This is a genomic window from Shimia sp., assembly GCF_965227725.1.
GTDB lineage: Bacteria > Pseudomonadota > Alphaproteobacteria > Rhodobacterales > Rhodobacteraceae > Shimia.
This window is the reverse complement of record NZ_CBDDGH010000005.1, coordinates 227,915-283,101: the sequence shown is the minus strand read 5'-3', so window position 1 is coordinate 283,101 and position 55,187 is coordinate 227,915. Positions and strand designations below refer to the sequence as shown.

59 protein-coding genes, 1 tRNA gene and 1 pseudogene (1 of these 61 cut by a window edge) are annotated in these 55,187 nt (G+C 59.6%); 19 read left to right on the top strand and 42 right to left on the bottom strand.

Going from position 1 to position 55,187, the window contains the following annotated elements; all coding sequences use genetic code 11:
• Positions 1–25: 25 nt before the first annotated feature.
• From ACO07T_RS11675 to ACO07T_RS11660, 4 genes are all read right to left on the bottom strand, one after another.
• On the bottom strand, positions 26–346 hold the full coding sequence (locus ACO07T_RS11675; RefSeq protein ID WP_209060677.1) for a hypothetical protein: 321 nt from the start codon (positions 344–346) through the stop codon (positions 26–28).
• A gap of 24 nt (positions 347–370) precedes the next feature.
• Positions 371–832, bottom strand: coding sequence for a hypothetical protein (locus tag ACO07T_RS11670; protein ID WP_422049559.1), 462 nt, complete (start codon positions 830–832; stop codon positions 371–373).
• Positions 833–935: 103 nt separating this feature from the next.
• Positions 936–1,421, bottom strand: coding sequence for a flavodoxin family protein (locus ACO07T_RS11665; RefSeq protein WP_422050501.1), 486 nt, complete (start codon positions 1,419–1,421; stop codon positions 936–938).
• Between the two features lie 7 nt (positions 1,422–1,428).
• Positions 1,429–1,698: a DksA/TraR family C4-type zinc finger protein gene (locus ACO07T_RS11660; RefSeq protein ID WP_209060680.1), complete on the bottom strand. Its 270-nt coding sequence runs from the start codon at positions 1,696–1,698 to the stop codon at positions 1,429–1,431.
• A 138-nt stretch (positions 1,699–1,836) separates the two neighbouring features.
• On the opposite strand from ACO07T_RS11660, the gene ACO07T_RS11655 reads away from it, so the two are divergent.
• Positions 1,837–3,024: a dipeptidase gene (locus tag ACO07T_RS11655; protein ID WP_422049558.1), complete on the top strand. Its 1,188-nt coding sequence runs from the start codon at positions 1,837–1,839 to the stop codon at positions 3,022–3,024.
• 76 nt (positions 3,025–3,100) lie between these two features.
• On the opposite strand, the gene ACO07T_RS11650 is transcribed toward ACO07T_RS11655, so the two are convergent.
• Together ACO07T_RS11650 and mazG are read right to left on the bottom strand one after the other, a co-directional pair.
• Positions 3,101–4,114, bottom strand: a complete 1,014-nt coding sequence (locus ACO07T_RS11650) for a Fe(3+) ABC transporter substrate-binding protein (RefSeq protein ID WP_422049557.1) — start codon at positions 4,112–4,114, stop codon at positions 3,101–3,103.
• 182 nt (positions 4,115–4,296) lie between these two features.
• Complete coding sequence (mazG, locus tag ACO07T_RS11645; protein WP_422049556.1) at positions 4,297–5,127, bottom strand: nucleoside triphosphate pyrophosphohydrolase; 831 nt, start codon at positions 5,125–5,127, stop codon at positions 4,297–4,299.
• 63 nt (positions 5,128–5,190) lie between these two features.
• Between mazG and ACO07T_RS11640 the strand changes: the two genes are divergently transcribed.
• From ACO07T_RS11640 to ACO07T_RS11630, 3 genes are all read left to right on the top strand, one after another.
• Complete coding sequence (locus ACO07T_RS11640; protein WP_422049555.1) at positions 5,191–6,351, top strand: M20 aminoacylase family protein; 1,161 nt, start codon at positions 5,191–5,193, stop codon at positions 6,349–6,351.
• A 114-nt stretch (positions 6,352–6,465) separates the two neighbouring features.
• Entirely contained in the window at positions 6,466–7,431 is a 966-nt protein-coding gene (speB, locus tag ACO07T_RS11635) for an agmatinase (protein ID WP_422049554.1), read from the top strand.
• A gap of 115 nt (positions 7,432–7,546) precedes the next feature.
• Complete coding sequence (locus tag ACO07T_RS11630) at positions 7,547–7,954, top strand: DUF1499 domain-containing protein (RefSeq protein WP_422049553.1); 408 nt, start codon at positions 7,547–7,549, stop codon at positions 7,952–7,954.
• Here ACO07T_RS11630 and ACO07T_RS11625 read toward each other — a convergent pair.
• Complete coding sequence (locus ACO07T_RS11625; RefSeq protein ID WP_209078100.1) at positions 7,874–8,185, bottom strand: hypothetical protein; 312 nt, start codon at positions 8,183–8,185, stop codon at positions 7,874–7,876. The genes ACO07T_RS11630 and ACO07T_RS11625 overlap by 81 nt on opposite strands.
• A gap of 62 nt (positions 8,186–8,247) precedes the next feature.
• Between ACO07T_RS11625 and prfA the strand changes: the two genes are divergently transcribed.
• From prfA to ACO07T_RS11610, 3 genes are all read left to right on the top strand, one after another.
• Positions 8,248–9,297 (top strand): peptide chain release factor 1, encoded by a 1,050-nt coding sequence (gene prfA, locus ACO07T_RS11620; protein ID WP_422049552.1) that lies wholly within the window; start codon positions 8,248–8,250, stop codon positions 9,295–9,297.
• Positions 9,294–10,133: a peptide chain release factor N(5)-glutamine methyltransferase gene (prmC, locus tag ACO07T_RS11615; protein WP_422049551.1), complete on the top strand. Its 840-nt coding sequence runs from the start codon at positions 9,294–9,296 to the stop codon at positions 10,131–10,133. The genes prfA and prmC overlap by 4 nt, the downstream gene beginning before the upstream one ends.
• Positions 10,134–10,324: 191 nt before the next feature.
• Positions 10,325–10,972: a DUF4167 domain-containing protein gene (locus tag ACO07T_RS11610; protein WP_422049550.1), complete on the top strand. Its 648-nt coding sequence runs from the start codon at positions 10,325–10,327 to the stop codon at positions 10,970–10,972.
• Positions 10,973–11,054: 82 nt separating this feature from the next.
• Here ACO07T_RS11610 and ACO07T_RS11605 read toward each other — a convergent pair.
• The 3 genes and pseudogenes from ACO07T_RS11605 to ACO07T_RS11595 all read right to left on the bottom strand — a co-directional run bounded on the left by ACO07T_RS11605 (position 11,055) and on the right by ACO07T_RS11595 (position 14,088).
• Positions 11,055–12,022 (bottom strand): annotated as a pseudogene (locus tag ACO07T_RS11605) (Gfo/Idh/MocA family protein).
• Between the two features lie 166 nt (positions 12,023–12,188).
• A complete protein-coding gene (gene rpoH, locus ACO07T_RS11600; protein WP_422049549.1) occupies positions 12,189–13,085 on the bottom strand; it encodes an RNA polymerase sigma factor RpoH in 897 nt (298 codons plus the stop codon).
• Positions 13,086–13,266: 181 nt separating this feature from the next.
• Positions 13,267–14,088 (bottom strand): LysR family transcriptional regulator, encoded by an 822-nt coding sequence (locus ACO07T_RS11595; RefSeq protein WP_422049548.1) that lies wholly within the window; start codon positions 14,086–14,088, stop codon positions 13,267–13,269.
• Positions 14,089–14,182: 94 nt separating this feature from the next.
• On the opposite strand from ACO07T_RS11595, the gene ACO07T_RS11590 reads away from it, so the two are divergent.
• On the top strand, positions 14,183–14,584 hold the full coding sequence (locus ACO07T_RS11590) for a hypothetical protein (protein WP_422049547.1): 402 nt from the start codon (positions 14,183–14,185) through the stop codon (positions 14,582–14,584).
• 100 nt (positions 14,585–14,684) lie between these two features.
• Here ACO07T_RS11590 and ACO07T_RS11585 read toward each other — a convergent pair whose 3' ends face one another.
• Positions 14,685–15,713 (bottom strand): RluA family pseudouridine synthase, encoded by a 1,029-nt coding sequence (locus ACO07T_RS11585; protein WP_422049546.1) that lies wholly within the window; start codon positions 15,711–15,713, stop codon positions 14,685–14,687.
• Between ACO07T_RS11585 and ACO07T_RS11580 the strand changes: the two genes are divergently transcribed.
• Complete coding sequence (locus tag ACO07T_RS11580) at positions 15,712–16,038, top strand: DUF6476 family protein (RefSeq protein WP_422049545.1); 327 nt, start codon at positions 15,712–15,714, stop codon at positions 16,036–16,038. The two genes, ACO07T_RS11585 and ACO07T_RS11580, sit on opposite strands and share 2 nt — an antisense overlap.
• 91 nt (positions 16,039–16,129) lie before the next feature.
• On the opposite strand, the gene ACO07T_RS11575 is transcribed toward ACO07T_RS11580, so the two are convergent.
• A tRNA-His gene (locus ACO07T_RS11575) sits at positions 16,130–16,206 on the bottom strand.
• A 45-nt stretch (positions 16,207–16,251) separates the two neighbouring features.
• Entirely contained in the window at positions 16,252–16,740 is a 489-nt protein-coding gene (locus ACO07T_RS11570) for a GNAT family N-acetyltransferase (protein WP_422049544.1), read from the bottom strand.
• A gap of 162 nt (positions 16,741–16,902) precedes the next feature.
• Here ACO07T_RS11570 and ACO07T_RS11565 point away from each other — a divergent pair, with 162 nt between their 5' ends.
• Entirely contained in the window at positions 16,903–17,088 is a 186-nt protein-coding gene (locus tag ACO07T_RS11565) for a DUF6324 family protein (protein ID WP_209060708.1), read from the top strand.
• A 182-nt stretch (positions 17,089–17,270) separates the two neighbouring features.
• Here ACO07T_RS11565 and ACO07T_RS11560 read toward each other — a convergent pair whose 3' ends face one another.
• Together ACO07T_RS11560 and ACO07T_RS11555 are read right to left on the bottom strand one after the other, a co-directional pair.
• On the bottom strand, positions 17,271–17,735 hold the full coding sequence (locus ACO07T_RS11560) for an MmcB family DNA repair protein (protein WP_422049543.1): 465 nt from the start codon (positions 17,733–17,735) through the stop codon (positions 17,271–17,273).
• Between the two features lie 271 nt (positions 17,736–18,006).
• A complete protein-coding gene (locus tag ACO07T_RS11555; protein WP_422049542.1) occupies positions 18,007–18,795 on the bottom strand; it encodes an ATP-grasp domain-containing protein in 789 nt (262 codons plus the stop codon).
• A 151-nt stretch (positions 18,796–18,946) separates the two neighbouring features.
• Here ACO07T_RS11555 and ACO07T_RS11550 point away from each other — a divergent pair, with 151 nt between their 5' ends.
• Together ACO07T_RS11550 and ACO07T_RS11545 are read left to right on the top strand one after the other, a co-directional pair.
• Positions 18,947–19,303: an ArsR/SmtB family transcription factor gene (locus ACO07T_RS11550; protein WP_422049541.1), complete on the top strand. Its 357-nt coding sequence runs from the start codon at positions 18,947–18,949 to the stop codon at positions 19,301–19,303.
• Positions 19,278–19,715, top strand: a complete 438-nt coding sequence (locus ACO07T_RS11545) for an SRPBCC family protein (protein ID WP_422049540.1) — start codon at positions 19,278–19,280, stop codon at positions 19,713–19,715. Before ACO07T_RS11550 ends, ACO07T_RS11545 begins: the two co-directional genes overlap by 26 nt.
• A gap of 58 nt (positions 19,716–19,773) precedes the next feature.
• On the opposite strand, the gene ACO07T_RS11540 is transcribed toward ACO07T_RS11545, so the two are convergent.
• The 4 genes from ACO07T_RS11540 to ribB form a co-directional block, all read right to left on the bottom strand.
• Positions 19,774–20,103: a hypothetical protein gene (locus ACO07T_RS11540; protein WP_209083670.1), complete on the bottom strand. Its 330-nt coding sequence runs from the start codon at positions 20,101–20,103 to the stop codon at positions 19,774–19,776.
• A gap of 176 nt (positions 20,104–20,279) precedes the next feature.
• Positions 20,280–20,750, bottom strand: a complete 471-nt coding sequence (nusB, locus tag ACO07T_RS11535) for a transcription antitermination factor NusB (protein WP_422049539.1) — start codon at positions 20,748–20,750, stop codon at positions 20,280–20,282.
• Entirely contained in the window at positions 20,747–21,298 is a 552-nt protein-coding gene (locus ACO07T_RS11530; protein WP_209060723.1) for a 6,7-dimethyl-8-ribityllumazine synthase, read from the bottom strand. Before ACO07T_RS11530 ends, nusB begins: the two co-directional genes overlap by 4 nt.
• A 4-nt stretch (positions 21,299–21,302) precedes the next feature.
• Positions 21,303–22,424: a 3,4-dihydroxy-2-butanone-4-phosphate synthase gene (gene ribB / locus ACO07T_RS11525; protein WP_422049538.1), complete on the bottom strand. Its 1,122-nt coding sequence runs from the start codon at positions 22,422–22,424 to the stop codon at positions 21,303–21,305.
• A gap of 238 nt (positions 22,425–22,662) precedes the next feature.
• Here ribB and ACO07T_RS11520 point away from each other — a divergent pair, with 238 nt between their 5' ends.
• Positions 22,663–23,715, top strand: coding sequence for a proline racemase family protein (locus ACO07T_RS11520; RefSeq protein WP_422049537.1), 1,053 nt, complete (start codon positions 22,663–22,665; stop codon positions 23,713–23,715).
• A 128-nt stretch (positions 23,716–23,843) separates the two neighbouring features.
• On the opposite strand, the gene ACO07T_RS11515 is transcribed toward ACO07T_RS11520, so the two are convergent.
• Positions 23,844–24,434 carry a riboflavin synthase gene (locus tag ACO07T_RS11515; RefSeq protein WP_422049536.1) on the bottom strand — a complete coding sequence of 197 codons (591 nt, stop codon included), beginning with the start codon at positions 24,432–24,434 and terminating at the stop codon, positions 23,844–23,846.
• A 179-nt stretch (positions 24,435–24,613) separates the two neighbouring features.
• Here ACO07T_RS11515 and ACO07T_RS11510 point away from each other — a divergent pair, with 179 nt between their 5' ends.
• The 3 genes from ACO07T_RS11510 to ACO07T_RS11500 all read left to right on the top strand — a co-directional run bounded on the left by ACO07T_RS11510 (position 24,614) and on the right by ACO07T_RS11500 (position 29,160).
• Positions 24,614–25,909, top strand: a complete 1,296-nt coding sequence (locus ACO07T_RS11510) for a capsule biosynthesis protein (protein WP_422049535.1) — start codon at positions 24,614–24,616, stop codon at positions 25,907–25,909.
• Positions 25,910–26,041: 132 nt separating this feature from the next.
• The gene (locus tag ACO07T_RS11505) at positions 26,042–27,145 is read left to right on the top strand and encodes a polysaccharide biosynthesis/export family protein (RefSeq protein ID WP_209062011.1); all 1,104 of its coding nucleotides are present in this window, start codon (positions 26,042–26,044) and stop codon (positions 27,143–27,145) included.
• A 2-nt stretch (positions 27,146–27,147) separates the two neighbouring features.
• Positions 27,148–29,160 (top strand): capsular polysaccharide biosynthesis protein, encoded by a 2,013-nt coding sequence (locus tag ACO07T_RS11500; protein ID WP_422049534.1) that lies wholly within the window; start codon positions 27,148–27,150, stop codon positions 29,158–29,160.
• Between the two features lie 13 nt (positions 29,161–29,173).
• On the opposite strand, the gene ribD is transcribed toward ACO07T_RS11500, so the two are convergent.
• The 18 genes from ribD to ACO07T_RS11410 all read right to left on the bottom strand — a co-directional run bounded on the left by ribD (position 29,174) and on the right by ACO07T_RS11410 (position 46,650).
• The gene (gene ribD, locus ACO07T_RS11495; protein WP_422050500.1) at positions 29,174–30,298 is read right to left on the bottom strand and encodes a bifunctional diaminohydroxyphosphoribosylaminopyrimidine deaminase/5-amino-6-(5-phosphoribosylamino)uracil reductase RibD; all 1,125 of its coding nucleotides are present in this window, start codon (positions 30,296–30,298) and stop codon (positions 29,174–29,176) included.
• Entirely contained in the window at positions 30,295–30,762 is a 468-nt protein-coding gene (gene nrdR / locus ACO07T_RS11490) for a transcriptional regulator NrdR (protein ID WP_058240424.1), read from the bottom strand. Before nrdR ends, ribD begins: the two co-directional genes overlap by 4 nt.
• 228 nt (positions 30,763–30,990) lie before the next feature.
• Positions 30,991–31,419 (bottom strand): secondary thiamine-phosphate synthase enzyme YjbQ, encoded by a 429-nt coding sequence (locus ACO07T_RS11485; RefSeq protein WP_422049533.1) that lies wholly within the window; start codon positions 31,417–31,419, stop codon positions 30,991–30,993.
• Positions 31,420–31,474: 55 nt separating this feature from the next.
• Positions 31,475–31,885 (bottom strand): hypothetical protein, encoded by a 411-nt coding sequence (locus ACO07T_RS11480; protein WP_422049532.1) that lies wholly within the window; start codon positions 31,883–31,885, stop codon positions 31,475–31,477.
• 49 nt (positions 31,886–31,934) lie between these two features.
• Positions 31,935–32,345, bottom strand: coding sequence for a hypothetical protein (locus ACO07T_RS11475; protein ID WP_422049531.1), 411 nt, complete (start codon positions 32,343–32,345; stop codon positions 31,935–31,937).
• A gap of 115 nt (positions 32,346–32,460) precedes the next feature.
• Positions 32,461–32,880, bottom strand: coding sequence for a hypothetical protein (locus ACO07T_RS11470; protein WP_422049530.1), 420 nt, complete (start codon positions 32,878–32,880; stop codon positions 32,461–32,463).
• A gap of 154 nt (positions 32,881–33,034) precedes the next feature.
• On the bottom strand, positions 33,035–33,313 hold the full coding sequence (locus ACO07T_RS11465; protein WP_209060742.1) for an HlyU family transcriptional regulator: 279 nt from the start codon (positions 33,311–33,313) through the stop codon (positions 33,035–33,037).
• Positions 33,314–33,316: 3 nt separating this feature from the next.
• Positions 33,317–35,305 (bottom strand): RNA polymerase sigma factor RpoD, encoded by a 1,989-nt coding sequence (gene rpoD, locus ACO07T_RS11460; protein WP_422049529.1) that lies wholly within the window; start codon positions 35,303–35,305, stop codon positions 33,317–33,319.
• 141 nt (positions 35,306–35,446) lie between these two features.
• On the bottom strand, positions 35,447–37,420 hold the full coding sequence (gene dnaG / locus ACO07T_RS11455) for a DNA primase (RefSeq protein ID WP_422049528.1): 1,974 nt from the start codon (positions 37,418–37,420) through the stop codon (positions 35,447–35,449).
• 25 nt (positions 37,421–37,445) lie between these two features.
• Positions 37,446–37,793 carry a hypothetical protein gene (locus tag ACO07T_RS11450; protein ID WP_422049527.1) on the bottom strand — a complete coding sequence of 116 codons (348 nt, stop codon included), beginning with the start codon at positions 37,791–37,793 and terminating at the stop codon, positions 37,446–37,448.
• 35 nt (positions 37,794–37,828) lie between these two features.
• A complete protein-coding gene (locus ACO07T_RS11445; RefSeq protein WP_422049526.1) occupies positions 37,829–38,374 on the bottom strand; it encodes a sarcosine oxidase subunit gamma in 546 nt (181 codons plus the stop codon).
• A complete protein-coding gene (locus ACO07T_RS11440) occupies positions 38,367–41,294 on the bottom strand; it encodes a sarcosine oxidase subunit alpha family protein (RefSeq protein WP_422049525.1) in 2,928 nt (975 codons plus the stop codon). Before ACO07T_RS11440 ends, ACO07T_RS11445 begins: the two co-directional genes overlap by 8 nt.
• On the bottom strand, positions 41,291–41,578 hold the full coding sequence (locus ACO07T_RS11435; protein WP_422049524.1) for a sarcosine oxidase subunit delta: 288 nt from the start codon (positions 41,576–41,578) through the stop codon (positions 41,291–41,293). The genes ACO07T_RS11440 and ACO07T_RS11435 overlap by 4 nt, the downstream gene beginning before the upstream one ends.
• A complete protein-coding gene (locus tag ACO07T_RS11430; protein WP_422049523.1) occupies positions 41,575–42,120 on the bottom strand; it encodes a hypothetical protein in 546 nt (181 codons plus the stop codon). Before ACO07T_RS11430 ends, ACO07T_RS11435 begins: the two co-directional genes overlap by 4 nt.
• A 38-nt stretch (positions 42,121–42,158) precedes the next feature.
• The gene (locus ACO07T_RS11425; RefSeq protein WP_422049522.1) at positions 42,159–43,415 is read right to left on the bottom strand and encodes a sarcosine oxidase subunit beta family protein; all 1,257 of its coding nucleotides are present in this window, start codon (positions 43,413–43,415) and stop codon (positions 42,159–42,161) included.
• Between the two features lie 153 nt (positions 43,416–43,568).
• Positions 43,569–44,462 carry a hypothetical protein gene (locus ACO07T_RS11420; RefSeq protein WP_422049521.1) on the bottom strand — a complete coding sequence of 298 codons (894 nt, stop codon included), beginning with the start codon at positions 44,460–44,462 and terminating at the stop codon, positions 43,569–43,571.
• Positions 44,463–44,618: 156 nt separating this feature from the next.
• Positions 44,619–45,215 carry a DUF6151 family protein gene (locus ACO07T_RS11415; RefSeq protein WP_422049520.1) on the bottom strand — a complete coding sequence of 199 codons (597 nt, stop codon included), beginning with the start codon at positions 45,213–45,215 and terminating at the stop codon, positions 44,619–44,621.
• A gap of 4 nt (positions 45,216–45,219) precedes the next feature.
• Positions 45,220–46,650 (bottom strand): Glu/Leu/Phe/Val family dehydrogenase, encoded by a 1,431-nt coding sequence (locus ACO07T_RS11410; RefSeq protein ID WP_422049519.1) that lies wholly within the window; start codon positions 46,648–46,650, stop codon positions 45,220–45,222.
• 327 nt (positions 46,651–46,977) lie between these two features.
• Here ACO07T_RS11410 and ACO07T_RS11405 point away from each other — a divergent pair, with 327 nt between their 5' ends.
• Genes ACO07T_RS11405 through ACO07T_RS11395 form a run of 3 tightly spaced genes read left to right on the top strand, consistent with a single transcriptional unit; the run spans position 46,978 to position 49,934 of the window.
• Positions 46,978–48,825, top strand: coding sequence for a pilus assembly protein TadG-related protein (locus ACO07T_RS11405; protein WP_422049518.1), 1,848 nt, complete (start codon positions 46,978–46,980; stop codon positions 48,823–48,825).
• The gene (locus ACO07T_RS11400; protein ID WP_209060773.1) at positions 48,822–49,358 is read left to right on the top strand and encodes a TadE/TadG family type IV pilus assembly protein; all 537 of its coding nucleotides are present in this window, start codon (positions 48,822–48,824) and stop codon (positions 49,356–49,358) included. Before ACO07T_RS11405 ends, ACO07T_RS11400 begins: the two co-directional genes overlap by 4 nt.
• A 3-nt stretch (positions 49,359–49,361) precedes the next feature.
• A complete protein-coding gene (locus ACO07T_RS11395) occupies positions 49,362–49,934 on the top strand; it encodes a TadE/TadG family type IV pilus assembly protein (RefSeq protein WP_422049517.1) in 573 nt (190 codons plus the stop codon).
• A gap of 38 nt (positions 49,935–49,972) precedes the next feature.
• On the opposite strand, the gene ACO07T_RS11390 is transcribed toward ACO07T_RS11395, so the two are convergent.
• The 4 genes from ACO07T_RS11390 to speB (ACO07T_RS11375) all read right to left on the bottom strand — a co-directional run.
• The gene (locus tag ACO07T_RS11390) at positions 49,973–50,470 is read right to left on the bottom strand and encodes a hypothetical protein (RefSeq protein ID WP_422049516.1); all 498 of its coding nucleotides are present in this window, start codon (positions 50,468–50,470) and stop codon (positions 49,973–49,975) included.
• Between the two features lie 75 nt (positions 50,471–50,545).
• Entirely contained in the window at positions 50,546–51,589 is a 1,044-nt protein-coding gene (locus tag ACO07T_RS11385; RefSeq protein WP_422049515.1) for an aldo/keto reductase, read from the bottom strand.
• Between the two features lie 163 nt (positions 51,590–51,752).
• The gene (locus tag ACO07T_RS11380) at positions 51,753–54,128 is read right to left on the bottom strand and encodes a PAS domain S-box protein (protein WP_422049514.1); all 2,376 of its coding nucleotides are present in this window, start codon (positions 54,126–54,128) and stop codon (positions 51,753–51,755) included.
• 273 nt (positions 54,129–54,401) lie between these two features.
• Positions 54,402–55,187 carry the 3' portion of an agmatinase gene (gene speB / locus ACO07T_RS11375; protein WP_422049513.1) on the bottom strand. It continues 174 nt past the right edge of the window, so the window shows 786 of its 960 coding nt (coding positions 175–960); the start codon falls outside the window, past its right edge; it ends in the stop codon at positions 54,402–54,404.

Genomic DNA, 55,187 nt, shown 5'->3' with positions numbered 1-55,187 from the left:
GCCCCTGCTCCGGTTTTTTTTCGTTTCAGACCGCCGCCAAAATCGTGCTGACAATCAGGTCTTTCATGCTGTTCATCAGGTGTTTGACCCGCGCGCGCGCGATGCCCTTGGCGGATATAGCCAAGAGTTCTGCGTTGTCGGCTTTCATCTTCATCAGGAACTTCAGCTCAAACTCGGAGAGCTTCCCTTCCGCAAAGAGCTTTGCATAGCGGCGGATGTCTTCCTCGGACTCTTTCACAAAGGCTTTCAAATCCCGTTCCGCCTCATTGGCAAAGGTCTTGGCGGCGTTTTTGACCAGGTCCGCCAATCCGTCCTGGATCGCGTCTAATATCGCGTCTGTGTCCATGATCTCTCTCCTTGCCCGCGGGCGTTACTGTTCGATGTCGGCGCAAGCGGTGGCTTGGCCTTTGTTCGCTTCCAAACAGATCAGGCGGTCAAAGCTGAAGGTGATGTTCTTTTTGAACTCAGTGATGAATGCACTGTCTGCACTCACGCCGCCGGGGAACTCTGTGCGCCAAGCGGTGAGAAAACCGCCCACCAGATTGCCATCGGGATCGCGCAATTTATCCCAGATATCAGCGGCTTCTTCGTTGTTCTCAATGCCGTTGGCAAACTCATAAGCCACGTCCATATCCAGCAACAACGCCTCAGCGGCCGCCCGATTGGCGCTGTAGCTGCCGTTGGCTTTGCTCACCAGTTTGAGCGTTTTGGCCTTGGCCTCGGTGGCGTAGGTGTAGGCTTGCAGCGAATAATCAGCGTAATTGGTGCAAGCGGCGAGAAGTAAGGCAAGCGCAAAAAGCGCGGCCTTTTTGGGGAAATAAAACAGAAACATACCCAAAATCCCATAAACAAATAAGGGACATGGTACACTGCCGCGCGCGTTTCACCAAATCTGCATCAGCAAAGCGATGCCGAGCCGCAAGCGGTCGCGTGCCTCAGAACACCCCAAGCGCCAGTCCGGCAGAAAGCGCGGCGCCAAGGTCAGCGCAGGGGGCCAGCTCCGCCTCGGAAAGAGTTTTCTCAGCCAGGATCGCCTCCGGCGTCTGCGCATGGGTGCAGACAATCAGCGCGGGCTGCACCTCCTTGAGCCGCCAGCCCGTGGCAATGCGTGCCAGTTGCCGCGCGGCACCTGCGCCGTCTGATCCGGCACAAATCATCTGCGCATAAGGCCGCCCCTCGATCTGCCCCAGAACTGGGTAGTAGCACCGATCAAAGAACTCCTTCATTGCGCCCGAGAGCGTTGCGAGGTTTTCCGGCGCGCAAAAGAGATAGCCCGTGGCGGCCAACAGATCTTCCGGCTGGGCGTCTTCTGCCCGCAGCAAATGCGCTGCGCCCTCCGCCTGCGCGGCGGCAAAGGCGGCTTCGGCCATCTGACGACTGCCGCCGGTGCGGGAGTGATAGACAATCAGCAAGCTCATCAGAGAGGTCTCACTTCAACTGGCTGTCTTTGGAGCCGCGCCGGTTGATGCCGCCACGGGCCTGATAGGCGCTGTCGCGCTCCTGCTGACATTCAATGCAGAGCTTCACGCCGGGTCGCGCGAGGCGGCGTGCTTCGGGGATTTCTTCCTCGCATTCCGCGCAGAACCTGAGGCTCTCGCCCACCGGCTGACGCTGCGCCTGAAGACGGGCCAGCTCATCGTTGATGCTGGCCTCGATCTGTTCGCTCACCGCGCCATCTTTTGCCCAACCACCAGCCATGTGATCCTCCTTTGCCCTTCCCCCAATCTAAGCACACCACCGGCAAGGGGCAACGCCCCGCCCCGACGTAAAGCTTTGAGACTGCCCCCTTTCCGGCCTAGGCTCTGCACAAGACAAGGGTGCATCGGGGGAGAACATATGCGCACATTCGGCAAATGGCTGGGCAGGCTGCTTTTGACTTTGGTTGTGGCGGTGGCTGCGTTTTTGATCGTGGCTCCGGGGCATGTGGAAAGATCCCGCAACGCGATCACCAGCGAGGGCGGTTTTCCGGTCAGCGATGTTGCGCGCAGATTGCACGGTGATCTCATCATTGGCGACTGGCATGCTGACACGCTGCTCTGGAAACGCGATGTTCTGGACCGCGCGGATCGCGGCCATGTGGACCTGCCTCGCCTGATTGAGGGCAATGTGGCGCTGCAGGTGTTCACCGCAGTGACCAAATCTCCGGCCGGGCAAAACTATGAGGAAAACTCGGCAGATGCGCGCGATAACATCACGCTGTTGGCAGTTGGCCAGCTCTGGCCTGCGCGCACCTGGGATTCGATCTTTGAGCGCGCGGTCTATCAGGCGGAGCGCCTGCAAAAGGCGGAGGCAGCATCTGGTGGGCAACTGCGCATCCTGCGCAGCAGCGCCGACATCGACGCGCTGCTTGCGGACCGCGACGCGGGGCAGACGGTTGTTGGCGGTATGCTGGGCATCGAAGGGGCGCACCCGCTGGAGGGCGATATCGCCAACCTGCAAAGACTGCAGGACGAAGGCTACCGCGTGATTGGCCTGCAGCACTTCTTTGACAACGCGCTGGGTGGCTCCCTGCACGGGATTGGCAACAAAGGGCTGACCGATTTTGGCCGCGAGGTGGTCAGCGCCATCACAGAGCGCAATCTGGTGCTTGATCTCGCCCATTCCAGCCCGAAAGTGGCAGAAGAGGTCATCGCGCTGACCGACATTCCCCTGATCGTCAGCCACACCGGTATTTACGGAAATTGCCCCGTGAAGCGGAACTATGAAGACACGCTGATGCAGGCGATCGTGGCCAATGGCGCGGCGGATGGCGGCGGCGTTGTGGGGATCGGCTATTGGGCAGATGTGACCTGCGATGACAGCCCTGCCGGGGTGGCCAAAACCGTGAAAGCAGCGGTGGACCTGCTTGGAGAAGACCACGTGTCGCTGGGCTCAGATTATGACGGTTCGGTCGCCACGGCTTTTGACACATCCCAACTCGTCGCGCTGACCCACGCGCTGATTGAGGTAGGTCTGAGCGAAGCACAAATCCGCAAGGTCATGGGGGAGAATATGCTGCGCGTGCTCAAGGCGCGGCTGGGCTGACAGACTTTTTAACGCAACAAAAAAGGGCGGCCTCTCGGGGCCGCCCTTTGGTATTCTATCGCGTTAACGCGTGGCTTTAGCCGTCAAAATCGACTTCTTCAACCAGCTTGAGCGCCTCAGCACGGTGGCCGGCGAGGGTCATCAGGTTCACGTCGTCAGCGGTGAATTCGCCCCAGCTCTGCACCAATGGGTCCGCTTCCATGCCCGGTGCAATCGGGTATTCGAAGTTGGCGGAGGCATAGACTTCCTGTGCTTTGGAGCCGGTCAGGAATTCCATCATCTTGATGGCGTTTTCCTTGTTGGGGGCGGCTTTGGTGAGCGCGATGCCGGAGATGTTCACATGGGTGCCGCCGTCCTCAAAGGTCGGGAAGACGATGTTCACGCTGTCGGCCCAGGCCTGCTGCTCAGTGTCTTTGAGCATTTTGCCCATGTAGTAGGTGTTGCCCACAGCGAGGTCACATTCGCCAGCCCAGATCGCTTTGACCTGTGCGCGGTCGTTACCTTGCGGCTTGCGCGCGAGGTTGTTTTTCACGCCTTCCAGCCAGGTCTTGGCTTCGACTTCGCCGTGATGCTCGATCACAGCGGAGGTCAGCGCGACGTTATAAGCATGGGTGCCGGAACGGGTGCAGATGCGGCCTTCCCATTTCGGGTCTGCCAGATCCTCATAGGTTGTGACTTCACCCTCTGCGACGCGGTCTTTGGAGGCGTAGACAATCCGTGCGCGGGTGGTCAGGCCAAACCAGTGGCCTTCCGGATCGCGGTAGGCTTCCGGCACATTGGCAGCGATCACGTCGCTGATCACAGGCTGGGTCACACCGGCCTCAACCACCGCATTCAGGCGGGAGATATCCACGGTCAGCACCAGATCGGCAGGGGAGCGGTCGCCCTCAGCCTGCAGACGCTCCACCATGCCTTTTTTGAGGTAGGCCACATTCACCTTGATGCCGGTCTCTTCGGTAAAGGCATCGGTCAGCGGCTTGATCAGCTCTGGCTGACGGTAGGAGTAGACGTTGACTTCATCAGCCATCGCCGGCGCAGCCACGGCCGCTGCGGCAAAAGCAAAAATGGAGGTGGAAAGCGCTTTGGTCATGTCATCCCTCACGGTGTCATGGTTTCGATGGGCTGCGTTAAATTTGAGTTTTTCAGTCAGGTCAATACCTGAACAAATTATTCAGGTTTGATATTTGCGTGAACGACGGCCCCTCAGCGCCAACGCCTGCGCCCATGTCCGGCGCAGGTTTCAGGGGCAAGCCGACCGCTCAGACGCGGGTTTTACCCCTGCCTTTTGGCCGCCTTCTCTTCGGCTTTGACCGCATCCCAGAGCGCATCCATCTCGGCCAGATCGCTTTGGTCCGGACGTTTGCCTTGGGCCGCAAGTTTGGCCTCAACCCCTTCAAAACGCCGCACAAATTTGGCGTTTGTGGCGCGCAGGGCGGCTTCGGGATCAATCTTGAGATGCCGTGCGAGATTGGCCATCACAAAGAGAAGATCGCCAAATTCTTCCTCGATCTCATCTTGGGTCAACCGGTCACGTGCCTCAGCAAGCTCACCGGCCTCTTCGACAATCTTATCAACCACTTGCTCGGTGTCAGGCCAGTCAAATCCCACCCGCGCGGCACGTTTTTGCAGCTTCACGGCGCGCAGCAAGGCTGGCAGGCCCAGAGCCACACCATCCAGCGTGCCCTCCTGCGCCTTCCCGGCACGCTCCGCCGCCTTCACCGTCTCCCAATCGCGGGTCTGCTGCTCGGCGGATTTGTCGCGGCTTTCATCGCCAAAGACATGCGGATGCCGCGCGACCATCTTGTCAGACATGGTGTCTGCCACCTGATCAAAGGTGAAAAGCCCCTGCTCAGCCGCCATCTGAGCGTGAAACACCGATTGAAACAGCAGATCGCCCAGCTCGCCTTTGAGTTCATCCCAGGCCTCACGCTCAATCGCATCGGCCACCTCATAGGCCTCCTCAATGGTGTAAGGCGCGATGGTGGCGAAATCCTGCTCGATATCCCAAGGGCAGCCATGGTCCGGATCCCGCAAACGGCGCATAATCTCCAAAAGGCGCGGCATGCCGCCATTGGGATCAAGGATAAGGGGGTCTTCGGCCATTGCGCTACGCTCCAGTCTTTGGTTTGGAGGCATCTGAGCGAATTGATGGAGGGGAGTCCAGACATGCCAATCGTGAATCGCATCGCAGATTACGCGGAAGAGATGAAAACATGGCGGCGTCACCTGCACGCCCACCCGGAGTTGGAATTTGACTGCGTGGAAACAGCGGCCTTTGTCGTGGAGCGTCTGAAAGAATTTGGCGTGGATGAAATCCACGAAGGCATCGCCAAAACCGGCGTGGTCGCGATCATCAATGGTGAGGGCGACGGCGAAACCATTGGTCTGCGCGCAGATATGGATGCCTTGCCCATGGATGAAATCACCGGCGCGGACCACGCCAGCACGGTCGCAGGCAAAATGCACGCCTGTGGTCATGACGGGCACACCACCATGCTGCTCGGGGCGGCCAAATACCTTGCTGAGACCCGCAATTTCTCCGGCCGTGTGGCATTGATCTTCCAACCGGCCGAAGAAGAAGGCGGCGGCGGCAACATCATGGTGCAGGAGGGCATGATGGAGCGCTTTGATGTCAAAGAAGTCTATGCGCTGCACAATGTGCCGGGACAGCCTCTGGGCAGCTTTCACACCACGCCGGGGCCGATCATGGCGGCAGTGGATACCTTCACCATCCACATTCAGGGCAAGGGCGGCCATGGGGCCTACCCGCAGGACACGGTTGATCCGGTGGTGGCTGCAGTGGCCATGGTCAATGCGATCCAGACCATTGTCAGCCGCAACCATGACACCCGCCAGCAGGCGGTGGTCTCGGTGACGCAAATCCATGCAGGCAGCGCCAACAATGTGATCCCCGACGGCGGCTTCATCAATGGCACCATCCGCACCTTTGACAAGGATGTGCAGGCGATGATCCACCGCCGCCTTGAGGAGATTTCCAAAGGCACCGCAGCCGCTTACGGGCTGGACGCGACGCTGGAGCTGGATGTGGATTACCCCGCCACAATCAACCACCCAAAGCAGACCCATTTTGCCGCCGATGTGGCCCGCGAGATCGCCGGGGAGGCCAACGTGGATGCCAATCAATGGATGGAAATGGGCGCGGAAGACTTCTCCTACATGCTGGAAGCGCGCCCCGGGGCCTATCTCTTCCTTGGTGCGGGCGAAGGCGCCGGGCTGCACCACCCTGCCTTTGATTTCAACGATGAGATCAGCCCGATTGGCGCGTCTTTCTTTGCCAAGCTCGTGGAAACGGCACAGCCACGCTGATCCACCCCAGATTTTAGGCAGCTGCTTCACAACAAGCCCTTCCGCAATCGGGAGGGCTTGACCTTTTTGTGTCCACAGACGAAATTTGATCAAATTTTCAGATGAGGACTCCCCATGGCGCTCGAAGATGCCAAAACCCAGGTCGACAATGCCTTCACGCGCAAAGCACCGCACGGATTGAGCTTTGAAAACACCTTTGGGGGGGCCACGTCCTTTCTGCGCCGCCGCTACAGCAAAGATCTGACAGGTGTCGACATCGCTGTGACCGGCGTGCCGTTTGACATGGCGGTGACCAACCGCCCCGGCACCCGCCTTGGCCCACGCGCCATCCGCGAAGCCAGCGCCATTCAGGCCTTTGATCCGCCCTATGGCTGGGGCTATGATCCGATGACCGAGCTCAGCATCGTGGACTATGGCGATCTGGCTTTTGACTATGCGCGGGTGATGGAGTTTCCGGACGCGCTGACCAGCCATATCCGCAGCATTCTGGAGACCGACACCGCCAGCATTGCGCTGGGGGGCGACCACTACATCACCTACCCGATCCTGAAGGCCTATGCCGAGAAGTTCGGCCCCATGAGCCTTTTGCAATTTGATGCCCACACAGACACTTGGGCCGATGATGAGCCCAACCGGATCGACCATGGCACCATGCTGTATAAGGCGGTGAAAGACGGGCTGGTGGATCCCTCACGCTCGGTTCAGGTGGGCATCCGCACCGAGAACCCCGACACGCTTGGCTTCAACATCATTGACGCGCGCGAAGTGCATGTGAGTGGCCCTGTGGCGGTGGCGGAGAAGATCAAAGGCATTCTGGGCGATCACCCGACCTATCTGACCTTTGACATCGACGGGCTTGATCCCGCCTTTGCGCCCGGCACCGGCACCCCGGTCTGGGGTGGTCTGTCGAGCGGTCAGGCCAGCATCATCCTGCGCGATATTGCCGGCATCAATATGGTGGGCGGCGATGTGGTTGAGGTGTCCCCGCCGTTTGACACCACAGGGGCAACCGCGGTGGCAGGTGCCCATGTGGCGCTCGAACTGATCTGTCTGTGGGGGTGGACGCGGCGGAAAGCTTGACGCGCGCCGCATCTGCTTTGATCTTGATCCACAACAGGCGCGGCAGCGTATCATGAAGGATGCGGGCGAAGACCTTGCCCGCAAACAAAAAACCACCTCTCACAGGAGACCGACGATGAGCTATATCTGGGTATTTTTTGCGGTGGTGGCGCTTCTGGCGATCTATGTGCGTGTGGCGCCGAGTGATCCGGCAAAATGGCATGTGGCTGCGCAATTTGATCAAAACAGCGACGGCGAAAACAGCGCCCGCCGGATTGTCGACACCGGCCCCGACGGCCTCACCCGACTAAACGAGATTGCGCTGAGCACGCCGCGCACAACGGTGCTCGCTGGCGCGCTGGAGGACGGCATGATCACCTATGTGACCCGCTCCAAACTGCTGTCTTATCCGGATTACACCACAGCCCAGCAAGTCGGTGACACGCTCAAGATCAACGCGCGCTCACGATTTGGGAAAAAGGACTTCGGTGTGAATGCCAAACGCATCGAGGCTTGGATCGCGGCTCTGGGGCAACGGGGATAGGTTGGAGCTGAGGCACCCGGGCGAGATTTCGCGCCACATCGGCACGTTCAGCGACATCTGACATTGCGCCATGAACATGCGCCCATCGACCTGCAAACAGATGGTTTCGCCCAGTTCGATCCGCTGCCCCTGTTTGTCGGTGCAATAGCAATCCACCGGCACACCGTTGATCATCCCATCCGCCATGGCGGGGGGCGCAAAGAGCATCATCACCACAAACAACCGTCTCATAAGGCCATGCTACACCAAAAGGCGGCCCTTGACCAAACCCCGAGATTGTCCCACTTAGCGACATGGTTCCGATAGAGCGACTACATCAGATCACCCAGCGTTTTGAGTTCCTTGAGGCGCAGATGGCCGAAGGCGGCGGCGACATTGCTGCGCTGGCCAAGGAATATGCCGATCTCAAGCCCGTGGTGGAGCAGATCGCGGCGTATCAGCGCCTGCTTTCCGACATTGAGGAAGCCGAAGAAATGCTCGGCGATCCCGATATGAAAGCGCTTGCCGAAGAAGAGCTGCCAGAGCTGCGTGCGGCTGTGCCCGAGGCAGAACACACCCTGCAGCTCGCGCTTTTGCCCAAAGATGCGGCAGACGCCCGCCCAGCCATTCTGGAAATCCGCCCCGGCACCGGCGGCGATGAGGCCGCGCTTTTTGCAGGTGACCTGCTGCGGATGTATCAGCGTTATGCCGAAGCGCGTGGTTGGAAACTTGAAATCCTTGAGGAAAACGCCACTGAGCTTGGCGGCATCAAAGAAGTGGTCGCCCATATCAAAGGCGAAAACGTCTTTGCGCGGATGAAGTTTGAATCCGGCGTACACCGCGTGCAGCGTGTGCCCACCACTGAAAGCGGCGGGCGCATCCATACCTCGGCGGCCACTGTCGCTGTGCTGCCGGAAGCGGAAGACGTGGACATTCAGATCGACGCCAGTGATATCCGCATCGACACCATGCGCGCCTCAGGCTCCGGCGGTCAGCACGTGAACACCACCGACTCGGCTGTGCGGATCACCCACCTGCCCACCGGCATCATCGTGACCAGCTCGGAAAAATCCCAGCACCGCAATCGCGAGATTGCCATGCAGGTGCTGAAAACCCGCCTGTTTGATCTGGAGCGTCAGCGCATTGCCGATGAGCGCGCCGCTGATCGGGCTGGCCAAGTGGGCTCGGGCGACCGCTCGGAGCGCATCCGCACCTACAACTTCCCTCAGGGCCGCATGACCGACCACCGCATCAACCTTACGCTTTATAAGCTGGATCAGGTGATGCAGGGCGATCTGGATGAAACCATCGATGCGCTCACCGCAGACGCACAGGCCGCAGCACTGGCGGAGATGGAAGGGTGAGCCTGACCATCGCTGACCTGGTCAAACAGGCGCAAAACTCTCTCACCGCTGGCGCAATTGACAGCGCCGCACGTGATGCACGGTTTCTGGTGGCCAAAGCGGTCGACATGCCTGCTGACCGGCTCACGCTTGAAGCGCGCAGCGACGCGACGTTGGCGCAGCAAACCGCCCTGCTCGGCCTTGTCGCCCGCCGCCTGTCGCGCGAGCCTTTGTCGCATATTCTGGGGACACGGGCCTTCTTCAATCACAGCTTTGCGGTCACCGCGGCGACGCTTGACCCGCGCCCGGAAACCGAGGCCTTGGTGCTTGAGGCGTTAAAGCGCCCCTTCAAATCCGTGCTGGATCTGGGCACAGGCACAGGCGCTATCGCGATTTCCCTATTGGCAGAGCGGCCCGATGCGCGCGGCACCGCCACAGATGTTTCCGCTGACGCGCTTGCGGTTGCACGTCAGAACGCAGATGCGATTGGTGTGACAGATCGGCTGACGCTGACAGAAAGCAATTGGTTTGCCGCCGTTGAAGGCATATTTGACCTCATCGTGTCCAACCCGCCTTATATCGCATTGGTTGAAATGGACGCCCTCGCACCGGAGCTGTCTTATGAGCCGCGCATCGCGCTGACGGATGAAGCGGACGGTCTCACGGCCTACCGCGCCATCACCAAAGGCGCGCCAGATCATCTTGCGCCCGCGGGTTGGCTGATGGTGGAAATCGGCTGGCAGCAGGGGCCGGATGTGGCCGCGCTTTTTCAGGAGGCCGGGTTGCGCAACGTCGCTGTGCTGCCCGATCTGGATGGGCGTGACCGCGTGGTGATCGGGCAAAAACGCCCAACATGACGAGATATTTTTGCAATTGAGCGCATTCTAGACAGAAAACCTCTTGTGTGAGAACCAAATGCGCCATATCAAGTTCATGTCCTTTTGCTGGATGCCCTATTTTCAGGGCCGTCCCGATCGGACACCAAGCCACAAATTGTCGCCCCCGGAAGACAGAGCGCACGAGGCGTGAAACGGGATGAGCGACCGCCATGGACCAAGGCTGGATTGCTGAAAACATGAGATCTTCGAAGTCACGTTCGCGGAATAAGTCAAACCGCAACCGTCCCTCCGGCAATATCGTCAACCGTGTGTTTGACAGTTCCGGCCCGGAAGGAAAAGTACGCGGCACCCCACAACAGGTGATCGACAAATACAACCAGCTGGCCCGCGACAGCCAGCTTTCCAATGACCGTGTTGCGACGGAGAACTTCCAGCAGCACGCAGAGCATTACCAGCGCATGCTGAACGAAGCGCAGCGCGAGCAAGAGGCGCGCCGCGAAGAGCAGGAACGCCAGAACCGTGAGCGTCAGGCAGAGCGGGATCGCGAACGCCGCGAGCGTATGGAACGCCAGGAACGCGAGGCCAACGGTGGCGAGGGCAAGGCCCAGCCGCAGGCGGACGAAGCGATGCCAACGGTGGACCCATCTGAGGCCGAACAGCCTGATCTGATCGTGGATGTGGCCGAAGAAAGCGCTCTGGTGGAAACCCCGGAAACGCAGCCGGAAGCGCCAAAGCCTGCGCCCAAGAAAGCCCCACGCAAGCGCGCGCCGCGCAAGAAGGCCCCTGCCCCGGCGGCAGAGGACGCCCCGGCGGAAGCCCCTGCGCCAGAAGCGGAAAGCAACGACGCGGCCGAATAAGCCAACTCCGTTAAAGACATCAAAAAAGCCCTCGGCGGAAATCCTCCCCCGAGGGCTTTTTCATTTGAAAGGTGCGCCGCGCTTAAACGGTGGCAAGCACCTGATCCACCATGGCCTGCGTGCCACGGGCCTGTTCCAGCGGCCAGAGATAAGCCTCGCCTGTCCGCAGCGCATGCCCAAAGGCCTCCACCTGCAGCACATAGTGGTTCACTCCGGGGAACCGCTCCACGCGGCGGCTTTGATCGGGCCGTGACAGCACCAGCTCCGCCTGATCAAACACGGCGGCATTGAAAGGACACGTCAGGCTCATCACCCCGGCGTCGCCATGAAAATGCACTTCCTGACGCGGGGCCATGCGGATGGCGGTGTAGCCCTGATAGGTGAAGCTGGGGAAGGTGAAGCTCATATCGGCAAAGAGGTCGATGCCGTTTTCCATCTGCACCCGCGTGTGATCGAGCGAGACCGGCTCCTCTCCGGTGACAAAACGCGCGCCGCCCAGCACGTAGCAGCCGATGTCGCGCAAGCCGCCGCCGCCAATATCAGCCTGATTGCGGATGTTGGCAGGGTCGTCATTGAAATAGGAAAACACCGCATTCACATGGCGCAGAGTGCTATGGCCCCCTCCTCCAGCAGCGCCTTGGCCCGCTGCCATTGCGGGTGATGCACAATCATGAAGGCTTCCGCCGCCAGAACACCGGCCTTGTCCCGCGCGGCGATCAGACGGTCGATCTCTGCCACATCCATGCCAATCGGCTTTTCGCAAAGCACCGCCTTACCGGCCTCAAGCGTTTTGATCGCCCATTCCACATGCAAATGGTTGGGCAACGGGATGTAGACCGCATCAATCTCCGGATCGGCGAGCAGTGCCTCATAGCTTGTGTGGTGACGCAGCCCCGGCGCAAAAGCTTCAAAGGCGGCAACTTTCTCCGCGCTGGAGCTCGCCACCGCCGCCAGCCGCGCGCCTTTGGCGGCATGGATCGCTGGCCCCATGTGATTGAGGGCAAAATTTGCCGCCCCGAGAATACCCCATCGAATGGTTTTATCAGACATGTTAGCGCTCCCTCCCTCTGATCGTGCAGAGCCTAGTCTCCGCTTTCCCTAGAGGCAACCGCCCGCATCATCTGTGAGATCACAGATCCATGAGCCAAGGTAGGCCGCAATGAAAAACGCCGACCCTGAAAGGACCGGCGCTCTTATCTGTGGGGTGTGTTTGCGCTTAGTTCACTGCCAGCATCCCGCGGCTGGAGGCCAGCTCGCGCATGCGCTTTTGCAGTTTTTCAAAGGCGCGCACTTCGATTTGGCGGATGCGTTCGCGGCTCACGTCATATTGGCCACTCAGGTCTTCCAGCGTCACCGCTTTATCCGCCAGACGGCGCTGGGTGAGAATGTCCTTCTCGCGGTCATTCAGCACATCCATCGCTTCAACCAACAGCTCACGGCGGGCAGCGAGCTCGTCCTTGGCCTCGTAATCCGCCGCCTGATCCGCGGTTTCATCTTCCAGCCAGTCCTGCCACTCCATGGTGCCTTCGCCCTCAGAGCCGACCTGTGCGTTCAGGGAGGCATCCCCGCCCGACAGACGCCGGTTCATCGAGATCACCTCTTCTTCGGTCACCCCAAGATCATTGGCGATGCGCTCCACGTTTTCAGGACGAAGATCGCCTTCTTCCAGCGCGCCGATGCGGGCCTTGGCCTTACGCAGGTTGAAGAACAGCTTCTTCTGCGCGCTGGTGGTGCCAAGTTTCACCATGGACCAGCTGCGCAGCACATATTCCTGAATGCTTGCGCGGATCCACCACATGGCATAGGTCGCCAGACGGAAGCCTTTTTCCGGATCAAACTTCTTGACCGCCTGCATCAGGCCCACATTGGCCTCAGAGATCACCTCCGCCTGAGGCAGGCCGTAGCCGCGATAGCCCATGGCGATCTTGGCCGCGAGACGCAGGTGCGAGGTCACCATTTTATGGGCCGCTGTCGCGTCCTGTTCCTCAACCCAGCGCTTGGCCAGCATGTATTCTTCTTCCGGCTCAAGGAGCGGGAATTTGCGAATTTCCTGCAAGTAACGGTTCAGACCGCCCTCTGGTGTCGGTGCGGGCAGGTTTGCATAATTTGCCATAAGTCTTGCCTCCCAATCGTATGTTTATCTGCTTAACATTGATCTAGGTCGCCAAATGCGTGTTTCAATAGGCAGATATGAATTTCTGACTCTCAGAGTAGGGTTTACTACGCGACCACACCAGCTTTAGACCAGTGTTTCACATGCATTTGCGCTTTGTTTCAAACGCATGGCTAGACCATCAGCCCCCTGCCAGGGCTACAAACTTAGCCGCGACCTCCTGCGCAAAGCTGGTTTTTCGCGCTGACAGCCCCACCACACGTGTCAAAGCCACGTCAACGCGCAGGGGGCGGATTTCGACCGCGGCATGTGCCGCCTCATGCGCCAGAGGCACCAGCGCGACGCCCAGCCCTGCGGCCACCAGATCCAACACCTGAAGGTCATTTAAGGCCCGCGCATGGGCCTCTGACACCACCATCGGTGCCACCCGCATCAAATCGGCATTCGGACAATAGGGGCGCAGAATTTGCGGCTCATTGGCAATATCCTCCAAACACAGGCTTTCCGCCGCAGCAAGCACATGCCCTTTGGGCAGGGCCACACCAAACTTATCCTCGCTCAGTTTGGAAAAACTGTGGCCTTTGGGCTGACAGCCTTCTGTCACCAAGGCCACATCCGCCTCTTCCACATTGTCGCAAAAGGCCAGCACCACCTGCGGCATGGCCTGTCTGAGCTGATGAAACAGCGGCATATAGGGCGCCATCAGCACATCCGGTTGGGCATAAACCCGCAGAACCTGCCGGGGTTTTGGCTTCAGACGATCAGGCAACCCTGCCAAAGTGGCGACAGAGGCGGAGGCCTCCTGATAAAGGCGCTGCCCCAGATCGGTTGGCGACAACCCGCGACGTTCCCGCAAGAACACCGCCCCCTCCAATGTAGCCTCAAGCTTTTGAATGGCGGCGGACACCGTGGGCTGGCTGACACCATTGACACGCGCCGCTGCGCTAAATGAGCCGGTTTCATAGGCGCTGACAAAATATGTGAGTGCGGTTAGCTCCACCATAGTCATTTTCTATATCAAATCTAGATTACACCTGAATTCCTTATACCTAAAAATCCTGCCATCCAAAACCTGTAATCATTTTGGGAGCACAGGAATGACCACCGCGATTGAGACGTTGTTGCAGAAGTTTGCTGAGGCGGATGCCAGCATGATCACGCTTCTTGCCGAAGACATCGATTTTCGGATTGACCACTATAAAGACGAGGCTGATGTGAGCTGGCAGGCGGGCAAAGGGTTGGCCGCATTGGGAGAGATACTGCAGCGCCTTGCTATGGAGGTGTTCCCCAAAGGCACCAAAGCACTGCGTATTGAAACCACAGCACTGGATCAGGAAGGCTGGCAGCTAACACGGTTTGAACAGGAATTTTTCTACGGGCTTGGCGGCTTTCCTTGCCGCAGCAGCACCTACATCCTGTCACATGAGGCGGATGGAAAGGTCGATTTCTTCCGCGAAACCGTCACCGAAATCATAGATTTGTCACAGGCGACACACTGAGGCGCAGCGGCCTCGCCGATGGTGACAACATGATCTGAGCCAACTGTATCTGACTCAGATCCTTGGGCTTTCACAGGCCAACCTGTGACCTTGCGCCGCTTCAGACCCCGCCGAGATCCTCAATCAACTGCGCCATATCCTCAGGCAAGGGCGCTTCAAACCGCAGCATCTCCCCTGTCACGGGGTGCTCAAAGCCCAGAACCGCGGCATGCAGCGCCTGACGGTCAAAACTCCGCGCGGCGGCTGCGCCTTTGACGCCGATTGCCTTTTCGGCCAGCTTGCGACGGCCACCATAGACCGGATCCCCGATCAGCCCGTGGCCGGCATGAGCCATATGCACGCGGATCTGGTGGGTGCGGCCGGTCTCAAGCCAGCATTCCACCAGACAGGCCACCGCCGGATTGCCAAATGGCTGCACGATCCGCACCCGCGTGACCGCATGGCGACCACCTTCAAACAGCACCGCCTGACGCTGTCGGTCTGTCTTGTGACGCGCCAGATGGGTGGTGATTTTCATGATGTTTCCGGATTCAAAATTTACGCCGCGCACACCACGCAGGCGTGGGTCATTGGCATCCGGCACCCCGTAGCACACCGCGCGGTAGTAACGCTCCACCGTGTGGGCCTCAAACTGCGCCGCAAGCCCCTGATGGGCCGCGTCTGTCTTGGCCACCACCAAGAGGCCGCTGGTTTCCTTGTCGATGCGATGCACAATGCCGGGGCGCTTCATGCCGCCCACGCCGGAAAGCGTGTCGCCGCAGTGATGCAGCAGCGCGTTCACCAAGGTGCCATTGGGCGTGCCCGGTGCCGGATGCACCACCATGCCCGCCGGCTTGTTGATCACAATGAGATCATCATCTTCCCAAATCACCTCCAGCGGAATGTCCTCTGGGCCGATGTGGCTGTCCTCGGCCACTGGCACGGTGATGACAACCGCATCGCCCTCTGCCACCTTGTGCTTCGGGTCGGTCACGGCACCCCCGTTGAGCGCCACGCCACCCTCAGAGATGAGTTTGGCAAGCCGGGTGCGGCTCAGGCTGGCTTCCACTGGCACATCACGCGAAAGCGCCTTATCAAGACGCTTGGGCGGGTCTTCCGCGATCACAAATTCTACAAGGGTTTCCGCCATGGAAGAGTCTCCGGAACCAATTGAGCCAACCAACCTGCGCTTTCTGCGCCTTCTGGTCACGGGCCTGACTGTGGTGATGATGGTGGGGCTTGTAACGGTGGTTGCGCTGATTGTCATGCGCTTCCGTGACGATGGGCCGATCCTGCCGGAAAACCTCACGCTGGACGGCGGTGCAGAGGCGCAGGCAGTCACCATGGGGGACGGCTGGGTGGCCATTGTGACCACAGACAACCGCATTTTGATTCACGACCGCATCACAGGTGCATTGCGCCAGGAGATTGCGCTGTCCGCAGGGGGTTTTGGCGCGTCTGTCAGCGAAGACTAGACGCTCAAAACCCAAACCGTACTGCCCCCACAGCCCAAAGAACGCCGAAAAACAAAAAAGCTCTCAGCCATAACAGCTGAGAGCTTTTTGATGGTACCGCCTCCCCGGCTCGAACGGGGGACCTCTGGATCCACAATCCAGCGCTCTAACCTACTGAGCTAAGGCGGCACTGTGAGGGGCGGTTTACAGATACCATTCGGGGGATGCAAGCACCTAAAACACGATTTCCCAGGTTTGTTCGACAAGATCGCATCCAAAGCTGTGCACCGGTCGTTCCGCCACACAGCGCCAGCCGTTTTTGGCGTATAAAGCGCAGGCTGCCTCATGGCTTTTGTGGGTCCAGAGCGTCATGCCCTCATAGCCGACGCCCCGCGCAAACCCCATGCAGGTGTCCAAAAGCCGTTGCCCCAAGCCAAAGCCGCGCGCCTCCGGCAGCACCAGAAACAGGCGCAGCTTGGCGAATCCCTCTCGGTCTGCGCGCACGCAGAAAACACATCCCAGCCGGTGTCCGTCGTGCTCGGCAATCCAGCCTGATTCTTTGCCGATCTCATGATAGACAAGAAATCCGCGGGCGATGTCTGCCACGAGGGGGCCAAAGCTGTCGTCAAACCCTTCTTCGCGCGCATAGAGCGTGGCGTGGCTTTCCACCAGCCAGTCCAGATCCTGCGCTGCAAACTTTCGGAAGGTGATTCCGTCATCCACTGCCCTGCCCCCCTTCAACCTCTCCACCACGCGCCTCACCACCGCAACCGCAAACCGCCAGATCCGCGCACAGCTTGCCTTTGGCGCAAGTTCACGCTACCGCAATCGGCACAACATGGAACCCCCAAGACCGACCACAAGACTGACCCCAAGGAGATCGCCATGGGCATCAACACCGAAAGCAACATCGAAGCCAACATGCAAATCGGCCCGACCGATCAGGGTTTTGTGCGCATCTATATCGAAGCCGGTGGCTTGGAGATCCCGATGGATTTTGACCCGGAAGAAGCCGAAGAAATCGCCGAAGAGATTCGCGCAGCCGCAGCCACGGCGCGTCAGGTTAAGTGATGCTGGTTAGGGGCGCTGCCCCTGCCACATCTGCGATGTGGCTACCCCGGGATACTTTAAGAATGAGAAGCCTGAGCGGCTTCAGGCGCGCTCAGCTCAGGATCTCTCCCGGGCCTTTGAGTTCAAAGGCTTTGATCTCAAATCGTAAAACCCATTGCGGTAACCGCGCTCTGCCCGCGCGATCAGGCCCTTTCCTCCGCCTCATCAGGCAAGGCTGAAAGCTTGGGATCGCGATAGCGCTGCAGGCGCCGCGCCGCATCCATGGCAAATTTCTGGATCATCTTTTTACGCCGCGCCGGAGCCAGTTTTTCTTCGGGCCCCATGCGAATGATCTCCGCATCATAGGCATCTGCAAAGATCAGCCCCGTGCCCTCCGGCAAAAGTTCGGTCGGGAAATCCGTGTCCACCGCCCAGAAATAGCGGTCGCCCCACTCAAGATAGCCCTGCCACTTTTTGTCGGTCTGAAAATCTTCGCGGCTGGATTTGCACTCAATCACCCAAAGCTCCCCTTTGGGCCCCAAGGCCATCACATCCACGCGCAGACCGCGGGCGGGCACAAATTCCTCAACAGAGACAAAGCCATGGCTGCGCAGATGGCGGCTGACACCACGCGCGAGGCGCTGTCCGGGTTGCAAATTCTCTTCCATGCTCACAGCGTGAACATATAGAGAACATAATTTCAAGCTTTGATTTGAAGAGACGCAGGCGGGCCACCCCTTGTCTTTGCGCGGGTGCAGGCATAGATAGGTCAGCGGCGGGTGCTGCCCTTCTCGTGATACGGTTGCATTCCGGTGGCCTTAAGCAATTCCGAGGGAGCTGGCTCTGTCCTGGTCCTGGCCTGGTTACCTGGCGCCCACCTGTATATACAGGTCCTCGGGAATGAGATAACCCCACGGCTGCGTTTGCGGGCCCGCCACTTTACGCCACTGTGAAAAGAGCCTCGATAGCGTGAACGAGCTTGGTTAAGTCTGCCGCATAAAATCCTGCCGCGTTTATGCTATTTGTTTCGATGATATGGTGTATGTCGCCAATTTGGCAGACATCCATGACATAGGCGGATGCATAACCCGCATTTTTCTGTGCCATCTCGCGCCCGAAACGTAGAGCCTCCTCTGTGATGTCGTGCACATAGTCCACACGACCCGCTTGTTTGTAACGGGAATACGTCACCAACTGATCATCAACGATCCAAAGACGCCACTCTGTATCAATCTCCTTTGGCGCGGAGAACATGACATTTGTATCCGGTCGCAGTGAACCGATTGGAAGTTGCTCTTCTGGCAGGTTGGAAACCCGATGCGCCAGCTGCGCAATTTCTCCAGCCTGCATAACGCGTCCGGGAATCTCTTTGCTGTCCTCAACAGGCCGCAAAAACCAGTACTGCGCCGGATCCCACAAGAAAGCAGGGCAATCCGCAAAGCGCATCACCCGAGCCTCAGGTCCGTTTAACAAGAATGGATGCCACACTTCTTGATCCAAGAAGGGAGCAATTCGAATGACGCCCGGTTGCAAGCCCTGTGCTTCGGCGTATTTCCACATGCTATAAGCGCCAAACATGACGACAGAGCGCGGATCTTTGATCACCGGCGCAGGTGTGAGATCGCCAACAAACGGCACTATTTTGTGCCAGCTAATGTCGCGTCCCATCGCGAGCAAAACTTCGCCCAACTTCTCTGTGTCTTCAAAGTCTTGAAGCAACCACTGCATCAATTTTCTCTCAAATGGCATGCGCTATGCGCCGTTTTTTTTCTGCTTGCGGACGATATCCAATACAGCGGGCGATGCAACTCAAGCTTGACACAATACCAAAAGGTACCACATATTTATAGTACCAAATGGTATCACATAAGAGACTCCCATGCCCGATCCCCTCCAACCTGTCTTCCGCGCTTTGGGTGACCCCACCCGTCGCGATATTCTGCGCATGTTGGGGGACACCCCGATGACCATCGCGGAAGTGTCTGATCATTTTGACATGACCCGCGCTGCCGTGAAGAAGCACCTTGTCGTGCTTTCAGACGGCGGGTTGATCACAGTGACCCCGCGTGGGCGCGAAAAAGTAAATGCGCTCAATCCCTTGGCGCTCAAACCTGCTTTGGATTGGTTGGGGTGGTTTGACCAATTCTGGGACGCGCGCCTGACCGCACTCAAGACCGCCATCGAAACCGACATCCAAAAGGAGACTGACAATGACGCTGGACAGCACAATGGCTGAACTTTCCCAAGACACGACCATTCGCAAATCCGTCTTCCTCGCGGTGCCCAAAGACCGCGTTTGGGCGTTTCTCACCAAGTCGGAGCTGCTGGGCAAATGGTTCCACCCTTCCGATGCGGATCTCACGGTTGGTGAAGACTACACGCTGCGTTCCCAGAAAGACGGCGACCGCATGTGCTGGGGCAAGGTGATTGAAGCCAAACCCCATGACTACATGAAATGGGATTTCACCGTGGGGCCTATGGAGGGCAAGATGAGCACCGTGGAATGGGAGCTGAAGGACGCCCCCGGTGGCACGCGCCTGACGCTCACCCACTCTGGCCTGCCCAAGGATTTGGACGGCTTTGGTCTCGTCCTGGCGCTCGACAAAGGCTGGCACGGCTTCCTGCTCAACCTGCACGACGTGCAGTGATGCCAACAAAAAAGCGCCCTTGGAGGGGCGCTTCGCTGCGATCTACTGTGGCCTGAGATCAGCGGCGGATCTGGCGCTGTTGAGGTGTGCGGCGATCCACTTTGACCGGCACCGGCTCTGCCAGCATCACCGGCATCATCTGGCGCTTGCCGCCACCGGGCTGATCGTCGTCTTTCAGTCGCATGATGGCGATGCCAAACTGCACGCCGGCGAACACGATGCCATTCAGCACCCACATCACCACCAGCGCAATCGCGCCTTCAGAGCTGCTGCTCACCAGATGCCAGAGATTGGCCACGTTGAAATACATCAGCATCCCGACAAACACGGCGGACAAGGCAAACCCAATCGCGACCTGACGAATGTAAAGAGAGATAAGCTTTGGCATGGCAGTGCCTCCTTTCGCTCATTAAACGACAGCCTGTCAGAAACGGCAAGCCAATCCGGCGCGACATATTTGTCCTACGACACGTCACACAGCATACGCCTGCGCGCGCGTCGCGGATCACCTTGGCGCGCGAAGGTTAACAGCCGATTAATGAGTTGGAGAAAGCAAGGAGGCGCTTAGAACGCCTCCGGTTTGGCCTCACGCGCCATGTGATCCAGCACCGCATTCACAAAGCGGGATTCCTTGCCGTCGGGGAAGAAGGCCGCAGCAATGCCGACATATTCGGTGATCACCACCTTGGGTGGGGTCTCACTTTGCAGGATCTCGGCACCCGCCGCACGGAACAGCGCGCGCAGGGTCGGGTCAATCCGGTCAATCGGCCATTTTGCCACCAGCGCGCGGTCGGTCATCTGGTCAATTGGCGCCTGATAGTTCACCGCATCTTCAAGGGTTTTGCGGAACAGCTCCACATCGCCCTCGATCATATCCGTGCCATCATCCACCTCGGCGCCAAACCGGTGGTCCAGAAACTCCACCCGCACCTGATCTACGGTCTGGTGTGAGCTTTCCATCTGAAACAGCGCCTGCACCGTATAGAGCCGGGAGGCGGATTTCATCTTACGTTTCTGGTTACCTGAAAGGGTCATGCCGTTGGATTGTCCTTGAGTTGACCAGCGATCTTGAGTTCTTCGGTGTCGGGCAAAAAGCCGACTCCCTTGCGCTGAGCGCCCCACTTACGGCTCAACGCCACAAGATGCAAGGCCGCAGCGGCCGCACCGCCACCTTTGTTCTGATCTTCCGGATCGGCGCGCACCTCGGCCTGCTTGCGGTTCTCCACCGTCAGGATGCCATTGCCGATACACAGCCCCTGCAGCCCCAGAAGCTGGATCGCGCGGCTGCTGTCGTTACAGACTGTTTCGTAATGGGTGGTCTCGCCCCGGATCACACAGCCCAGCGCCACGTAACCGTCAAAGTTGCTCATGCGCTCGGCAATGCCAATCGCCGTGGGGATCTCCAGCGCGCCGGGCACTTCGACCACCTCATAGGTGCCGCCTGCGGCTTCGATCTCCGCCACAGCGCCCGCCAGCATATTGTCAGCGATGTCCTTGTAGTAAGGCGACATCACGATGGCGAGCTTGACCGGCTTGTCGAACTCTGCGCGCGGCATGATGTAGTGTTTTTCTGCGCCTGCCATGGTCTTATCCTTCCGAGAGAATGGGGCGTGTGCCCACGATGGACAGCCCATAGGCGTCCAGTCCGAGATATTTGGTTTCCGGGCTGTCGGTCAGCAGGATCAGCTCCTTGCAACCGAGGTTGGAGAGGATCTGCGCCCCAAGCCCTGTGCGTTTCACAATGCGCGGGCCTTCGTCTTCATCGGCATAAAGGCTGTGGCGCACTTCGCGGAACAGGCAGACCACGCCGCGGCCTTCCTCGGCAATCTTGCGCATCGCCGTGGGCAGCTCGTTGACCGATTTTGGCCCAAGGCCTAGCACATCTCCCGCCTCATGCAGTGCATGGGTGCGCGACAGAACCGGCTCAGGCGTGGTGATATCGCCTTTGATCATCACCACATGCTCGATGCCGTGGATCTGATCGGTGAAGATGCGCATCTCCCAATCGCCGCCATATTCCGAGGTCACGGTCTCACGGGAGGTTTCCACCACCTCATTGTCCACCCGTGAACGATAGGCAATCAGGTCGCTGATCGTGCCGATCTTCAGGTCGTGCTTTTGGGCAAATTCCACCAGTTCCGGCAGGCGGGACATGGTGCCGTCCTCGTTCATGATCTCACAGATCATCGCGCTGGGGTGACAGCCTGCGAGGCGTGAAATATCCACCGAGGCTTCGGTGTGACCGGCGCGCACCAGCACACCGCCACGCTTGGCGCGCAGCGGGAAGACATGCCCCGGTGTGGCAATCGCCGCCATGGTGTTCTGCTCATTGATCGCGGTGGCAATGGTCAACGCGCGGTCTGCGGCGGAAATCCCGGTGCTCACCCCCTCACGCGCCTCAATCGACACGGTGAAAGCGGTCTCGTGCCGAGAGGAGTTGTTCACCGCCATCATCGGCAGCCCCAGAGTGTCAATCCGCTCAGCGGTCATAGGCAGGCAGATCAGCCCGCGCCCATGAGTGGCCATGAAGTTGACCGCCGCCGCGTCGGCGAATTCGGCCGGGATGATCAGATCCCCTTCGTTTTCACGATCCTCATGGTCCACAAGGATATACATCTTGCCATTGCGCGCCTCTGCAATGATCTCCTCAATCGGGCTGATCGCATCACGCAGGCTTTGCTCAACGGGGCCGGGCTGTTCAAAAGACATCTGTCATCTCCGCACTGTTGCCGCCCAGATAGCCCATGCGTGCTCTGAATGAAAGTGCAGGAACGGCGACCCTGGGTGCAAAATCGCCCTCCTATGTCCCCAGAGCTTGCCCCGGAAAGCCACCCAGGCTTCTCATTCTTCAAATATCCCGGGGGTGTGCTTGCGCTTTGCGCAAGTGAGGGGGCTGGCCCCCTGCCCCGGTTTGCGCATAGGCTCTCCCTTAAGAAGAGGACAGACCATGCGCATAAACCGACTGATCACCGCTGTTGAAGCCCATGCCGAAGGCGAACCCGGGCGCGTCATTACCGGCGGCGTTCCTCATTTTCCCGGCAACACTGTGTTTGAGCGCATGAGCTATATGCAGGCCCATCACGACGATATCCGCCTCAAGATGCTGCGTGAGCCGCGCGGCAACCCGGGCCTCTGCTGCAATGTGATTGTGCCGCCCTGTCATCCGGACGCCGACATGGGGTTCATCATCATGGAGCAGCAGGAATACCCGCCGATGTCCGGCTCCAACACGATCTGTGTGGTCACCGTGCTTCTGGAAACCGGCATCCTGCCAATGGTGGAGCCTGTGACCGAGCTGACCTTGGAAGCCCCCGCAGGGCTTATCAAAGTCACCGCCACCTGTAGGGATGGCAAAGTCACCTCGGTCAGCTTTGAAAACGTGCCGGCCTTTGCCGTGCATCTGGATGCAAAGGTCGAAGTGGCAGGCCTTGGCACGGTCACTGTGGATGTGGCCTGGGGTGGCATGTTCTTTGTTCTGGCGGAGGCCGCGAAACTGGGGGTGGATCTCTCCGGTGACAATGGCGGGCAAATCCTGCGCGTCAGCGAAGCCATTCGGCACGCCACCGCAGAGCAGCTCCCCGTTGTGCATCCCGACAACCCCGCGATCACCGGCCCTACCATCACCAATCTCTGGGGGCCACCGATTGATCCGGCCACCCACGGGCGCGGGGCCATCACAATTTCCACCGGCCCGTTTGATCCCGCGCGGCCCGAAGCGGCCAGCGGCATTCTGGACCGCTCCCCCTGTGGCACGGGCACCTGCGCAAAGATGGCGGTGATGCATGCGCGCGGCCAGCTGGCTGTGGGTCAGGACTATGTGAACGCAGGCCCGCTGGGCACCACCTTCACCGGGCGTATTCTGCGCGAAACCACGGTTGGGCCTTACAAAGCCATCGTGCCGAGCCTGTCTGGCCAGGGCTGGATCTACGGCACCGCAAACTACACGCTGGACCCCAGCGATCCGTTCCCCAACGGCTTTACCGTTGGCGATATGTGGTGAGGCTGCGGCTCAGAGGCTCACGTGCAAAAGAAAGGGCGCCGCAGCATTGCGACGCCTCAAACTGTTCAGACAACATACCCAAGCACGACAACCGCAAGCTATGTCTGTCGGGGTGACGGGATCAGGTCTCAGCCGCCCATTTCAGACAGCCGCGCCACATAGCGCGCCAGCGTGTCGATTTCAAGGTTGATCAGATCGCCCTCTTTCGCGTCACCCCAGGTGGTGACCTCTTTGGTGTGCGGAATGATGTTCACCCCAAAGGTGCAGCCATCGACCTCATTCACGGTCAGCGAGGTGCCATTGAGCGCCACAGAGCCTTTCGGGGCAATGAACTTCGCCAAAGCCTCCGGCGCTTCAAAGGTGAACCGCGTGCTGTCCCCTTCATCGGTCATCTTCACGATCTTGGCCACACCATCCACATGACCGGACACAATATGCCCGCCAAGCTCGTCCCCCACCTTCAGCGCGCGTTCAAGGTTCACACGGCGACCAGCTTCCCATGCCGCCAGATTGGTCTTGGAGACGGTTTCACCGCTGATTTCCACATCATACCAGCCTTCGCCCATGGCGATGACTGTCAGGCACACACCGTCGCTTGCGATCGACGCGCCCATTTCAATGCTGCTGGTGTCATAGGCCGTGCTGATGCGCGCGCGCAGATCGCCCCGCTGTTCCAATTCCGCAATTTTGCCAACGTCGGTGATGATTCCGGTAAACACGAGCCGCTCCAATCCAATCCGGTGATTTGCGTTAGACCTAAGCCGCAGCGCGCGCCAAGACAAGCCATGGTAGGCGTCAGGACGGCCAACAGAGCCACAAGCAGCCCCCTCTGGACCATAATTTTGCCACGCAGAAAGGGTAACATTTGCTTAAATTCCGGCGTATAGGGTTGGCGACTATGAAGAATACCACCGGCACAGATAGGACTTTCCTGTTCTTACAGGGACCGCACGGCCCGTTTTTTGCGGCGCTTGGGCGGATGCTGCGCCGGTCCGGTGCGCGGGTCTGGCGTGTCGGCTTCAACGCCGGGGATCATGCCTTCTGGCCCGCCCGCAAAAGCTACATTCCCTATCGCGACACGCTGGAAAACTGGCCGGACACCTTTGAGCGCCTTCTGGCGGAGAAAGGCATCACCGATATTGTGCTTTATGGGGACACCCGCCCCATCCATGCCCGTGCGGTGGAGATCGCCAAACGCGCCGGTGTGCAGGTGCATGTCTTTGAAGAGGGCTATCTGCGCCCCTATTGGGTGACCTATGAGCGTGGCGGCTCCAACGGCAACTCGCGCCTGATGGACATGACCATCCCCGAGATGGAGCGCGCGCTGGAGCTGTCGGATATGGAGGCCCCGCTGCCCCCGGCCCATTGGGGCGACACCCGTCAGCATGTGTTTTACGGCGCGCTCTATCATTGGTTTGTGATGTTCACGAACCAGCGTTACCGCAATTTCCGCCCGCATCGGGCGCTGCCGGTCACGCGGGAATTCCGCCTCTATCTTCAACGCCTTCTGATGATGCCCGCCCATGCGCTTGAGCGCCGCATTGCCACGCTGCGCATCCGCATTGGCGGCTTCCCCTACCATCTGGCGTTGCTGCAGCTGGAACATGACAGCAGCTTTCAGTCCCATTCCCCGTTTGACAGCATGACAGACTTCCTGTCGCTGGTGATTGAGAATTTTGCCGCTGGCGCGCCGCAGCACCATCATCTGGTGTTCAAGGCCCATCCGCTTGAGGACGGCCGCGTGCCCCTACGGCGGGAGATTCGCAAACTTGCCCGGCAGCACAATGTTGAGGACCGCGTGCATTATGTGCGCGGCGGCAAACTGGCCCAGTTGCTCAATGATGCGCGCTCTGCCGTCACCGTGAATTCGACAGCCGCGCAGCAGGTGCTCTGGCGCGGCATTCCTCTCAAAGCCTTTGGCAGCGCGGTCTATGACCAGCCCGAGTTTGTCAGCAAACAACCGCTGACCGACTTCTTCGCCGGTGCCAGCCGCCCGGACAACCGCGCCTATAAAACCTATCGCCGCTACCTGCTGGAAACCAGTCAGGTGCCCGGCGGATTTTACTCTGCCCGCGCACGTCGACAACTGCTCCGGCAGGTCGTCGATATGATGCTTTCTCCTGACGATCCCTACAATGCGCTCGCCTCCGGCACAGCGGCACCGCGGCAACAGTTGCGGCTGGTGACGAAGTAACCACTAAGTCTAGCGCTGGATTTTTGGTTTCTATTTCGATAAGTTGTCGAAAAAACCTGAGGCAGAAAAATATAAGGTCGAGGAGACCGAGCAGTGAAAGTCTTTGCTACCCGTATGGGGAAATGCGCCACAATGGTCGCGGTCGCGGCGCTTGTGGCTTCTTGCAGTTTGGTGCCACGGTCCGGCCCAAACAAGAAAGAAATCTTCGCCGGTTCCGTACAGCGTGAGGGTGACGCCTTCATCGTTGAGGTCAATGACCGCGTGTCCCGCGCAACCGCCATTGTTCCCGCACTGGGATTCTCTGACAGTTTCCAGAACGCAGACCGGCTTGGTTCTGACACCATCCGCCCCGGCGATGTGCTGGCGCTGACAATCTGGGAAAACGTCGACAAACCGCTTTTGGGCCCTGAAGGCCAGGTCGCGGCGATCCTTGAAGAGGTGCAGGTCGACGGCGCAGGCTTCATTTTTGTGCCTTACGCCGGTCGCATCCGCGCTGCGGGCAACACGCCTGAGGGCATCCGCCGCATCATCTCATCCAAGCTCGAAGAGCAGACCCCGGATCCGCAGGTCGAAGTGCGCCGCGCCGCAGGTGATGGTGCCACCGTCTCCCTTGTGGGCGCTGTAGGGGCGCAGGGTGTTTACCCGATCGAGCGTCCAACCCGCACGCTGTCCACCATGCTGGCGCAGGCTGGCGGTGTGACCATCGTGCCCGAAATTGCCCAGATCACCATCCTGCGCGGCAGCGCCAGCGGGCAGATCTGGTTCCAGGATCTCTATGATGATCCAAGCCTTGATATCGCCCTGCGCGGCGGAGACCGCATTCTGGTCGAAGAAGACACCCGCGCCTTCACGGCTCTCGGCGCGACCGGCACACAAAGCCGCGTGAATTTCTTCTCCAAGGATCTTTCCGCCATCGAAGCGCTGGCGCAAGTTGGCGGCCTCACCCCGACCAACAGTGACCCGACCGGCGTCTTTGTCTTCCGCAACGAAGAAGACGTGATCGCCAACAGCGTGCTGGGCCGTCAGGATCTGAACGGTGCGCAGCGCATGGTCTATGTGCTGGATCTGACCAAGCCCAACGGCATGTTTATGGCACGGGATTTTGTCATCCGCGACGGCGACACACTCTATGTCACCGAAGCGCCGATCACCACTTGGGACAAAACCATCTCCGCGATCACAGGCACCCTGTCTTCGGCTGACACGCTCAGCAGCCTCGGCAGCCTAGGCGGCTAACTGTGCGCAACACATATGAAAACGAAGCCGCCGGGAGCAGTGCACCCCGGCGGCTTTTTGCATTCAACGGCGGTTTTTTCTTTCAAAAGCGCCTGCGCCGCATTCTGAGCCTTGCGGGCTACAGCCTGCATCTGGGCCGCCCTACTGAAGACGACCTCATCGCGATCTGGGGCAACAGCCCAACCGCCCACCGTGGCCTTGCCATGGCGGAACGCACCGGAGCGCCTTGTCTTTATGTGGAGGATGCCTTCCTGCGCTCCCTCTTTCCCGGGCGCATCGCCAAAGAGCCGCCCATGGGCCTGTTGATTGATGAAACGGTCCCGCATTTTGACCCTTCCGAGCCATCTGATCTGGAAAAGCTGCTCAAACACCATCCGCTGGATGACACCGTGCTGCTGGACCGCGCGCGGGGTGCGATCGCCCGCATGAAAGAAAGCCATCTCACCAAATATGCCGCCGTAGACGACACCCTGCGCCCCCCAGATCCCGGATATGTGCTGGTGATCGATCAAACACGGGATGACGCGGCTGTGGTGGCCAGCGGTGCCAATCAAGCGCGCTTTCAGGAGATGCTCATTCTTGCGCAGGAGGAAAACCCCGGCGCGCGCATCCTGATCAAAACCCATCCGGAAACCAAACAAGGCGCGCGGGCGGGATACTACAGCCAGGATCACATCACCGACCGGGTCAGCCTCTGTGACGCGGCTCATAGCCCGTGGTCCCTGCTGGATGGCGCGATTGCGGTCTATACCGTGTCGTCCCAGATGGGATTTGAAGCCATCCTCGCGGGCCACAAGCCGCGCGTCTTTGGCCAGCCGTTCTATGCCGGATGGGATCTGACCGACGATGAGTTTCCGCTCTATCGCCGCCAGCGCCGCCTGACCCGCGCGCAGCTCTTCGCGGCGGCCATGATCCTCTATCCCACATGGTACAATCCCTGCACAGATGAACTATGTGAGTTGGAAGACACGCTGGAGCAACTCGCCGCGCAAACCCGCGCATGGCGGGAGGACCGACAGGGCTGGAACGGCCATGCCATGCGCCTTTGGAAACGCAAGCCGCTGCAACGCTTCTTTGGCCAGCACAAAGCCATGGTGTTTGAGCGCAGATCCTCAGAGGCCCGCGATATGGTCTGGGCCAGCAAGGACGGGCCGGAGGGCGCGGTGCGGCTGGAGGACGGCTTCCTGCGCTCCCGCGGGCTGGGTGCTGAACTGGTGCCGCCGCTCTCGCTGGTCTGTGATGATCTGGGCATCTATTACGATCCCACACAGGAAAGTCGCCTTGAGCGCCTGATTGCTGCGCGGGAAACCCTGCGTCCGGATCAGGAGCGCCGCGCGCGGACGCTGATCAAGGCCATACGCTCTGCACAGGTGAGCAAATATAACCTCGGCGGCGCGCAGCCTGCCCTGCCAGAGGGCCATCGGATCCTTGTGCCCGGACAGGTCGAAGACGACGCTTCTATTCTCAAGGGGGCAAATGGCGAGGTGCGCCGCAATCTCGACCTGTTGCGCGCCGCCCGCGCGGCCCATTCTGAGGCGCAGATCCTCTTCAAACCCCACCCTGATGTGGAGGCCGGATTGCGCACGGGGCGTGTGGACCCTGAAGAGGCCGCCGCGCTTGCCGATATGGTGCTGGATCACGCGGATATGGCCTATCTTCTGGACAATGTGCAGGAGGTCTGGACCATGACCTCCCTCACCGGCTTTGAGGCGCTCCTGCGCGGCTGCAAGGTCACCACCCTTGGCAGCCCGTTTTATGCCGGATGGGGCCTGACCACCGATTTGGGCAGCCCCCCTGCCCGCCGCCGCGCAGAGCCGAGCCTTGAAGGGCTGGTTCATGCAGCGCTGATCGACTATCCGCGCTATCGCGACCCGGTCAGCGACCTGCCCTGTACGGCGGAAACCGCCTTGCTGCGCCTCTCAAGCGGAGACATCCCGCATCCGGGTTTGGGCAATCGGCTGCTGTCAAAACTGCAGGGGCGGTTTGCCAGCTATCAGGCGCTTTGGCGACGCTGAGGAGAAGAGAGCGTCAGAGGTTGTAGCGCGGGTTGCGCTGCGCCTCGACACGGTGCCAGGTGCACATCATGTCATGGCCCACCGCGCGGTGAGACACCAGATCAAAGCGCGGGGCCTCCGCGAGCCGTGCCAGCCCCATGGCCCCAATCGCGGGATGACCTTCAGCGCCGATTACCGCGCCTGCAGAGAAGGTGATCAACTCATCCACCATATCCGCGGCCAGCAGCGAGCCCGCCAGCGCACCGCCGCCTTCACAGAACACCCGCGTGATGCCGCGCTTGCCTAAGGCCTGAAGCACCGCCGTTGGCGACAGCTGAACGCCTTCAAGCGCGCAAGGCAGAAGCTCCGCGCCAATATCGCGCCAAGTCTGCATCAGCGCAGGATCAGCGTCCTCGCCATGAGCGATCCAAACCGGAATATCCTTGGCCGTGCGGGCCAGAGTGCTCATCAACGGCAGGTCCAGACGGCGCGACACCACCACACGCACAGGCTGGCGTGAGACGCCAAGATCCCGCACCGTGAGCGAAGGATCATCCGCCCGCGCAGTGCCGCCGCCAACCATCACCGCATCATGGCGCATCCGCATCCCATGCACGGCACGACGGCTTTCAGCGCCGGTGATCCACTTGCTTTCCCCCGATGCGGTGGCAATGCGCCCATCCAGCGTGGTGGCAAGCTTCAGCGTCAGGAACGGACGCCCCAGATCGGTCTTGAGGAAAAAGCCCTGCAGGTCGCGCGCCGCCTCATCAGCCAGCACGCCCATGGTGATCTCAATGCCCGCCTCCCGCAGCATGGCAATCCCACGGCCAGAGACCCGCGCATCACTGTCTTCAACAGCAATCACCACCCGCACCACGCCCGCCGCAATCAGCGCCTCGGCACAGGGTGGGGTCTGACCATGATGAGAGCACGGCTCAAGCGTGACATAGACCGTCGCGCCGCGGGCCGCCTCGCCAGCCTGCGCCAGCGCAACAGGCTCCGCATGAGGGCGGCCACCGGGTTGGGTCCAGCCCCGGCCCACAACACGCCCATCCTTCACAATGACACAGCCCACCGCAGGGTTGGGCCAGCACACACCTTGACCGCGCCGACCCAAACTCAGGGCCAGCGCCATGTAACGGCGATCAGTCACAATTATTCCTCAGGAGCAGGATCGGGACGCAGTTCGCTTACAAATTTATCAAAGTCGTCAGCGGCCTGGAAGTTCTTATAGACGCTGGCAAAGCGCACATAGGCCACCGTGTCGATCCGCGCGAGCGCTTCCATGACAATTTCGCCAATGGTTTTGGAGGGGATATCCGTCTCCCCCATGCTCTCCAGACGCCGCACAATGCCGGAAATCATCTGATCAATGCGCTCTGGCTCGACCGGACGTTTCTGCATGGAAATGCGGATCGAGCGCTCCAGCTTGTCGCGGTCAAAGTCTTCGCGACGGCCGTTGGATTTCACCACGACCAGATCGCGCAGCTGCACCCGCTCATAGGTGGTGAACCGCCCCCCGCAAGCCGGGCAAAAGCGACGCCGACGGATCGACACATGATCCTCCGCTGGGCGCGAATCTTTCACCTGAGTGTCGATATTTCCACAAAACGGACAGCGCATAGACTTCCCCTTGTATCAGCTGCTTTGGGCCTCACCTTTGCGCCATGTCCCGACGCTAGGGCGTTTTTTTAACTTATCCACAGCTACTATAGGGGAGCTACAATTCTTTGGGTAGAGGCAAAAGCGCGCCCCTATATCGGCCATAGGGGGAAAAGGCTTTTTTCTTTCCCGCTGCATCTCTTACGTCACTGTGTTATACAGGGACCTGAGGCAAGAGAGCTGATCCAATCATGCACTGAAATGCGCCGTCACACGTCTGCTGTGCGGCGCATTTCTATGTTCAAAGAGATAGATCCCCTGCCAGGTGCCCAACGCGGGCACCCCGCTACTCACAGGAATGGACAGCGACACGGGCATCATCGCCGCTTTGATATGCGCGGGCATATCATCCGGCCCCTCATAGGTATGGGTCAGGTATGACATCGACGGATCGCTGGTCGGCGGCACAAGACGGTGAAAAAACGCCTGAAGATCGCTCTGCACTTCAGGGTCGGCGTTTTCCTGTATGAGCAGGCTACAGGAGGTGTGGCGGACAAATAGCGTAAGAAGACCTTGCTCTGCCTCAGCCCCAAGCGCCGCAACCCAGCGCGTCACATCCCGCGTAAATTCATAAAGTCCCGGGCCACGGGTTGTGATCTGAAACTCGGTTTGCGGCATGCTCAGCCCCCTTATGCGTGACACGCAGATTGCCCCGCGCATGGGCGGACTTCAATCAATCATCCGAGCTAGTCGCCAGATCCTGGCAGCTCTGCCGCGCCCGGCCAACGGTTGCTGCGGCCCCAAGCTCCGGCCCCCAGGCGGCTGAACGCCCTGTGGCGCCTTGCGTCTGCGCGGGCGGCTTGAGCGAAAACTGTGCCGCATCCGGTGTTTTCGCAGTGACACCCGGTCCTGCGCCGCCCACCACATAAACCAGTGCCGTGTCAGGGGCATCCAGCGCGCGCCGCGCGTAGTTGCCAGCCCCACACCAAAAATCCGACGCCCGGCCGGCCGGGCGCGCCAGAACCTCAAACACGTCTTCATTGACCGGATTCACCCGCACGCCATTGCGGGTAACAAAAGCGCTGGACCCTGTGCCCTCACAGGCCATCAGCGCCAGCGGCAGAGCAAACTTAAAACCACGCATCACACATACCTTCGCACCCCGTTGGGGTCGTTCTCAAACGACACATCCTTTAGAAGGAAACATCAAATTGCGTGCGGTTGCAACGGGAGCGCGCATCCCCGACAAATCGGGATTGGCCAAGCCTTGGCCCCCAACGGCTGTCACGCCCGGTGGCCCCCTCGACCTGCGCGGCAGGCTTCAGCGCGAACTGCGCCGCACTCGGTGCGTCCATTGTCATCGCCCGACCTGCCCCGCCTACGACATAGACTTTGGCGTTGGGAGGTGCACCAAGCGCACGATGGGCATATTCACCAGCCCCGCACCAGAATTGGTTCTTCTCATTGCCGGGGCGTGCGATCACTTCAAACACATCCCCGTTCACCGGGTTCACACGTGTGCCGCCCGAGGTCACAAAGCCGCCGTCACCCAGTTCGGCACATCCGGCCAAAATCACCAGTGACGTCAAAACCCGTTTGAACATGTCGGCATCCTTTCATGCAGCTGCTGCACCGTCTTAACGCAAGCATGACGTGCATCAAGCCCAATGCGACAACACCATCAGCTGCCATCGCACAGATAAGACGCCCTGTGTGCGGTTAGTTTGAGAAGGTATCGATGCCGCGAACACAGCGATAGCGCGCATCGCCAACAAATTCATCTTCGCCGAGATCTGGCCCCCAAGTGCTCTGACGACCCGTCGCGCCGCTGGCTTGCCCCGGAGGCAAAAGCGAGAACTGCATCGCATTGGGTGAGTTGACCACAGTGCCCGGGCCGGCTTCGCCAACCACATAAATGCGCGCATTGGCAGGCGCGCCCAAGACGTGGGCGGCGTATTCACCCGCCCCGCACCAGAACTGATTGATCTCATTGCCCGGACGCGCGGTCACCTCAAACACATCCTGGTTCACCGAATAAACCCGGGCGCCGTTGGACACCAGAAAGGCACCATCGCTGCCCGTTGTTGTTGCTTCACATGCCGCCAAAGCGGCCACCATCACTAAAGAAAAACGTTTCATTTTCATACTCTGCGTGCAACGCCCATCCTCTATGGCAGGCCCTGACAATTTAGTCGTTAACCCTAAAAGTTAAAAGACCGCCGGCAAACACCGACGGTCACATCATTTTTTTCAGTCTTCATTGAACAAAACCGCAAAACCTAAGCGCGGGTCGTCAGAACAGGTGGTCCCCCATCTGATCGATCATCTGCTTGGCCTTATTGACCGACGCCTCTTTCGCCTCATTGAGATCCCGGATCACATCGGCTCGAATAAGTGTGTGCGTCTTGGCTTCGCCGTTCACCGTTTTGTCGATGCGCGCAGAGATCCGGTACTGACCGCCCTCTTCAATTGGCAGCGGCGTAATCGCAAACCCTTTGTAGTCCACCTGTTGCGGCGGCTCTTCGGGCTTTGCTCCGCCACCGCCGCCAAACAGGGTCTTCCAGAACGACACGGCTTACTGATCCAGGAAGGAGCGCAGTTTGCGCGAGCGGCTCGGGTGCTTCAGCTTGCGCAGCGCCTTTGCCTCGATCTGACGGATACGCTCGCGGGTCACGCTGAACTGCTGGCCCACTTCTTCCAGCGTGTGGTCGGTGTTCATGCCGATGCCAAAGCGCATCCGCAGGACACGTTCCTCACGCGGAGTGAGGCTTGCCAGCACGCGGGTTGTGGTTTCCTTGAGGTTCTCCTGAATGGCGCTGTCCAGAGGCAGCACGGCATTCTTGTCCTCGATGAAATCACCCAGCTGGCTGTCTTCTTCATCCCCGATCGGGGTTTCCAGAGAGATCGGCTCCTTGGCGATCTTCATCACCTTACGGACCTTCTCAAGCGGCATCTGCAGCTTCTCGGCCAGTTCCTCCGGGGTTGGCTCGCGGCCAATCTCGTGCAGCATCTGACGGGAGGTCCGCACCAGCTTGTTGATCGTTTCGATCATATGCACCGGAATACGGATGGTACGCGCCTGATCCGCGATGGAGCGGGTGATCGCCTGACGGATCCACCATGTGGCATAAGTCGAGAACTTATAGCCGCGGCGGTATTCGAACTTGTCCACCGCCTTCATCAGGCCGATGTTGCCTTCCTGAATGAGGTCAAGGAACTGCAGGCCACGGTTGGTGTATTTCTTGGCAATCGAGATCACCAGACGCAGGTTTGCCTCGACCATTTCTTTCTTGGCCTGACGCGCCTCTTTCTCACCTTTTTGCACCTGCTGAACGATGCGGCGGAATTCGGAGATATCCAGACCAACGTACTGGCCCACCTGAGCCATGTCGTTGCGCAGCTCCATGACCTTGTCAGAGGAGCGCTCCATGAACATCTGCCAGCCACGGCCGGACTTTTCAGACATGTCCTCAAGCCAGGTCGGATCGAGCTCGCGGCCACGGTAGGCTTCAATGAACTCGCGACGGTTGATGCGCGCCTGGTCCGCCAGCTTCACCATGGAGCTGTCGATCTGCATCACACGGCGGTTGATGCCGTAGAGCTGGTCAATCAGCGCTTCAATACGGTTGTTGTGCAGGTGAAGCTCGTTCACCAGCAGCACGATTTCCGCACGCAGCTTCTGATAGGTGTCTTCGTCCGCCTCAGAGAAAGAGCCATCTTCGTTCAGGGTCGCGGAGATACGCGCGTCCTGCATGTCGCTCAGCTGGGCAAAGTCACGGGCGATGATGTCCAGCGTTTCCAGAACGCGAGGCTTCAGGGCCGCTTCCATCGCCGCAAGCGACATGTTGGCCTGTTCGTCCTCGTCATCATCATCGTCTTTGGCAATCGGGTTGCCGTCCGCATCCAGCTCCTGCTCCGCTTCCTGTTTCGGCGCAGTGGTCACATTGGCGGCTTCAGCGACGGGCGCGGCATCGTCCTCGTCGTCATCGTCGCCCATCTGGTTGCCGAAGGTGGTTTCCAGATCGATCACATCGCGCAGCAGAATGTCTTCGGACAGAAGTTCGTCGCGCCAGATGGTGATCGCTTGGAAGGTCAGCGGGCTTTCACACAGCCCGGCAATCATCGTGTTGCGGCCAGCCTCGATGCGCTTGGCAATCGCGATCTCACCTTCGCGGCTCAGCAGCTCAACAGAGCCCATCTCGCGCAGGTACATGCGGACGGGGTCGTCCGTGCGGTCGAGCTTTTCGTTGCCGCCACTGGCAAGCGCCACGCCACGGTTGGCCGAAGAGGTGTCCACAACAGCGGTGGATTTCGCCTCTTCTTCTTCGGCTTCCTCATCCTCGATGATGTTGATGCCCATTTCAGACAGCATCGACATCACGTCTTCGATCTGCTCAGAGCTCACCTGATCGGGCGGCAGAACCTGGTTCAGCTGATCGTAGGTGATGTAGCCCTTCTCCCGGGCCTCGGCGATCATCTTCTTGACGGCGGCCTGGCTCATATCGAGCGAGATTTCGGCGTCCTGATCGGCGGGCTTCTGGTCGTCGGTGTCCTTGGCGGCCATTAAGTGCTCCTGCAAGTTCGGGCTGAAGGTGATTCGCTAGCGTCGAATCAACCGTTACACGGGGTGATTCGCAACCCCACAAAGCCCGTTTTCTTCATCTGTTGCTCACAAGGTAGAATCGACACCCGACTCGCGCGGAAATTATCCGCGTCGAGGTGGCTTCCCGCCCCGTGAAAAATCAATGTTTTCAGCCAGCGCATCCAGCGCCGCGCGTTCCTCTCTGTCGATCGGTGCGCCATTGGCTCCAACCGCATAATCGCCGCCTTCTTCGTCCTGACTTGAGATTTTGGCCTTATTGCTGTCCTCTGCGGCCTGTCCCAATCGCCACGTTACAGTTTCATCTGTCAAAGAATGCGCTTCTTCTTCCGCCTCTGCGATCTCCTGCCGTAAGCCACGTTCAGCTTTCAACTTGTTGAGTTCTTCTCTCAAGGTTTTGCGCGCAAGCGCTGTGTCGCCGGCACGAAGAACTGCAGGGGTAATCGCCACATGGGGTTGGCGCAGCAGGTTTTCAACCGCCTCCGGGCCAAGATATCCCTCAATATTGGCGCGCGGGTCCGGCGTGTTGGCAAATTGCATCAGCGCATCGCGCATCCGGGCGTTGTCCTGATCCAAACAATCCATGCTCTCGATCTCATATTCGAAATCATCCAGCATCTCAGGTGTCATCAGGGCCACCGCCAGCACCACGGCCTCGCGCACACGCTGTTCCACAGCGCCTTCGCTGGCGGCCAGCATCGACACTTTGGTGCGCGCCTGTACCGTCGGCTGCGCGTTCCAGCGCCCGCGTTGAAAACCGCCACGCTTGCCGCCGCCTGCACCGCCGCCGCGCTGAGGGCGGAAGAGCTGAAAGCGCAGTTCTTTGATCGCATCGCCATAATGGCTGCGGATCGACGGGTCCTGAATCAGCTTGATCTTCTCGCGCAGTGTCTTGTCGAGCGCCGCTTTGCGCTCCGGGCTGTCAAAAATCTTGCCCTCGATTTCGCGCTGCCAGAGCAGGTTGACCATAGGCATGGCCCCATCCAGCACCTTCTGCACCGCGCTCGCCCCTTTGGCCCGGATCAGATCATCCGGATCCTGCCCCTCAGGCATAATCGCGAACCGCAGGCTCTTACCTGCCTCAAGCAGCGGCAGCGCCAGATCAATCACCCGCATCGCGGCACGCAGACCCGCCTTGTCGCCATCCAGCGCAATGATCGGCTCATCAGAGATGCGCCACAAAAGCTGCAGCTGGTTCTCGGTCACTGCGGTGCCAAGCGGCGCGACAGACGCGCCAAACCCTGCCTCACTGAGGGCGATCACATCCATGTAGCCTTCCGCCACAATCAACGCCTGCCCTTTGCCAGCGGCCTCGCGCGCGGGGCCGTGGTTGTAGAGGCTACGCCCCTTGTCAAACAGCTCGGTTTCAGGCGAGTTCAGATATTTGGCATTGTCATTGGGGTCCATCGCGCGGCCGCCAAAGGCGATGCATTTGCCGCGCGCATCCCGAATGGGAAACATGATCCGATTGCGGAAGGTGTCATAAGGCTTGCCGCCCTTGGTTGAGGGTTTGGCAAGCCCGGCACCAAGCATCAGATCCGGCGCGACGCCTTTGCCGGTCAGATGATCCCACAGCCCCTGCCAGCCCTCCGGCGCAAAACCGATGCCAAACCGGTCGCGCGCTTCTTGAGACAGCCCGCGCCCATCCAGATAGGCCCGCGCCGCACCGCCTGCGCCGGTATTAAGCATCAGACGGAAATGCTGCGTGGCCATCTCCATGACCTCAGCAAGCTGCGTGCGCCGATCCGCCTTTTGCTGGGCTTGCGGATCACGTTTGGGCATCTGCATCCCGGCCTCTTCGGCCAGAATTTCCACCGCTTCCATAAAGCTGACGTTTTCCGTCTCGGTGACAAACTTCAGCGCGTCACCCTTGGCGTGGCAACCAAAGCAATAGTAGTAGCCTTTGCGATCATCCACATGAAAAGACGCCGTTTTTTCATGGTGAAACGGGCACGGCGCCCACATGTCGCCTTTGCCCTGATTGGATTTGCGCTGATCCCAAATAACCTTGCGCCCCACCACTTGGGTGATGGAGGTACGGCTGCGCAGTTCATCGAGGAATCCGGGTGGCAAAGACATGGGTCAGATCACATCAGACAGAGGGTCAGTTGGAAACGGACTTCTGCAATTCCTGTATCTGATCCCAATTGTCCAGACACTGCTGCTCAATCTGTGCGCCCAAATCGATCTTTTTGAGATCGCGCCGCTTCGCCTCATAGACAATCGGGGCAAACTGCGGGATCGCCACATTGTAGCTTTCTGGCCAGCTCGGGTTGTTAGCCTTCAGATGCTCCTGCAGGTCGCGCTCTTTCACGCGGTCCAGACGGGCCTCCTGAATGGCTGTCATCACCGCGCCCTGATAGCCGCAGACCTCTTCTTTGTTGTCTGCCGCAAAGGCCGCTGTTCCCATCATCGGGCCCAACGCCGCAAATGCCAAAATATACCGGACCATCCCCACTCTCCTGAATCACTTCTGATCCGGAGAGATTACCCCCGTGCTCCCAAGCTTTCCATCGCTGTTATGAGCTCGTGAACAAGGGTTTTGGCCATCGAGCGGAACGCCATGATCTGAAAGCTGCTGTCGCCCATCCGTGTGATCGACACGGTCATATGCCCCAAAAGCGTGCGTACAGTGTGCCCGCGCTTAAAGCTCTGGGGGCGCAGGTCCACCGGGACAAGCCGCGCCAGCACATCGGCACCCTGCTCTCCTTCCAGCCTCACAACCGCCCAGGCGTCGCTCTGATCGGTCACCGCCGCGAGCCCGCTCAGATCCGCCGCCAGCGCAGGCCCCATCAGAAAGGCCTGCCCGCACCCGCTCCAGATCAACCGCTCGCCGGCCCGTCCCGTGCTGCGGTTGGGCTTGGGAAAGCTCAGCTTGTGGGTCTCCATAAGCGCCTCATCAACCGCTGCCGCCTGCCCGTCCAGTGGCGCAATCAAGGTGATATGCCCTGTCTCAGCCTCTTCAATGCGCATGTCGCCAACCCGTTTGGGCAGCAGGCCTTCACAGGCGGTTTTTGCTTTCAACTCAATCACGCAACCGCCCTCCGTCAGCATCAAAAAACACCGGATCACAGACCTTACAGCGCGCCGTCACGCCCCGCAGATGATCCACCATCACCACCTCCTCACCATGACGCGCCCGCCCATTGCGCAAAAACGCCAACCCAAGGAAGCTTTCCAGCGTCGGCGAATAGCCCACCGAGGTGGTGTAGCCCTGCTCGTTTTCGCGCACAGGCTCCGCCTCAGGCGCAAACAGATGCGCCCCCGCCGTCAACTGCTTCACCGGCCCCACCGGCATCAGGCCAACCAGCTGTTCACGCTCCTCGCCCCAAAGCCCGGGCCGCTCGCTCATGGTTTTGCCGATGCAGTCTTTCTTCTGGCTCACCATGCGCTCCATGCCGATGTCAAAGGCCGTGACCCGCCCGTGAATTTCCGCATGGGTGATAAAGCCCTTTTCGATGCGCAGCACATTCAGCGCTTCCATGCCGTAGGCCCCGCCGCCCAGCGCCTCGGCTTGTGTCAGGAGCGCGTCAAACAGGCTGGCCCCATAGCGCGCGGGCACTGCGATTTCATAGGCATGCTCCCCGCTGAAGGAGATCCGGAACAATCGCGCATCAACCCCGCCAATCGGCACAGAACCGCAGGCCATGAAGGGGAAATCGCTCTCCTCCAACGGCGCATCCAGCACCTCATTCAGCAACGCGCGCGCCTTTGGTCCGGCCACCGCAAACTGTGCCCATTGCTCTGTGGCGCTGATCATCGCGAGATCCAGCTCAGGCCGCAGACATTGGTGCACATATTCCAGATGGCGCATCACCGTGCCCGCAGCTGCGGTCGTGGTGGTGATCACATAGTGGTTTTCCCCCATGCGCGCGCAGGTGCCGTCATCCATCACGGTGCCGTCTTCTCGCAGCATCAGCCCATAGCGCACGCGCCCCGGCTTCAATGTGCTCATGGTGTTGGTGTAGACAAAATCCAAAAACGCAGCTGCATCAGGGCCTTGCACGTCGATCTTGCCCAATGTGGAGACATCGCAGATGCCCACCGTGTTGCGCACCATGGTGACCTCGCGATTACAGCTTTCGCGCCACTTCACCTCTCCGGCGGTTGGGAAATAGCTTGGACGATACCAAAGCCCCGCCTCAATCATTGGCGCCTTGGCCGCGACGCTGGCCGCATGGCTGGTGGTGAAACGCTCCGGCGCAAAACCTTTGCCCTGCGCCCCTGCCCCCATGGCTGCAATCGTCACCGGCACAAAGGGCGGGCGGTAGGTGGTGGTTCCGGTTTCGGGAATGCCCCGCCCGGTCACATCCGCCAGAATGGCAAGTGCGCCGATGTTGGAATTCTTGCCCTGATCAGGTGCCATGCCCTGCGTGGTGTAGCGCTTCATATGTTCAACCGACTGGAAATTCTCTTTAGCCGCCTGTTTCACATCCTTCACGGTCACATCGTTCTGAAAATCGAGCCAGGCGCGTCCGCTGCCTGCAACGGCCCAATGGGCCTTCAGCGCGTAGGGGTCATCTTCTGCCTCAGGTGTTGCCACCTCAGAGGCATCAAGCCCAAGTTCCGCCAGCACATCACGCGCCGCTGCCGCGCCTTCTGTCAGCGCGCCATGGGTCGAAAATGTCCCCTGACAGGCCCCGGCTGTGCGCAGTCCCGGGATCGCCCCGGGCACCGGCACAAAGCTCTCGATCTGGCGGCTCCATTCCGGCCGCCCGTTCATGTGACAGGTCAGATGCAGCGTCGGGTTCCAGCCACCGGACACTGCCAGACAATCGGTGCGAATTTTTTCCTCACCGCTCACTGTGCGATAGGTGATGCTTTCCAGCGCCCGCCGACCACCCGCGTTGCAGACCTCAGCCCCCGGGATCACGCGATAGCCCTCTCCTTCCGGCCCGTCATGGCGCGTGTCCAGCACCGCCGCCACATGCGCCCCGGCGCGGATCAGATCGCGTGCGGTGCGGTGGCCATTGTCGTTGTTGGTGAAGAGGGTGATCGCCTTGCCCGGCGCCACGCCATAGCGGTGCAAATAGGTGCGCACCGCCGCCGCGCCCATAATGCCGGGGCGGTCGTTGTTGCGAAAGGCGATGGGCCGCTCAATCGCTCCGGCACAGAGCACGGCCCCTTTGGCCACGATCCGCCAGAAACATTCGCGGGGTTTGTCGCTGCGCGCAGGCCCGTCCACGATCCGCTCCAACGCACCGTATGTGCCTTGGTCATAAGCGCCCGTCACCGTGGTGCGTGTCATCAGCCGCACGTTGGGCATCGCCGCCAGCTCCGCCACCGCCTCTGCAGCCCAATCAGCCCCCGGCATGCCGCCGACCTCTTCGTCCTCACCGTTGAGCCGCCCGCCCATGCGCATATCTTCATCCGCAAGGATCACATCAGCCCCCGCGCGCCCTGCGGTCAGCGCCGCCATCAAACCCGCTGGCCCCGCGCCAATCACCAGCACATCGCAGAACGCATAGGCTTTCTCATAGCGCTCTTCACAGTTCCGCCCACTCAGCGCGCCAAGCCCTGCCGCGCGGCGGATCATCGGCTCATAAAGCCGCTCCCAAAAGGCGCGTGGCCACATGAAGGTCTTATAGTAGAACCCCGCGCCCAGAAACGGTGCGGCCAGATCATTCACGGAGAGCAGATCCAGCCCCAGCGTCGGCCAGCGGTTCTGACTGAAAATCTCCAGCCCCTGCCGCACCGGAATCATTGTGGCGCGCAGATTGGGCTCCTGCCGGGAGCCACGCCCCAAAGTGACCAGCGCATTTGCCTCCTCAGAGCCCGCCCCCATAATCCCACGCGGCCGGTGATATTTAAAAGAGCGCGCCACCAGCTTGATATCATTGGCCAAAAGCGCCGAGGCCACGGTATCGCCCTCAAAGCCGCTGACCGGTGCGCCGTCAAACTGAAAGGTGACCGGCTTGTCGCGGTTGATCTGCCCCTTGCCCGCTATCCTCATGCCTCCGCCTCCTCTTGGAGCGCCTGTTTGGCGTCGCGGGCCAGCGTCACATCATAAATCTCATGGGTGATGGTGTTGCGCCGCACCACAAGCCACGCCCCACAGCCCGCCTCATGCTGCCACAGATCGCGGGTCTCCCCCGCCGGGTTGTCGCGGTTGTGCAGATAGTCATCCCACACCTCATCGCTGGCCTCTGGCGACGGCCGCTGGAGCGCCACCGCATCCCCCAAATAGTAAAACTCGCGACGGTCACGCGCGCCACACGCTGGACATGTCACTCTCATTTGCTGTCCCCCGTATCGCTTGGGCCCTCTTGCGGCGGCACCCCGTCACGCACCAGCAGTGCACGCACGCCCGCACATTGGCGTGCATCAGCGCGGTAGAGTTTGTATTTGACCGCTTGGTCCGGCTTCTCCGCCAAATCTGCCGCGCCACCACAGCTGCCGGTTTGGCCAACCATAAAGTAATTTGTCTGGATGGTGATGGCGTCGCCTGTGTCCCGTACGACTTGGAAACGGCCTCCGTCACAATCGACCACGCAGGTCGGACCACCTTCAAACTCATAGCACAATGTTGATTGATCCAGCACCTGCCCCGCATGGCGCGTGCCTGCCACATGGCCTTGCGCGGCAAACCCAACCTGCACCATAGCAGATTTGTTTTCGAACTGATTTTGGTAAAACCAAAGCTGCATCCAATCCACAACCTGCTGGGGTTGCGATGCCAGATGCGCGTCTGAATAGTCACGCACATAACAGCCCTCAGGCAGCTCATCCGCCAATGCAGGTCCAGCCAAAAGCGCAGCGGTCAGAGCCATCGTTTTCATTGCAGTCTTCATTGCTGCCCCCTCAGTCTCAAAATATTTCAGTGCAAATTGTGCTGAGAGCCTGTGCCCTCTTCGTCCATAATCCCAACACCGGTGCGGAAGCGATCGAGCCGGAACTTTGCCGCCACCTCATGGTGCTGATCCGTGGCCATCAGATGCGCCATGCACCAGCCAGAGGCCGGCACCGCCTTGAAGCCACCGTAGTTCCAGCCGCAGTCGACATAGAGCCCCTCAATGCCCTCCATCTTGTCGATGATCGGAGAGCCATCCGGCGTCATATCCATGATCCCGCCCCAGCTGCGCAGCACTTTGGCTTTGCCGATCATCGGCATCAGCGTCATGCCCGCCTCCATGACATGCTCTTTCATCGGCAGATTGCCGCGCGCCGCATAAGAGGCGTAAAAATCGAGATCCCCGCCAAAGACCAAACCGCCTTTGTCGGACTGGCTGATATAGAAATGCCCCATGCCAAAGCTGATCACATGGTTGATCACCGGCTTCAGCCCTTCGGTTACAAAGGCCTGCAGCACATGGCTTTCCACCGGCAGACGCCGCCCCGCCATCGCCGCCACCTGACCAGAGCGTCCCGCCACAATGATCCCCACCTTCTTGGCACGGATCGCGCCGCGCGTGGTCTGCACACCTTTGACAACACCACCTTCGATATCAATGCCGGTGACTTCGCAGTTCTGCACCAGATCGACACCCCGGTCTGATGCGCCCCGTGCATAGCCCCAGGCCACCGCATCGTGGCGCGCGGTGCCGCCGCGCGGATGGTAGAGCCCGCCGTAGATCGGGAACCGCGCCTGTTTGAAATCCAGATAGGGCAGATGTTTGCGCACGCCTTCACGGTCCAGCAGGATCGCATCATCCCCCTGATTGACCATCATATTGCCGCGCCGCACAAAGGCATCGCGCTGCCCGTCACTGTGGAACAGATTGATCAGCCCGCGCTGGGAATGCATCACATTGTAGTTCAGATCTTCTTCCAGCCCTTCCCAGAGCTTCAGGGAGTGGGAGTAGAACTCGCTGTTGCCCTGCAGAAAGTAGTTCGCGCGCACAATCGTGGTGTTGCGCCCCACATTGCCGCCGCCGAGATAGCCTTTCTCAAGCACCGCGACATTGGTCAGGCCATGGTTCTTGGCGAGGTAATAGGCTGTGGACAGCCCGTGCCCACCGCCACCGATGATCACCAGATCATATTCCGGCTTGGGCTCTGCATCCCGCCAATGCGCCTGCCAGCCCTTATTGTCGCGCAAACCTTCCGCGAGCACTTTCAGCCCTGAAAACCGCATGATCCGCCCCCCTGTTTCGTCACATCTCTCTGGCGCACAATACCGCCATCACAAGGCAAGACGTGTCTCTGCGCACACATCCTAAGCCCGCATGAGCGTACCATGCGGCGCAAGATTATTGATTGCAATCAAGGATGTCCTTACTGCGACGTTTCAGAACGCAAGCGACACAGCAATGCCCAGCAATGGCACAGTGTCATAGCTCTCTTTGCGCACCGTGGTACCGGCGGCATTTTCCACCTCCAGCTGCCCGTCAAATTCCGCTCCGGCAAACACCGCAAAGTTCATCGAAGGGCGTGGTTTGTAGTTGAGGCTCACCACCACAGGCACGCTTGTGTCCTCGCCCGCGCCACCGGGTGTCGCACCGCGATCTGACAGCGCAAAGCGATTGCTCTCCCGCCGCGCCGAAAGCGTTACGCCCCAGTCGTCATCCAGCGCATAGCGCAAAGACAGCCCCGGCCCCTGCGAGGCTCCAAGCGTCGGCCCCGTGGTGAGGCTGAACCGGTCAGAGATCTGCCAGTCAAGCAGCAGAGCCGGAAAGACATCGACATCTTCACTGCCCACGCCCTCAAAGGCGCCGATGGCAGGGCCAATCGTCAGCCGGTCATTCAAGGACCAGCTCACACCGGCAAAGGCCCCTGCCGTCACCCCGTCATCCGATCCCGCACCGGTTTCTGCGCGCTCCCGCAGCGTTGGCGCCACAAACCAGTTCATGCCATTGCGGTTGCGCCCTGCAAAGGTCAGCGACAGGCTGTTCTCCCGGATGCGTCCCCAGGGGGCCGCTGTGTCAAAGTCATAATCGGTCTGCCCAAGCGTTGCTGACAGGCCAACACTCAAACCGTCGGCGCGCCTGTTGAACGCCCCAAGCCGCAGATATCCCCGCTCCGCCGAAAACGCGCTGCCGGAGGACAGATCAGAGTCGCCTTGTGAGAGATAAGCACTTTCGAGCTGAAACACCCAACCTTCCGGCGCGGCCGCATTGCCCTGCGCAAACGTCTGAGACGCCAAACAGGCCAAAACGGCAATGGTGCATGTTGCTCGGATCATTTCAGGTCACAGTCTCCATAAGCCCCTAAAAGGGTCTACGCATGGTTCAGTACGAAAGATCAGTCTGCTTGGTGTAGGATAGCACAGTATCGCTAAAATACTAATAAAAGTGATAAATCCTGCGTGAACACAACGAGCGGTGCCTTGGGTATGCCTTCACGGCGTGGCGGATTTGCGCTCTTCTTTGGTCAGCACACGGGGTGTCACCACCGGCGCACCGGCCGTGTCAAACAGCGGGGTCTGCTTCACCTGCCCCCGCATCAAAGCGCTGAAGTGGCGGGCCAGCACCTGAAACCCCGCACGGTTGAACCCGTATTCGCGCAGCCGCTCCGCCCCCATCGGCGCATCCTGCGTGCGCACCACCGCAATCACCTTGCCAATCGCCTTGGAAACCTCAGCGCCCTGCATGGCCGGAACCCAGATCCCGACAAAGGCCAGCTTGGTGTGCGGCAGGCAATTGAACAACGGCGTGTCACAACACCCCGCATACCAGCGCATCAGACCCTTGGGCGAAAGCCGCAAACAGGCCAGATGCTCTTCCCCCTTGGTGATCTGCAAATGCGCAGGGGTGGTCTGGAAAATGTCGCTGCCGCCGCGCGGCAACAACTGCTCTTCTGCGCCCAGCACGCGCGCGGCGGTTTGGCAGTCCGTGCAGTGACATTGCACATGTGAGCCCATACGCGGGCTCACATCTTTGAGCACGGCACCAAACCGGCCGCAGCGGCACCCGATATCCAGATCGACGGGCGCCATGCGCTCAGAGACCTTTGGCGCGGTAGCTGGCGGCCACTTTCTCGATCGAAACAAGATAGGCGGCGGTGCGCAGATCTTCCACGTCGTCCCGAGAATGCCAGACATCCCGCATGGACTGATAGGCGATCCGCATGGTGTCATCCAGACCGGAGCGCACCAGCTCCAGCTCACCCGCCCCGCGCAGATACTTCTGCTTGAAGCCATCGGTGAGCTTATACTGACCGCCCAGCGCGGCACTGATCTGTTCCAACTCATCCACGACAAGCTGGTGACGCGCCTCTTCCTGACGCCGCTGCATCCGGCCAAAGCGGATGTGGCTCAGGTTTTTGACCCACTCAAAGTAGGACACGGTCACACCACCGGCGTTGGCGTACATATCCGGAATGATCACAGTGCCCTTTTTGCGCAGAATGTCATCTGCCCCCGCAGTAATCGGACCGTTGGCGGCCTCGATGATCAGCGGAGCCTTGATGTTGGCCGCGTTCTCAAGGTTGATGACCCCTTCCAGCGCCGCAGGCACCAGAATATCACAGTCTTCCTCAAGGATCGCCGCGCCGTTCTGGGTGTAGCTCGCATCCGGGAAGCCGGACACACCGCCGTGCTTGGACAGCCACTGCTGCACCGCATCCACATCAATGCCATCCGGATTGTGCAGCGCGCCGTCGCGCTCGATGATGCCGATGATCTTGGAACCATCTTCCTCGCTCAGGAATTTGGCGGCGTGATAACCCACGTTGCCAAGCCCCTGCACAATCACGCGCTTGCCATCCAGAGACCCGCTCATACCGGCTTTCTTGACGTCCAGCGGATCGCGGAAGAACTCGCGCAGCGCATATTGCACGCCACGTCCGGTGGCCTCGACCCGGCCCGCGATGCCGCCCGCGTTGAGCGGTTTACCGGTCACACAGGCGCGTGCGTTGATGTCCGTGGTGTTCATGCGGGCATATTGGTCCGCCATCCAGGCCATCTCGCGCTCCCCGGTGCCCATATCCGGAGCCGGAACGTTTTGCGAGGGGTGGATCAGGTCGCGCTTGGCCAGCTCATAGGCGAAACGGCGCGTGATCTGCTCCAGTTCATGTTCGTCATATTTGCGCGGATCAATCCGCAGACCGCCCTTGGAGCCGCCAAACGGCGCTTCCACCAGCGCGCATTTATAGGTCATCAGCGCCGCCAGCGCCTCAACCTCATCCTGATTCACACCCATCGCAAAGCGGATACCGCCCTTCACGGGTTCCATATGCTCGCTGTGAACCGACCGGTAGCCGGTAAACGTCTGGATCTGCCCGCGCAGGCGGACACCAAACCGTACCGTATAGGTCGCGTTGCAGACCCGGATCTTTTCTTCCAAGCCGGGCGGAAGGTCCATCAGAGCCACCGCTCTGTTGAACATCAGGTCGACACTTTCCCGAAAACTCGGTTCTTGTATTGGGCTCATCTTTTTCCTCCCGACAAGCAAACGACTGCGACTCACCGTCACACCAATCGACTTAATCAAGAGTTAGGCGATAAGTCGGCCCGTGACGATAGAGGAATCCATGTCACAGTTGCGTGTCAGGGATGTTTTCAGTTCGGAAACAGAACACCGGTCAGATCAAAGACTGTATCCAAACCCTTACTGAAAAACAAAAAAACCTGCCTCAAGGCCGCATTAACCACCCGTTTAGGCCCCAATTCCGCCCCAATCTGCTTGGATAAGATCCTTGGCGCAAACCGCGACTTCGGTGGGAACTCCATTTTGATGCGTCGATACGAGGTGAGTAATATGAAACAGTTTACAGTCCGCAAACGGCGCACCAAAAGTCCCGGTCCAAGTGCCGGAAATCTGGGGATAATCACCCGTTTCCGCAAAGAGGAAGACGGCGTGATGGTCGGATTCGCCGTTGTGCTGGTCATCATGATGGTGATGATTGGCGGCCTAGGCGCCGACATCATGTTGGCAGAAATGAAACGTACACGTCTGCAGCACACGCTGGACCGCGCCGTTCTGGCGGCCGCCGACATGGATCAGGAACGCGCGCCCGAAGCGGTGGTCGAAGACTACTTTGACAAATCCGGTGTCGAATATGACAGCGTTTCCACATCTTCAGAGATCACGCTGAACCACCGCAAGGTCAGCGCCTCCGCCACCGTGCCCACGGTCCTGCGCAACAGCCAGGTTGGCGCGCGCTTCAAACGGGCCTGGAAAGGCGACGGCGAAGCCAGCGGCTCTTCGGCTGGTGAGGGCTCCGCTGATCAGCTCACCGAAACGACCGACAGCACGCAGGAGATCGGCGAGATCACCGTTTCTGCGACCGGCACCGCGATTGAAAGCATCGGCAACATCGAAATCTCCATGGTTCTCGACGTGTCCGGTTCGATGAACAGCAACAACCGCCTGACCAACCTCAAGATCGCGGCTCAAGAGTTCATCGACACCATGGATGACAACACCGAAGACGGCACATTGTCTGTTTCCATCGTGCCCTACGCAACGCAGGTGTCCATTCCCGACGAAGTCATGGCAGAGCTGAACACCACGGGTGAAAACGCCTATTCCAACTGCGTGAACTTCACCAGCAGCGATTTCAACAACACGGAAATCTCGCCCACGGCCACCTATGAGCGCACCATGCACTTTGACCCATGGTACCGCTATGACAACCGCGATGCGACACCAACACCGGTGAACAGCTTGCCTGTCTGTGAGTTTGACGACCGCCGCGAAGCCATTGTGCTGGAAAGCGACCGCACCACGCTGAAAAACTACATCTCGGCTCTCACCGCCCGCGGCAACACCTCGATCGACGTTGGCATGAAATGGGGCACAGCACTGGTAGATCCATCCTTTGAACCGATTGCGGCCAACCTGATCGAAGGTAGCCACATCTCCGAAGGCTTTGCGGATCGCCCTTATGAATACGGCACCAACGAGTCCTTGAAGGTGGTGGTTCTCATGACCGACGGTCAGAACACCAGCCAATACTATATCAGAGACGACTACCGCTCAGGCGAGTCCAATGTCTGGTACAACGAACAGGAGGATTTCTACTCCGTCTATGTTGGCCAGGATGTGAATGACCAGGACTACGACGGCATCACCTCAGAGCCGCTGTTCTACTGGCCCTCGACCTATGAGTGGAAGAACTGGGCCTATGGTGAAGGCGTCTATGACAAAACCGAAACCAGCTGGGAATGCAGATCCTACTACTGGAACGGTTCTTGCCGTCGCTATCGCCAGGTCACCACGACCGTCACCGTGAACGAGCCGGGCTCTGCAGAAGTCATCACGTACCCTGACCTTTGGGCCTACACGACAAGTTCTTGGATCGCAGAGTATCTGTACCGCCCCTTCATGGGCTCCAACTCGGCCTACAATGACTGGCACTACGGTGTGCGCAGCTCCTTCAAAACGTCCCAGAAAGATGCGCGGACACGCGAAGTCTGTCAGGCGGCCAAAGATGCGGGCATCATCGTCTTCACCATCGGCTTTGAAGCGCCTTCAAACGGTCAGGCCGTGCTGAAAGACTGCGCCAGCTCCGACAGCCACTACTTTGATGTGAACGGTCTGGAAATCCGCAATGCCTTCGCAACCATCGCAACATCTATTCGCCAGTTGAGGTTGACCCAATGATCCGGAGACTTGCAAATCTGCCCCGCGCGTTCCGTCGCGACGAAGACGGCAGCACCACAATTGAATTTGTCATCATGGTGCCCTTCTTCATCGGTCTGTTCCTCTCCTCTGTGGAGCTTGGCCTGATGACCCTGCGCTACTCCTATCTGGAGCGCTCTCTGGATATGGCGGTGCGTGACATCCGCCTCTCCACCGGGTTCACCCCAAGCCATGACGAATTGGTTGCACAGGTCTGTGAACGGGCCTCCATCATTCCAAACTGCGAAAGCAACATGAAACTGGAAATGGTGACCCGTGATCCGCGCAACTATGTGTCGATGGATGAAAACACCATCTGCACCGATCGTTCCGAAGCAACCCAGCCGGTCACCCGGTTTGAAGACGGCGCCGAAAACGATCTGATGGTGCTGCGCGCCTGCGCCAAGGTCACACCTATCTTCCCAACGTCGATGATCGGATCGGCGCTGCACAAAGATGACGCCGGTGATTACGCGCTTGTTGTCATGAACGCCTTTGTTCAGGAGCCTCGTTAAGCCATGAATATTCCATCTGTTTTCCAGCTCATCCGCAATTTTCGCAAAGACACGCGTGGCAGTGTCGCGGTGGAGACCGTGATCATGTGGCCGGCCCTGTTCCTCGCACTGATGGCCATGGCCGTGCTGTTTGACGCTTACCGCGCGCGCTCCACCACGGAAAAAGCTGCCTTTGCGGTGTCTGACATGCTGTCACGGGAAACCGCCGCAGTGGACTCCAGCTACATTGACGGTGTGCACACTCTGTTTGAGGAAATCTCCACCCTGCGTGGCGAGCAGGAGATGACTGTGAGCCTGGTGTCTTGGGACTCAAACACCAACGCCCACGATCTGGAGTGGTCGCACAGCACCCTGCCGTCACGCACCCTGACCGACGCGGATCTGCCCGAGCTTGGTGAGAACCTGCCAACGCTGGTGCCGGGGGAAAGCCTGATTGTGGTGCAAACCTTTGGCACCTACGCACCCCCGGTGATCATGAAACGCTGGTGGGGCGATGATTGGGACGGCTTCCCGATGAACACCTTTGTGTTCACCCGCCCCCGCTTCGTGGCGAACCTCGCCTGGAACGGCGCCTGATCCACAGGCAGCTCATTGCAAAACAATTGAAAGGCGGCTCAGATCTCTGAGCCGCCTTTTTCTACCAGCAACGCTTCCAAAATTTGCGCCATCGACTTGGCTTCAGAGCCGGGGGTGACCCCGCCGATGCCAACGCGCTTCCCCAGAGCCCACCACAGGCCCGGCTGCCAACGGCGGGGGCGCGATGTTTTCAGCACCACTGTGAACCCGTTGGACGGTTTCAGATCAAACATCCCGCGCTTCACCGCTGCAATATCGTCCAGAGGGGCAATCACCTCGCCACTGTCGGTCGCCATCCCGGCGCTGGTGAGCTGAATGCTGTTCTCCGTTGCACGCCGCGTGCTCTCCGCGAGCCACAAAGACAGCACGCCCAAGACCAGCAGAAAGACCTGCCAGATCAGTGCTGGCGACGTGGCCAGCGCCAGATACACAAGCAAACCACCCAACAGGGCCAATGTGCCAATGCCAAACACCCGGCGCGGGCCGGAGGCTCGGATTGTGGCCAGCACTTCGGTTTCATCAGTTTGAGGAAGCATCTTCTCAGTCATCCTTTGTCAGAAACGCAGCCCCCAAAGACGTGAGCGCCGAGGTCTGCGTTTCAAATTTGGTGGTTAGTAGGGCATCGGGTGCGCGCGGTTGGCCGCGTTGATCTCTGCCAGAACCTCATCGCTCAGCGTCACCTCCGCGCCTTTGAGCAGATGCTCCAGCTGCGTCAGCGTGGTGGCCCCAAAAATGGAGGAACACATGAACGGGCGCTGCACCGTAAAGGCCATCGCCATATGCACCGGATCAAGCCCGTGTTTGGCCGCAATATCCAGATAAGCCTGCACCGCATCAAACACCCGCGGGCTCACACGCCCACCCAGATCTCCGTTGATCGCCTTGCGCGATCCTTCCGGTGTCTGGCCGTTCTGATACTTCCCGGTCAGCAAACCGGTCGCCAGAGGGGAAAACGCCAGCAGCCCCACATCTTCGTTCAGGCACAACTCCGCCAGATCGGTGTCAAACATCCGGCACAGCAGCGAGTATTCATTCTGGATCGAAGCCACACGCGGGGTGCCTTTTTCCTCAGACAGGCGCAGCCACTGCGCGGTGCCCCAAGCGCTTTCATTGGAGAGACCAAAGGCCCCGATGGTGCCGCGGTCGACCTCTGCCTGCAGCGCGTCCAGCACCTCTTGCATATTGGCCAGCGTCTCTGCCTTGTTTTGCGAAGACGGGTCATACTCCCAGTTCTGGCGGAACATATAAGAGCCGCGGTTGGGCCAATGCAGCTGATAGAGGTCGATATGCTCGGTTTGCAGCCGCTTCAGCGATCCTTCCACCGCCGTGCGCACCGACGCGCCGGTGATCGGCGCGCCATCGCGGATGTGCTTCACCCCTGCCCCGCCGTGTTTGGTGGCCAGCACCCAGGCCTCCCGGCGTCCGGTCTTGGCAAACCATGTGCCCAGAATTTCCTCGGTGCGCCCCTGCGTCTCCGCGCTGATCGGGTTCACCGGATAAAGCTCAGCCGCGTCAATGAAGTTGATGCCATGGTCCAGCGCCATATCCATCTGCGCATGGGCGTCAGCCTCGTCGGTCTGGGTGCCAAAGGTCATTGTGCCAAGGCAATATTCAGAAACAGAGCGGCCCGTCCGGCCAAGCGGGTTCATTTTCATGGGGGGATCCTGTTGGAAATCGCGTTGGCGCGACATTAAGCCTTGGCGCGCGGGTTTCAAGGGGCGCAGGCTTTCTGCTCCAGCAAAGCGCACCAGCAGGCACGCGCGAAGAAGCCGCGCGTCCTGCCGCAAGTGCTCTCATGTTCTGCTGCGCTGCGCGCCCTTAGGCGCTTATGCCACCGTGCTGCACCATCGGCGCGCCGCCCGCCTCGCTCTCGACCCGTTCCAGAATGGCCGTGATCAACGCCTTCTTGTTCACCGGTTTGGAAATATGCGCGTCACAGCCCGCATCCTCCGCCTGCTGGATGTGTTCGCGCATGGCATTGGCCGACAGCATCAGGATCGGCATGCGCGGCAGGCGGCGTATTCTCTCCTGAACCCGGATTTCCCGTGTCGCTTCAAGGCCGTTCATCTCCGGCATCATCATATCCATCAGGACCACATCCGGCTTCCAGGAGTGATACAGCGCCACCGCCTCTTTGCCGTTGTTCGCAAAGGCCGTTTCACAGCCTGTGACCTTCAACAGCAGCGCGACGATTTTCTGGTTCGCCTTGATGTCCTCGGCAATCAGAACCCTGCGCCCCTTCAGGCTGCCAGCAAATTTCTTGGCTGGCGCTGATGCGACCAACTTGGGTTCAGCAGGCTGCGCCCGCCGCAGCGGCAGCTCCACAAGGAAGGCACTGCCTTCTCCCGGCGCAGACACCACCGACAGGCGGCCACCCATCTGGCGCGCAAGAGAAGAGCTGATCGACAGGCCAAGCCCGGTGCCGGAGTAGCCCTCGGTGCTGCTCCTGCCCTTTTGGTCAAACCGGTCAAACTCATCCGTTTCGGTGCGCGTCGGAAAGCCCACGCCGGTGTCTTTCAGGGTGATCTCCAAAGAGGCGGTTTCGCAATCCGCCACACAGCGCAGGCGCGTCGTGATCGCCCCTTTGGACGTAAACTTAACCGCATTTGACGCCAGATTGGACACGATCTGACGCACCCGCATATCGTCACCCAAAACCGGAATGCTGGCCTGCGGGTCAATATCCACATGAAAGGCCACACCTTTGGCCTGCGCCGCCTCCGCATGGGGGGCCACCGCGCGTTGCAACATGTCCTCTGGCGAGAACGGCTGGTTCAACAGCTCGCTTTTGCCCGCTTCGATCTTTGAAAAATCCAGAATGTCCGACATCTGGCGCTCCAGCACCTTGCCGCTGTCAAAAATCATCTGGATGAGTTTCTTGTCCTCATCAGACAGGCCCGGCTTGTCCAAGAGCCCATCCGCAACGCCGACAATCGCGTTCAGCGGCGTTCTGATTTCATGGCTGATGTTTGCCAGAAACGCCGACTTGGAGAAGCTCGCTTCCTCGGCAGAGCGTTTGGCCTCATCCAGCGCCTCACCCCGCTCCACCTCGGCGGTCAGATCGTGGCCTGAGGCGATAATCAGCGTACCATATACGCGGCTCTGCCACTCGGTATGGCGCACATTGCCATGCCCGTCGATCAGCCTCAGACGCGCAGGATTTGGCACATGTGGATCAGGAGGGGACTGCTCAAAATTGGGCACCTCCCCGTGATCTTCGGGCTGCACAAACTCCAGAATGTCCCGCCCGATCAGCTCTTTCTCAGTCTTATGCACCAGCTGACAGAAAGCATGGTTCACCTGCTGAATCCGCCCCGATTGATCAAAGATACAATGCGGCGCCATGGAAACGTCAAAGAAGTTTGACACCAGCTTGGAGGCTTCCACACGCTCGGTCACGTCAAAGCGGATCGAAAGATATTTCTCCACTTTGTCGTCTTCGCCGCGGATCGGATAGATCAGCGTGTCCACCCAATAGAGCCGCCCGTCCTTGCGTCGGTTGCAAATCTCTCCGCGCCAGATTTGTCCTTTGGAAATGGTCTTCCAAAGATCGACAAAGAAGTCTTTGTCATGTTCACCGGAATTCAGAATGCGGTGGTCCGCCCCGATCAGCTCCTCTTCGGAATACCCCGAAATATCGAGCAGCTTCTGGTTCACACTTGTGATCCGGCCCCGCCGATCCGCCGTGGCGACAATCGCCGCCTCATTGAGAGCTCTGCTTGCGTGCTGCAGCTCCAGAACAGACATTCCCTGCGGCGAGCTCAGATGCCGGGGCGCTTCAGTGCCCTCCTGTTCTTCAGATATCTCTCTGAATGATCCGGCAATCGCGATCACCTTGTCACCGGAATAGACCGGCGCACAGACCGCCTGAACCCACAGTTTGCGGTTCCGCGCGGTGACAATCTGTAGCGTCCCATTCCAGGGCGTGCCGGCCGACAGCACGAGATCAAGCGCCTTCTGCACCCCCTCGCGATACTCCGGCACGTAAAACTCAATCGCCTTGCTCAGATCCGGCTCAAAATCCGCGGCCACCTCATGGATCTGCTTGGTCTTCTCGCTCCACCAGAGCGCCTCTCGCTGCAGGTCAAGGCACCAGTAGCCAACACCCGTGGCCTGCTCCATCGCCTGCATTTGGACTTTTTGCATTTGAACGAGAACCGCAGTGTCGCTCTGCTTTGCAATGAAGTCTTCCATTGATTGTGTCTCCTCGCCCAATCGCCAGATGCGCTAAATTGATCCGCAAGGCGGCGCACATAGGACAATCAGGAGAGGAAGAAAATAGATTAATGCGACTCTTATCTAATTTTTTGGGCGGAAACCGGCCTGATTTCCGACGCGCGCTGCGCCCCGTCAAAAAACCGCTAAGCGCGCGTAAAATCGTATAACGCTAACGGCGCTCAGCTATAATATATAAGTATATTTCCTTGGGCAACATAACCTCAAGGCCCGCGCTTTGACCACTGCGATTCAACCCTGATCGCGCGCTGCAAACACGAATCCCAACAAGTTCAACAGCACCTGCGCCGCCAAGATCGCGGTCGACCCGCTCTGGTCATAATCCGGGGCCACTTCCACCAGATCGATGCCCACCACCTCATGGCGTTTGGCCAGCACCTGCAACATCTCAAGCACGTCATAGTAGAGAAAACCGCCATGGCTCGGCGTGCCTGTGCCCGGCGCAATGGAGGGGCAAAACGCATCGATATCAATCGTCACGTAAACACGCGCGCCCTCAGGGATCTGCGCAATGGTGCCCTCTGGCCCAAGCTTGCGCGCCTGACGCACGCTCAGGATCGAGCTGCCCATGGCCCGCGCATCGGCATAACCCTCCTTGGCGGTGGAGCTCACGTTGCGGATGCCCACTTGGGTCAGCCCGGTCACATAGGGTTTCTCCGCCGCGCGTCGCATCGGGTTGCCGTGGCCAAACCGCACCCCGTGGCGTTCGTCGACAAAATCCAGATGCGCATCAATCTGCAGCACATGAATATCGCCCTGATCGTCAAAGGCGTTGATGCAGGGGATGTTGATCGAGTGATCCCCACCGATGGTCACCGGCAAGGCCCCAGCTTTCAACGCGGCGCGCACACCCGCTTCGATATTGGCATGGCTTTTGAGCGTGTCGGTGTGCACGATGTCCGCATCACCCATATCCACGATCCGCACGCTGGCAGGCAGATAGGTCTCGTCGTCTTCATGGTCATAAGCCCCGGCGTGGCCAAAGCTGAACAGCGTAGAGGCCTCCCGCACCGCACG

Bases quoted from the DNA above. Each gene is read 5' to 3' on its own strand.
- ACO07T_RS11540 (WP_209083670.1), bottom strand. From the start codon at position 20,103: ATGCCAAAGCTTATCTCTCTTTACATTCGTCAGGTCGCGATTGGGTTT.
- ACO07T_RS11590 (WP_422049547.1), top strand. From the start codon at position 14,183: ATGACCACCGCGATTGAGACGTTGTTGCAGAAGTTTGCTGAGGCGGAT.
- ACO07T_RS11485 (WP_422049533.1), bottom strand. From the start codon at position 31,419: ATGCCGCAAACCGAGTTTCAGATCACAACCCGTGGCCCGGGACTTTAT.
- ACO07T_RS11400 (WP_209060773.1), top strand. From the start codon at position 48,822: ATGATCCGGAGACTTGCAAATCTGCCCCGCGCGTTCCGTCGCGACGAA.
- dnaG (WP_422049528.1), bottom strand. From the start codon at position 37,420: ATGTCTTTGCCACCCGGATTCCTCGATGAACTGCGCAGCCGTACCTCC.
- ACO07T_RS11505 (WP_209062011.1), top strand. From the start codon at position 26,042: ATGGTCGCGGTCGCGGCGCTTGTGGCTTCTTGCAGTTTGGTGCCACGG.
- ACO07T_RS11475 (WP_422049531.1), bottom strand. From the start codon at position 32,345: ATGTTCAAACGGGTTTTGACGTCACTGGTGATTTTGGCCGGATGTGCC.
- ACO07T_RS11380 (WP_422049514.1), bottom strand. From the start codon at position 54,128: ATGGAAGACTTCATTGCAAAGCAGAGCGACACTGCGGTTCTCGTTCAA.
- ACO07T_RS11610 (WP_422049550.1), top strand. From the start codon at position 10,325: ATGGACCAAGGCTGGATTGCTGAAAACATGAGATCTTCGAAGTCACGT.
- ACO07T_RS11580 (WP_422049545.1), top strand. From the start codon at position 15,712: ATGGAAGAGTCTCCGGAACCAATTGAGCCAACCAACCTGCGCTTTCTG.
- ACO07T_RS11655 (WP_422049558.1), top strand. From the start codon at position 1,837: ATGCGCACATTCGGCAAATGGCTGGGCAGGCTGCTTTTGACTTTGGTT.
- ACO07T_RS11410 (WP_422049519.1), bottom strand. From the start codon at position 46,650: ATGAGCCCAATACAAGAACCGAGTTTTCGGGAAAGTGTCGACCTGATG.
- nrdR (WP_058240424.1), bottom strand. From the start codon at position 30,762: ATGCGCTGTCCGTTTTGTGGAAATATCGACACTCAGGTGAAAGATTCG.
- ACO07T_RS11385 (WP_422049515.1), bottom strand. From the start codon at position 51,589: ATGAAAATGAACCCGCTTGGCCGGACGGGCCGCTCTGTTTCTGAATAT.
- ACO07T_RS11520 (WP_422049537.1), top strand. From the start codon at position 22,663: ATGCGCATAAACCGACTGATCACCGCTGTTGAAGCCCATGCCGAAGGC.
- prfA (WP_422049552.1), top strand. From the start codon at position 8,248: ATGGTTCCGATAGAGCGACTACATCAGATCACCCAGCGTTTTGAGTTC.
- nusB (WP_422049539.1), bottom strand. From the start codon at position 20,750: ATGACCCTTTCAGGTAACCAGAAACGTAAGATGAAATCCGCCTCCCGG.
- ACO07T_RS11450 (WP_422049527.1), bottom strand. From the start codon at position 37,793: ATGGTCCGGTATATTTTGGCATTTGCGGCGTTGGGCCCGATGATGGGA.
- ACO07T_RS11405 (WP_422049518.1), top strand. From the start codon at position 46,978: ATGAAACAGTTTACAGTCCGCAAACGGCGCACCAAAAGTCCCGGTCCA.
- rpoH (WP_422049549.1), bottom strand. From the start codon at position 13,085: ATGGCAAATTATGCAAACCTGCCCGCACCGACACCAGAGGGCGGTCTG.
- ACO07T_RS11425 (WP_422049522.1), bottom strand. From the start codon at position 43,415: ATGCGGTTTTCAGGGCTGAAAGTGCTCGCGGAAGGTTTGCGCGACAAT.
- ACO07T_RS11675 (WP_209060677.1), bottom strand. From the start codon at position 346: ATGGACACAGACGCGATATTAGACGCGATCCAGGACGGATTGGCGGAC.
- ACO07T_RS11390 (WP_422049516.1), bottom strand. From the start codon at position 50,470: ATGCTTCCTCAAACTGATGAAACCGAAGTGCTGGCCACAATCCGAGCC.
- ACO07T_RS11420 (WP_422049521.1), bottom strand. From the start codon at position 44,462: ATGATCCGAGCAACATGCACCATTGCCGTTTTGGCCTGTTTGGCGTCT.
- ACO07T_RS11650 (WP_422049557.1), bottom strand. From the start codon at position 4,114: ATGACCAAAGCGCTTTCCACCTCCATTTTTGCTTTTGCCGCAGCGGCC.
- ACO07T_RS11585 (WP_422049546.1), bottom strand. From the start codon at position 15,713: ATGGCGGAAACCCTTGTAGAATTTGTGATCGCGGAAGACCCGCCCAAG.
- rpoD (WP_422049529.1), bottom strand. From the start codon at position 35,305: ATGGCCGCCAAGGACACCGACGACCAGAAGCCCGCCGATCAGGACGCC.
- ACO07T_RS11560 (WP_422049543.1), bottom strand. From the start codon at position 17,735: ATGGAAGAGAATTTGCAACCCGGACAGCGCCTCGCGCGTGGTGTCAGC.
- ribB (WP_422049538.1), bottom strand. From the start codon at position 22,424: ATGTCTTTTGAACAGCCCGGCCCCGTTGAGCAAAGCCTGCGTGATGCG.
- ACO07T_RS11555 (WP_422049542.1), bottom strand. From the start codon at position 18,795: ATGCAGTGGTTGCTTCAAGACTTTGAAGACACAGAGAAGTTGGGCGAA.
- ACO07T_RS11595 (WP_422049548.1), bottom strand. From the start codon at position 14,088: ATGGTGGAGCTAACCGCACTCACATATTTTGTCAGCGCCTATGAAACC.
- ACO07T_RS11435 (WP_422049524.1), bottom strand. From the start codon at position 41,578: ATGAGAGTGACATGTCCAGCGTGTGGCGCGCGTGACCGTCGCGAGTTT.
- ACO07T_RS11430 (WP_422049523.1), bottom strand. From the start codon at position 42,120: ATGAAAACGATGGCTCTGACCGCTGCGCTTTTGGCTGGACCTGCATTG.
- ACO07T_RS11480 (WP_422049532.1), bottom strand. From the start codon at position 31,885: ATGCGTGGTTTTAAGTTTGCTCTGCCGCTGGCGCTGATGGCCTGTGAG.
- ACO07T_RS11510 (WP_422049535.1), top strand. From the start codon at position 24,614: ATGAAGAATACCACCGGCACAGATAGGACTTTCCTGTTCTTACAGGGA.
- ACO07T_RS11440 (WP_422049525.1), bottom strand. From the start codon at position 41,294: ATGAGGATAGCGGGCAAGGGGCAGATCAACCGCGACAAGCCGGTCACC.
- ACO07T_RS11470 (WP_422049530.1), bottom strand. From the start codon at position 32,880: ATGAAACGTTTTTCTTTAGTGATGGTGGCCGCTTTGGCGGCATGTGAA.
- ACO07T_RS11640 (WP_422049555.1), top strand. From the start codon at position 5,191: ATGCCAATCGTGAATCGCATCGCAGATTACGCGGAAGAGATGAAAACA.
- ACO07T_RS11550 (WP_422049541.1), top strand. From the start codon at position 18,947: ATGCCCGATCCCCTCCAACCTGTCTTCCGCGCTTTGGGTGACCCCACC.
- ACO07T_RS11670 (WP_422049559.1), bottom strand. From the start codon at position 832: ATGTTTCTGTTTTATTTCCCCAAAAAGGCCGCGCTTTTTGCGCTTGCC.
- ACO07T_RS11625 (WP_209078100.1), bottom strand. From the start codon at position 8,185: ATGAGACGGTTGTTTGTGGTGATGATGCTCTTTGCGCCCCCCGCCATG.
- ACO07T_RS11660 (WP_209060680.1), bottom strand. From the start codon at position 1,698: ATGGCTGGTGGTTGGGCAAAAGATGGCGCGGTGAGCGAACAGATCGAG.
- ACO07T_RS11630 (WP_422049553.1), top strand. From the start codon at position 7,547: ATGAGCTATATCTGGGTATTTTTTGCGGTGGTGGCGCTTCTGGCGATC.
- ACO07T_RS11395 (WP_422049517.1), top strand. From the start codon at position 49,362: ATGAATATTCCATCTGTTTTCCAGCTCATCCGCAATTTTCGCAAAGAC.
- ACO07T_RS11565 (WP_209060708.1), top strand. From the start codon at position 16,903: ATGGGCATCAACACCGAAAGCAACATCGAAGCCAACATGCAAATCGGC.
- ACO07T_RS11545 (WP_422049540.1), top strand. From the start codon at position 19,278: ATGACGCTGGACAGCACAATGGCTGAACTTTCCCAAGACACGACCATT.
- speB (WP_422049554.1), top strand. From the start codon at position 6,466: ATGGCGCTCGAAGATGCCAAAACCCAGGTCGACAATGCCTTCACGCGC.
- mazG (WP_422049556.1), bottom strand. From the start codon at position 5,127: ATGGCCGAAGACCCCCTTATCCTTGATCCCAATGGCGGCATGCCGCGC.
- ACO07T_RS11530 (WP_209060723.1), bottom strand. From the start codon at position 21,298: ATGGCAGGCGCAGAAAAACACTACATCATGCCGCGCGCAGAGTTCGAC.
- ACO07T_RS11415 (WP_422049520.1), bottom strand. From the start codon at position 45,215: ATGGCGCCCGTCGATCTGGATATCGGGTGCCGCTGCGGCCGGTTTGGT.